The 55,998-nt window shown below is 71.2% G+C and carries 56 protein-coding genes (1 of these 56 only partly in view); 26 read left to right on the top strand and 30 right to left on the bottom strand.

Annotated features, from left to right (window positions below; all coding sequences use genetic code 11):
- Positions 1-402, top strand: the 3' portion of a protein-coding gene (locus tag LX83_RS38825) for a GbsR/MarR family transcriptional regulator (RefSeq protein ID WP_407649729.1). It extends 372 nt beyond the left edge of the window; only the last 402 of its 774 coding nucleotides appear in the window; the start codon falls outside the window, past its left edge; it ends in the stop codon at positions 400-402.
- Positions 403-532: 130 nt separating this feature from the next.
- Positions 533-1,108 carry a dihydrofolate reductase family protein gene (locus LX83_RS34155; RefSeq protein ID WP_253779284.1) on the top strand — a complete coding sequence of 192 codons (576 nt, stop codon included), beginning with the start codon at positions 533-535 and terminating at the stop codon, positions 1,106-1,108.
- On the opposite strand, the gene LX83_RS34150 is transcribed toward LX83_RS34155, so the two are convergent.
- From LX83_RS34150 to LX83_RS34140, 3 genes are read right to left on the bottom strand one after another with little or no spacing between them, the layout of a single operon-like run.
- A complete protein-coding gene (locus LX83_RS34150) occupies positions 1,098-1,553 on the bottom strand; it encodes a hypothetical protein (RefSeq protein ID WP_253779281.1) in 456 nt (151 codons plus the stop codon). The two genes, LX83_RS34155 and LX83_RS34150, sit on opposite strands and share 11 nt — an antisense overlap.
- Positions 1,553-2,185, bottom strand: coding sequence for a bifunctional DNA primase/polymerase (locus LX83_RS34145; RefSeq protein ID WP_253779279.1), 633 nt, complete (start codon positions 2,183-2,185; stop codon positions 1,553-1,555). The genes LX83_RS34150 and LX83_RS34145 overlap by 1 nt, the downstream gene beginning before the upstream one ends.
- A 17-nt stretch (positions 2,186-2,202) precedes the next feature.
- On the bottom strand, positions 2,203-2,595 hold the full coding sequence (locus LX83_RS34140; RefSeq protein ID WP_253779276.1) for a hypothetical protein: 393 nt from the start codon (positions 2,593-2,595) through the stop codon (positions 2,203-2,205).
- Between the two features lie 214 nt (positions 2,596-2,809).
- Between LX83_RS34140 and LX83_RS34135 the strand changes: the two genes are divergently transcribed.
- The 4 genes from LX83_RS34135 to LX83_RS34120 are packed head-to-tail and all read left to right on the top strand — an operon-like array spanning position 2,810 to position 4,322.
- Entirely contained in the window at positions 2,810-3,661 is an 852-nt protein-coding gene (locus LX83_RS34135; RefSeq protein WP_253779273.1) for a helix-turn-helix domain-containing protein, read from the top strand.
- On the top strand, positions 3,661-3,858 hold the full coding sequence (locus tag LX83_RS34130; RefSeq protein WP_308204108.1) for a DUF397 domain-containing protein: 198 nt from the start codon (positions 3,661-3,663) through the stop codon (positions 3,856-3,858). Before LX83_RS34135 ends, LX83_RS34130 begins: the two co-directional genes overlap by 1 nt.
- 18 nt (positions 3,859-3,876) lie before the next feature.
- Positions 3,877-4,074, top strand: coding sequence for a DUF397 domain-containing protein (locus tag LX83_RS34125; protein ID WP_253779267.1), 198 nt, complete (start codon positions 3,877-3,879; stop codon positions 4,072-4,074).
- Positions 4,020-4,322: a DUF397 domain-containing protein gene (locus LX83_RS34120; RefSeq protein WP_308204107.1), complete on the top strand. Its 303-nt coding sequence runs from the start codon at positions 4,020-4,022 to the stop codon at positions 4,320-4,322. The genes LX83_RS34125 and LX83_RS34120 overlap by 55 nt, the downstream gene beginning before the upstream one ends.
- 57 nt (positions 4,323-4,379) lie before the next feature.
- On the opposite strand, the gene LX83_RS34115 is transcribed toward LX83_RS34120, so the two are convergent.
- The 3 genes from LX83_RS34115 to LX83_RS34105 all read right to left on the bottom strand — a co-directional run bounded on the left by LX83_RS34115 (position 4,380) and on the right by LX83_RS34105 (position 6,480).
- Positions 4,380-4,985: a DUF6461 domain-containing protein gene (locus tag LX83_RS34115; RefSeq protein WP_253779262.1), complete on the bottom strand. Its 606-nt coding sequence runs from the start codon at positions 4,983-4,985 to the stop codon at positions 4,380-4,382.
- Positions 4,973-5,575, bottom strand: coding sequence for a NucA/NucB deoxyribonuclease domain-containing protein (locus LX83_RS38600; protein ID WP_253779258.1), 603 nt, complete (start codon positions 5,573-5,575; stop codon positions 4,973-4,975). The genes LX83_RS34115 and LX83_RS38600 overlap by 13 nt, the downstream gene beginning before the upstream one ends.
- A 179-nt stretch (positions 5,576-5,754) precedes the next feature.
- Positions 5,755-6,480 (bottom strand): TetR/AcrR family transcriptional regulator, encoded by a 726-nt coding sequence (locus tag LX83_RS34105; RefSeq protein WP_253779255.1) that lies wholly within the window; start codon positions 6,478-6,480, stop codon positions 5,755-5,757.
- 94 nt (positions 6,481-6,574) lie between these two features.
- Here LX83_RS34105 and LX83_RS34100 point away from each other — a divergent pair, with 94 nt between their 5' ends.
- A complete protein-coding gene (locus LX83_RS34100; RefSeq protein WP_253779252.1) occupies positions 6,575-7,633 on the top strand; it encodes an amidohydrolase family protein in 1,059 nt (352 codons plus the stop codon).
- Between the two features lie 151 nt (positions 7,634-7,784).
- Here the strand turns inward: LX83_RS34100 and LX83_RS34095 are convergent, their stop codons facing one another.
- The 4 genes from LX83_RS34095 to LX83_RS34080 all read right to left on the bottom strand — a co-directional run bounded on the left by LX83_RS34095 (position 7,785) and on the right by LX83_RS34080 (position 12,772).
- Positions 7,785-8,084, bottom strand: coding sequence for a hypothetical protein (locus LX83_RS34095; protein ID WP_253779249.1), 300 nt, complete (start codon positions 8,082-8,084; stop codon positions 7,785-7,787).
- Between the two features lie 115 nt (positions 8,085-8,199).
- Positions 8,200-10,089 carry an ABC transporter ATP-binding protein gene (locus LX83_RS34090; protein WP_253779246.1) on the bottom strand — a complete coding sequence of 630 codons (1,890 nt, stop codon included), beginning with the start codon at positions 10,087-10,089 and terminating at the stop codon, positions 8,200-8,202.
- Positions 10,090-10,241: 152 nt separating this feature from the next.
- Positions 10,242-11,975 carry an ABC transporter ATP-binding protein gene (locus tag LX83_RS34085; protein WP_253779243.1) on the bottom strand — a complete coding sequence of 578 codons (1,734 nt, stop codon included), beginning with the start codon at positions 11,973-11,975 and terminating at the stop codon, positions 10,242-10,244.
- Between the two features lie 209 nt (positions 11,976-12,184).
- The gene (locus LX83_RS34080; protein ID WP_253779240.1) at positions 12,185-12,772 is read right to left on the bottom strand and encodes an NADPH-dependent FMN reductase; all 588 of its coding nucleotides are present in this window, start codon (positions 12,770-12,772) and stop codon (positions 12,185-12,187) included.
- Positions 12,773-12,833: 61 nt separating this feature from the next.
- Between LX83_RS34080 and soxR the strand changes: the two genes are divergently transcribed.
- From soxR to LX83_RS34065, 3 genes are read left to right on the top strand one after another with little or no spacing between them, the layout of a single operon-like run.
- On the top strand, positions 12,834-13,280 hold the full coding sequence (soxR, locus tag LX83_RS34075) for a redox-sensitive transcriptional activator SoxR (RefSeq protein ID WP_407649731.1): 447 nt from the start codon (positions 12,834-12,836) through the stop codon (positions 13,278-13,280).
- Between the two features lie 46 nt (positions 13,281-13,326).
- Positions 13,327-16,287 carry a DUF4132 domain-containing protein gene (locus tag LX83_RS34070; RefSeq protein ID WP_253779235.1) on the top strand — a complete coding sequence of 987 codons (2,961 nt, stop codon included), beginning with the start codon at positions 13,327-13,329 and terminating at the stop codon, positions 16,285-16,287.
- Between the two features lie 60 nt (positions 16,288-16,347).
- Positions 16,348-17,517: a helix-turn-helix transcriptional regulator gene (locus LX83_RS34065; protein ID WP_253779232.1), complete on the top strand. Its 1,170-nt coding sequence runs from the start codon at positions 16,348-16,350 to the stop codon at positions 17,515-17,517.
- On the opposite strand, the gene LX83_RS34060 is transcribed toward LX83_RS34065, so the two are convergent.
- The 4 genes from LX83_RS34060 to LX83_RS34045 all read right to left on the bottom strand — a co-directional run bounded on the left by LX83_RS34060 (position 17,508) and on the right by LX83_RS34045 (position 21,742).
- Complete coding sequence (locus LX83_RS34060) at positions 17,508-18,425, bottom strand: SDR family oxidoreductase (RefSeq protein WP_253779229.1); 918 nt, start codon at positions 18,423-18,425, stop codon at positions 17,508-17,510. The genes LX83_RS34065 and LX83_RS34060 overlap by 10 nt on opposite strands.
- A 123-nt stretch (positions 18,426-18,548) precedes the next feature.
- Complete coding sequence (gene murG, locus LX83_RS34055; protein WP_253779226.1) at positions 18,549-19,712, bottom strand: undecaprenyldiphospho-muramoylpentapeptide beta-N-acetylglucosaminyltransferase; 1,164 nt, start codon at positions 19,710-19,712, stop codon at positions 18,549-18,551.
- A gap of 210 nt (positions 19,713-19,922) precedes the next feature.
- Positions 19,923-20,810: a DUF2268 domain-containing protein gene (locus tag LX83_RS34050; RefSeq protein ID WP_253779210.1), complete on the bottom strand. Its 888-nt coding sequence runs from the start codon at positions 20,808-20,810 to the stop codon at positions 19,923-19,925.
- A 53-nt stretch (positions 20,811-20,863) separates the two neighbouring features.
- Positions 20,864-21,742 (bottom strand): YwqG family protein, encoded by an 879-nt coding sequence (locus tag LX83_RS34045; protein ID WP_253779207.1) that lies wholly within the window; start codon positions 21,740-21,742, stop codon positions 20,864-20,866.
- A 156-nt stretch (positions 21,743-21,898) separates the two neighbouring features.
- Here LX83_RS34045 and LX83_RS34040 point away from each other — a divergent pair, with 156 nt between their 5' ends.
- Positions 21,899-22,426: a helix-turn-helix domain-containing protein gene (locus tag LX83_RS34040; protein WP_253779205.1), complete on the top strand. Its 528-nt coding sequence runs from the start codon at positions 21,899-21,901 to the stop codon at positions 22,424-22,426.
- Between the two features lie 639 nt (positions 22,427-23,065).
- Here LX83_RS34040 and LX83_RS34035 read toward each other — a convergent pair.
- A complete protein-coding gene (locus tag LX83_RS34035; protein ID WP_253779202.1) occupies positions 23,066-24,490 on the bottom strand; it encodes an aminotransferase-like domain-containing protein in 1,425 nt (474 codons plus the stop codon).
- A 64-nt stretch (positions 24,491-24,554) separates the two neighbouring features.
- Between LX83_RS34035 and LX83_RS34030 the strand changes: the two genes are divergently transcribed.
- The 9 genes from LX83_RS34030 to LX83_RS33990 all read left to right on the top strand — a co-directional run bounded on the left by LX83_RS34030 (position 24,555) and on the right by LX83_RS33990 (position 33,357).
- Entirely contained in the window at positions 24,555-24,920 is a 366-nt protein-coding gene (locus LX83_RS34030; protein WP_253779199.1) for a cupin domain-containing protein, read from the top strand.
- A 181-nt stretch (positions 24,921-25,101) separates the two neighbouring features.
- Positions 25,102-25,653: a ribbon-helix-helix protein, CopG family gene (locus LX83_RS34025; protein WP_253779197.1), complete on the top strand. Its 552-nt coding sequence runs from the start codon at positions 25,102-25,104 to the stop codon at positions 25,651-25,653.
- 208 nt (positions 25,654-25,861) lie between these two features.
- Complete coding sequence (locus tag LX83_RS34020; RefSeq protein ID WP_253779195.1) at positions 25,862-26,710, top strand: DUF4097 family beta strand repeat-containing protein; 849 nt, start codon at positions 25,862-25,864, stop codon at positions 26,708-26,710.
- A 32-nt stretch (positions 26,711-26,742) separates the two neighbouring features.
- Positions 26,743-27,729 (top strand): ATP-binding cassette domain-containing protein, encoded by a 987-nt coding sequence (locus LX83_RS34015; RefSeq protein WP_253779193.1) that lies wholly within the window; start codon positions 26,743-26,745, stop codon positions 27,727-27,729.
- Positions 27,726-28,526, top strand: a complete 801-nt coding sequence (locus LX83_RS34010; RefSeq protein ID WP_253779190.1) for an ABC transporter permease — start codon at positions 27,726-27,728, stop codon at positions 28,524-28,526. The genes LX83_RS34015 and LX83_RS34010 overlap by 4 nt, the downstream gene beginning before the upstream one ends.
- A 40-nt stretch (positions 28,527-28,566) precedes the next feature.
- Positions 28,567-29,790: a cytochrome P450 gene (locus LX83_RS34005; RefSeq protein WP_407649728.1), complete on the top strand. Its 1,224-nt coding sequence runs from the start codon at positions 28,567-28,569 to the stop codon at positions 29,788-29,790.
- A gap of 91 nt (positions 29,791-29,881) precedes the next feature.
- Positions 29,882-31,108, top strand: a complete 1,227-nt coding sequence (locus LX83_RS34000) for a cytochrome P450 (protein ID WP_253779187.1) — start codon at positions 29,882-29,884, stop codon at positions 31,106-31,108.
- A gap of 289 nt (positions 31,109-31,397) precedes the next feature.
- Complete coding sequence (locus LX83_RS33995) at positions 31,398-32,066, top strand: DUF4097 family beta strand repeat-containing protein (RefSeq protein ID WP_253779172.1); 669 nt, start codon at positions 31,398-31,400, stop codon at positions 32,064-32,066.
- A gap of 109 nt (positions 32,067-32,175) precedes the next feature.
- Positions 32,176-33,357, top strand: a complete 1,182-nt coding sequence (locus tag LX83_RS33990) for a serine hydrolase domain-containing protein (RefSeq protein ID WP_253779169.1) — start codon at positions 32,176-32,178, stop codon at positions 33,355-33,357.
- 132 nt (positions 33,358-33,489) lie between these two features.
- Here the strand turns inward: LX83_RS33990 and LX83_RS33985 are convergent, their stop codons facing one another.
- Positions 33,490-34,047, bottom strand: coding sequence for a hypothetical protein (locus LX83_RS33985; RefSeq protein WP_253779166.1), 558 nt, complete (start codon positions 34,045-34,047; stop codon positions 33,490-33,492).
- A gap of 137 nt (positions 34,048-34,184) precedes the next feature.
- Between LX83_RS33985 and LX83_RS38595 the strand changes: the two genes are divergently transcribed.
- Together LX83_RS38595 and LX83_RS33975 are read left to right on the top strand one after the other, a co-directional pair.
- Complete coding sequence (locus LX83_RS38595; protein WP_253779162.1) at positions 34,185-35,279, top strand: WD40 repeat domain-containing protein; 1,095 nt, start codon at positions 34,185-34,187, stop codon at positions 35,277-35,279.
- 849 nt (positions 35,280-36,128) lie between these two features.
- Positions 36,129-36,332 carry a DUF397 domain-containing protein gene (locus LX83_RS33975; RefSeq protein ID WP_253779159.1) on the top strand — a complete coding sequence of 68 codons (204 nt, stop codon included), beginning with the start codon at positions 36,129-36,131 and terminating at the stop codon, positions 36,330-36,332.
- Positions 36,333-36,715: 383 nt separating this feature from the next.
- Here the strand turns inward: LX83_RS33975 and LX83_RS33970 are convergent, their stop codons facing one another.
- The 7 genes from LX83_RS33970 to LX83_RS33940 all read right to left on the bottom strand — a co-directional run bounded on the left by LX83_RS33970 (position 36,716) and on the right by LX83_RS33940 (position 46,152).
- Positions 36,716-38,818: a PhoX family protein gene (locus LX83_RS33970; RefSeq protein WP_253779155.1), complete on the bottom strand. Its 2,103-nt coding sequence runs from the start codon at positions 38,816-38,818 to the stop codon at positions 36,716-36,718.
- Between the two features lie 283 nt (positions 38,819-39,101).
- Positions 39,102-39,521 (bottom strand): hypothetical protein, encoded by a 420-nt coding sequence (locus LX83_RS33965; RefSeq protein ID WP_253779152.1) that lies wholly within the window; start codon positions 39,519-39,521, stop codon positions 39,102-39,104.
- Positions 39,522-39,539: 18 nt separating this feature from the next.
- The gene (locus LX83_RS33960) at positions 39,540-41,015 is read right to left on the bottom strand and encodes a DUF4407 domain-containing protein (RefSeq protein ID WP_253779149.1); all 1,476 of its coding nucleotides are present in this window, start codon (positions 41,013-41,015) and stop codon (positions 39,540-39,542) included.
- Positions 41,012-43,978, bottom strand: coding sequence for a hypothetical protein (locus LX83_RS33955; RefSeq protein WP_253779146.1), 2,967 nt, complete (start codon positions 43,976-43,978; stop codon positions 41,012-41,014). Before LX83_RS33955 ends, LX83_RS33960 begins: the two co-directional genes overlap by 4 nt.
- Positions 43,962-44,798 carry a hypothetical protein gene (locus LX83_RS33950; protein WP_253779144.1) on the bottom strand — a complete coding sequence of 279 codons (837 nt, stop codon included), beginning with the start codon at positions 44,796-44,798 and terminating at the stop codon, positions 43,962-43,964. Before LX83_RS33950 ends, LX83_RS33955 begins: the two co-directional genes overlap by 17 nt.
- 99 nt (positions 44,799-44,897) lie before the next feature.
- Entirely contained in the window at positions 44,898-45,593 is a 696-nt protein-coding gene (locus LX83_RS33945) for a Crp/Fnr family transcriptional regulator (RefSeq protein ID WP_253779141.1), read from the bottom strand.
- Between the two features lie 148 nt (positions 45,594-45,741).
- Positions 45,742-46,152 carry a MerR family transcriptional regulator gene (locus LX83_RS33940; protein ID WP_253779139.1) on the bottom strand — a complete coding sequence of 137 codons (411 nt, stop codon included), beginning with the start codon at positions 46,150-46,152 and terminating at the stop codon, positions 45,742-45,744.
- 73 nt (positions 46,153-46,225) lie between these two features.
- Here LX83_RS33940 and LX83_RS33935 point away from each other — a divergent pair, with 73 nt between their 5' ends.
- Positions 46,226-47,167 (top strand): NAD(P)-dependent oxidoreductase, encoded by a 942-nt coding sequence (locus LX83_RS33935; RefSeq protein ID WP_253779136.1) that lies wholly within the window; start codon positions 46,226-46,228, stop codon positions 47,165-47,167.
- Positions 47,168-47,391: 224 nt separating this feature from the next.
- On the top strand, positions 47,392-47,604 hold the full coding sequence (locus LX83_RS33930) for a hypothetical protein (protein WP_253779133.1): 213 nt from the start codon (positions 47,392-47,394) through the stop codon (positions 47,602-47,604).
- Positions 47,605-47,633: 29 nt separating this feature from the next.
- Here LX83_RS33930 and LX83_RS33925 read toward each other — a convergent pair whose 3' ends face one another.
- Positions 47,634-47,924 (bottom strand): hypothetical protein, encoded by a 291-nt coding sequence (locus tag LX83_RS33925; RefSeq protein WP_253779131.1) that lies wholly within the window; start codon positions 47,922-47,924, stop codon positions 47,634-47,636.
- Positions 47,925-47,968: 44 nt separating this feature from the next.
- Complete coding sequence (locus LX83_RS33920) at positions 47,969-49,102, bottom strand: methyltransferase domain-containing protein (RefSeq protein WP_253779128.1); 1,134 nt, start codon at positions 49,100-49,102, stop codon at positions 47,969-47,971.
- A 192-nt stretch (positions 49,103-49,294) separates the two neighbouring features.
- Here LX83_RS33920 and LX83_RS33915 point away from each other — a divergent pair, with 192 nt between their 5' ends.
- Positions 49,295-50,230 (top strand): DUF4291 family protein, encoded by a 936-nt coding sequence (locus LX83_RS33915; RefSeq protein ID WP_253779125.1) that lies wholly within the window; start codon positions 49,295-49,297, stop codon positions 50,228-50,230.
- Between the two features lie 478 nt (positions 50,231-50,708).
- Here the strand turns inward: LX83_RS33915 and LX83_RS33910 are convergent, their stop codons facing one another.
- Positions 50,709-51,623, bottom strand: coding sequence for a LysR family transcriptional regulator (locus LX83_RS33910; protein WP_253779122.1), 915 nt, complete (start codon positions 51,621-51,623; stop codon positions 50,709-50,711).
- 75 nt (positions 51,624-51,698) lie between these two features.
- On the opposite strand from LX83_RS33910, the gene LX83_RS33905 reads away from it, so the two are divergent.
- Positions 51,699-52,457 carry a CTP synthase C-terminal region-related (seleno)protein gene (locus LX83_RS33905; RefSeq protein WP_253779119.1) on the top strand — a complete coding sequence of 253 codons (759 nt, stop codon included), beginning with the start codon at positions 51,699-51,701 and terminating at the stop codon, positions 52,455-52,457.
- Positions 52,458-52,598: 141 nt separating this feature from the next.
- On the opposite strand, the gene LX83_RS33900 is transcribed toward LX83_RS33905, so the two are convergent.
- The 4 genes from LX83_RS33900 to LX83_RS33885 all read right to left on the bottom strand — a co-directional run.
- Positions 52,599-53,072, bottom strand: coding sequence for a heat shock protein transcriptional repressor HspR (locus LX83_RS33900; RefSeq protein ID WP_308204105.1), 474 nt, complete (start codon positions 53,070-53,072; stop codon positions 52,599-52,601).
- A gap of 35 nt (positions 53,073-53,107) precedes the next feature.
- Positions 53,108-54,283 (bottom strand): molecular chaperone DnaJ, encoded by a 1,176-nt coding sequence (gene dnaJ, locus LX83_RS33895; RefSeq protein ID WP_253779116.1) that lies wholly within the window; start codon positions 54,281-54,283, stop codon positions 53,108-53,110.
- Positions 54,284-54,309: 26 nt separating this feature from the next.
- Entirely contained in the window at positions 54,310-55,104 is a 795-nt protein-coding gene (gene grpE, locus LX83_RS33890) for a nucleotide exchange factor GrpE (RefSeq protein ID WP_253779114.1), read from the bottom strand.
- Between the two features lie 74 nt (positions 55,105-55,178).
- Positions 55,179-55,998 (bottom strand): Hsp70 family protein (locus tag LX83_RS33885; RefSeq protein ID WP_253779111.1); only part of this gene is annotated, 820 nt, incomplete at its 5' end.

The raw sequence follows: 55,998 nt of genomic DNA, 5'->3' as shown, positions 1-55,998 counted from the left end.
ACCGCGGCCGAACTCGCCAGGCACCTCCAGGTCAGCCCGGCGTCCATCTCCAAGGCGGTCACGTTGCTCGAAAGCCAGGGTCTCCTCGTCCGGAAACGCGACGAAGGCCGGCGTGAGCGCTACGTCGCCGACAGCGGCGTCTTCTACCAGTCGATGGTCGCCGCCGCCGAATCCCACGCCCAGCTCGCCGCGACCGCGCGGCAGGGCGTCGCCATCCTCGGCCGCGACTCCCCGGCCGCCATCCGACTGGAGAACATCGCCCGCTTCGTCGACTTCGTCGGCGAGAGCATCCTCCGCGCGGCCGGACAGGCCCGTGAGATCCTCTACGCGGACTCCGGCACCACCTCGGGCGAGGTTGCCACGCCAGGTTCGGACGCGGCTGAGCCGACGCCCTCGGCGTGAGCGCGCCCGCGTCGGTCGGTCGACAGCTGTGCCCGGCGTCACAAATCTTCGCGTCGCGCGGTGTCGAACTCGGCGGCCCCCGATCGACGCACTGACGACAACACGGCAGGACCAACCCGAGGAGCACCCGATGCGCACCCTGATCACCACCGCGTTCGTCTCGCTGGACGGCGTTGTCGAGGCACCCGGTGGGGAACCGGGCTACCGCAACTCGGGTTGGACCGTCAACGGCGTGCGGTTCGACGAGGCCGCCTACGAGATCAAGGGCCGCGAGCAGGCCGAGGCCACCGCGATGCTGCTGGGCCGGGTCAGCTACCAGGCGTTCGCCCCGGTGTGGCCGAGCATGACCGCGGAGTTCCCCGGCTACAACGCGATGCCGAAGTACGTCGTGTCGAGCACGCTGCGGGACGAGGACCTGGTGTCCAACTGGGGCGAGACCACGATCCTGCGCACGCTGGACGACGTGGCCGCGCTCAAGGAGACCGAGGGCGGGCCGATCATCGTGCACGGCAGCGCCACCCTGAACCGCAACCTGTCCGACGCCGGCCTGATCGACCGCTACCACCTGCTGGTCTTCCCGGTCCTGCTCGGCGCGGGCAAGCGGCTGTTCAGCGCCACCGACAAGGACAGGCAGAACCTCGCGCTGGTGGAGAGCCAGGCCTACGCCAACGGGGTGCAGAAGCTGGTCTACGACGTCACCCGGTGACCACCAGCGCGTGCCGGCCGGTGGGACCGCCGCCGTGGTCGAGCGGGTGTTCGGCCGCGGCGGACACCAGGGCGTGCCGGGGCCGCCGCTGATGGACCGGCCGCTCCCACGTCGGCCGCCCCGGCGCGGTGCGTTGCCGTGCTGGTCGCCCCAGCGGAGCGCAGGGCTGGAACACGGCGGGGTCGAGCTGACCGCGACCGGCGGTCAGTCGAACGCTCACCCGGTACAGCGGCTCGGTCACCGGTTCCCCTTCGGCGGCCCCGGTGTCACTCTGTCCGAAGTGGACAACGTCGGCGCGGACCCGGGCGAGCACGGCGGCGACGGAGCATTCCGGCGCGTAGGCCGAGTGCTCGCCGTGCACGTCGCGGCACGTCCACAGCAGACCGATCGCGATGCCCACCACCAGTGCGCCGGCCGCGACGCAGAACGTCCACAGTGGAGACATCAGCGCGGCACCCCCGGTCGCCGCCGGGTGGCCAGCCTGCGCACCGCGGCGACGACCGCCGCGCAGGTGATGGCCGCGTCGCACAGCCGCCAGCCAACGCTGTCCGGGTGCCGCCACCAGACCACCTCGAAGTTCTTGGCCCGGGTCGGCGGCGCCGCGATCCACGCCCCGTCCGCGTCCAACAGCAGCACGTCACCCGGCCGGCAGCCGAGGCCCGCCGGCGCGCTCACCCCCGGCTCGACCAGGAAGTACGCCTGGCCCTCGTCGGCGCGGTAGAGCACCGGCCCCGGGCGGCGCCGGAACCGCCGGTTGTGGAACACCAACTCGGCGATGTTCCAGGCCAGGGACAGCACGGCGAACGCGGTCCCCGGCCGGATCAGCACCGAGGGCACCAGCGGGTTGTCGTCCCCGCCCCACCACCGGGCGATCGTGGCCGCGTCGGTGGTGGCGTCCTCCAGCGGCACGGCCGGCAGCAGGCGCTGGGTGTCCAGCAGCGCGCCAGGGGCGACGTAGCCGCGCGCTGTCCACACCGATCCCGGGAGCACCATCCACCCGTGCTCGGCGTAGTCCAGGGCCGCCCGGTGCGCTCGGCGCCGGGCCAACCCGTGAACCGTGTCGTCCTGGCTCTGCATGAGTCCCCCCTGTGATGTCATCGCCACCTGCGAGACTGCCGGACCGCGGGGCGGCCACACCAGCGTTCGCGGAAACCGGACGCTGCCGGCACGCACAGGTGACTTGGTGCGGTGAACGGCCGGCTCGGCGCCCCCGGTAGCCCGGGCGCGGGCACCTGCCGCAACTCCCCGACCACACCGACCAGCGGACCCTCCGCCCGCCAGACCACGTTGCGGTCGTCGAAGAGCCGGTCGTCCCGACCGGCCAGGGACCGGATGGCGGTCACGTCGTCCTCGGCGCGCAGGTGCAGCAGGTCGAGGTAGCCGGGCCAGATCCGGAAGAACAGGAAGGTGCGCGCCACCTCGTCGTCCCCGGGCGCGTCCACCCGCTTGAACCTGTTCTCCAGCAGGTAGTTCAGCGCCGCGTTCACCTGCCGCATCCCCCCGAGCCCCATCACAACCCGCCACTCCTCACCACGTCCGCGGCAGCGGTCAACAGGTGCCTCATGGCCCACCTCCGGGGTGTCGTCTCGTCCCTGGGACACTGGTGCCGTCCTGACTAAGACGCGGCGTCCCTGGGACAGAGCCACAAGTCCCCGATCGGGCGATCTTCAGCCACTCGGCGTGAATACCTAGGATTCAGACATGCCTGCCGCCGGCAACACTCCACGTGCTCGCGCTCTTGGTGCGGAACTCCGCGAACTCCGCAATGCCGCCGGCTTCGGCGTCCGAGAACTGGCGCGACACCTTGGGATTTCTCGATCTTCGCTGTCCCGTTACGAATCCGGGCAGAGCGTGCCAGAGGTCAGGATTGTCGCCATGATTCTCGGTGCGCTCGGCGTGACCACCGCCGACCGGGATCGCATTCTTGATCTTGCCGAGGACGCGAAGGACGCCACCTGGTTGGAGACCAGTATCCCCGGCGTCCACCGGCAGCTACTCGCGCTGATCGAATTCGAGCGGACCGCCAGGCTCATCACCGAAGTATCACCACTGCTGATCCCTGGTCTACTTCAGACCGGCGACTACGCCCGGGCGATCATGACCGGCGCCGGGCATCGCGGGCACGAGGCAGAAAGCCGCGTGATGGTTCGACTTGGCCGCAAAGAGATTTTGGTGCGTCGCAAGCCTGTGGAACTCGTCGCCCTGATCGGCGAACAAGCCATCCGGCAGCCTCTCGGTGGTCCTGATGTCATGGCCGAACAGCTGCATCACCTCAGCGAGATGGCCCAACGTCCCAATATCACCATACAGGTCATTCCAGCAACCGGATCGATCTGGCATCCCGGGCTAACCGGACCGTTCACTCTGCTCGAATTCCCACTGGCGCCGCCAATGGTCAACCTGGAACATCACCGGTCATCGTTGTTCCTCTTCGAGTCCGACGACGTATCCGTGTACAAAGATGTGGTAGGTACTGTCCGTTCGATAGCCATGAGCCCCGAAGAATCTGCCAAGCTCATCATCGACAGCAAAGACAAAATGGAGAAGGCATAATGATGACGGCATGTCTGGGAAACTGGCGAAGGTCCAGCTACAGCGGATCGGAGAACAACTGCGTGGAGCTGGCACACAGGCAGGGCGTAACCGCCGTCCGGGACAGCAAGAACGCCGGTGGACCAGCACTGATCTTCGGGCAAGCCACCCTTGACGCCTTCCTGCTCGCTATCAAGAATGAGCGGTTTGACCGCTGAAGTCTGAGGAGTGCCGCCATGAGCCAGAGCACTTGGCGCAGGTCCAGCTACAGCAATGGCCCGAACAACAACTGTCTCGAAGTGTTCTCAGCAGCGATCAGCCTCACCGGGGTACGCGACTCCAAGAACCCAGCCACCGAGATCTGGATTTCCCGCACGGCATGGGCAGACTTCCTCGCGCGTGCGAAAGATGGCGCACACGATCGGGCCATCTGAGCGGAGGGGAGATGCTGAGCGCGCAGGAAACGACGGAAGTAGCTACATCCACCGGAGATCTGGCCTGGCCCGCCTGGCGCAAGGCGAGCAGGAGCGGCAGCGAGTCCAACTGCGTCGAACTCGCGCACACCGGGGGCATGTCCGCAGTCCGGGACAGCAAGAACCCCGCCGGGCCGGTGCTGATGTTCGGGCCGGCCGAACTCGCCGCGTTCCTCACCGCCGCCAAGGTCGGCCGGTTCGACGGCTGAGACTGCTCCCGTGATCCCCGGCCGCGCCCGTGCCAGCCGGGGATCACGTTCCGGTGGTCACGGTCGCCGCGCGTTCGCCACGTTCGCAAGCATCACGTCGGGATCCGGAACCCGGTAGGTGGGCAACTTCTGGTCGAGCCAGGTCCGATCGAACGCCACACCGGTCTGCTGTTCCAAGTAGGCGAGACAGGTGGCCCGCAACGCCTCAACCGTGACGCCGACACCGTGCATCCACGGCGGAACCAGCTCGTGCACGTCGTATGACGGGCAGCCGGTCATCAACTCCAGGTAGGCGGTCATCTTTCCGTCAATCGCCTGGCTCAGCAGGTGGATCGCGTTGAAACTCCAGTACACGCCAAAGAACCGGCCACCACCGGCCGATGCGCGGCGGGCTATCTCCGGAACCGACCCACTCCAGCCGTTGTTCTCCAGCACGACCACATGTCGGTCGCGCTCCAGAACCTGGATCTGGAAGTACTTTCCGAAGTCCGGTTCGGGAACCAGAGCCTCATCGAACGTCAACGAGCCGACGGGCCGCGCCGGGTCACCCCCGTACACCCCGATCACCCGGTCACTCGTGGCGCCCGCGACCACGGCGACGGTCATGGCCAGGTCGAGACCGGGGTCCTCGGCCCACTCGTACTTCTTGATCAGCTCCCGCATGCGCGATCCTTCGCGATATCCACACCCGAGAACTCCTGATCGGCAATGTCATCGGGATTGGCAATGACCACTAAGAACTCTTCACCCTCGGCGATGGAAGCATAGGCCCACCGAAGGGTTCCTCCTTGACAAGAGTTCTCCCGCAAGGGAACGTTGGCTGTGCGCGCACCACTTCCACCTTCGCTGGTTGACGCGAACGGGTACTCCTCACAGCTGTTCTTGTCAGGAGCGGTTTGTGGATATTTTCCTGGCGGGCACGCGGCACTCCTGTTCGCCCGCTCAGCGGCTTTGTTCCTGGTCAGGATACCTGGCTTCCCCTCGGACCAGGCCAAGGACATGTTTCGAGTGATGAACGGCATCTTCGCCGCGTCCATCACAACCACCTTGGTATCCCCGCACATTTTGTTCTGAATGAGGTGCTGACTGGCGCACTGCGTCGCTGTTGACTTCGCACTACTGGCCACCAACACACTAGTATTCCCATCGCTGATGCGCTCAGTACCGCCGCCGAGCAGTCCATCAATGAGACCGGTCGCGGTGTCGATGACCTTGTTGGCGCCAAACACCACGACGAGCGCCACGGTGATCACCAGCGGAACCAGCAGGCCACCTTTACTACGTGTCCTCACAGACCCCCCTCACCTGCCCCGGGTTGCACCGGTCGACGAGGTGCCCCACGGCAAGCACGAGCATAACTCAGCGTAACTACTCGATTACGGTTAATGTAGAGTCGGTCCTGCCGCGTGCATAAGTGAGGTAGACGCCGTCGTCAGCGCTCGGCGGTCAGGCGGTCGAGCCATTCGCCCAGCAGGTGTTGTTCCGCGCTGCTGAGGGCTGTCTGCTCGGGCAGCAGTGCGCGTAGCGCTCGGGCCGCGCCGGCGGGTCCCGGGTCGCGCACGGCGGGTTCGTCCAGGGTGACGGCGGCGACCATGGCTTCGCGCATGGTGCTGAGCAGGGCCGGGTCACGCCGGTCGTCGGGCAGGGACAGCCAGGTGAGCACGGCGCCGCGCGCGGTCGCGTGGATGAGCGAGGCGGCGAGGTCTGCGTCCACCCGGAGCAGGCCGCTCGCGGCCAGGCGGTGGATGCGCTCGAACAGGATCCGCATGCCGGCCTGGAAGGCGGCCGAGTTCGTGCCGCGTCTGGGCTCGCCGTACATCAACGCGTACAGCTCGGGATTGGCCAGCCCGAACTCGACCGCGAGGTCCCAGCCGGCGCGCAGGTCGTCAACGGGGTCCTCGGGTCGGGCGTCGGCGTGCTTGGCCGCGAGGAACCTGGCGTAGCCGTCCTCGGCCACCGCCTCCAGCAGCCCGTCCTTGTCGCCGAACAGGCGGTAGATCGCCGGGGCCTGCATCCCGGCCGCGGCGGCGACCGCACGGGTGGTGACCGCGTCACGGCCCTCGCGCACGAGCAGGTCCGCCGCCGCCGCCACGACCCGCTGCCTGGCGGCCTCGCGAGCGGCGACCTCGGTGTCCACGCCATCCGACCCGGCATCCACATATCAATGGTAACAGCCACTTGTTTCCAACGATGATATCGGTGATACCGTAACCTCAGTATCACCGGAAACCCCAGGAAGGGGTGCTGCTGGCATGTCCGAGAAGCTGCGCATCGTCGGTCTTGAAGAACACGTGGTCCTGCCGGTCCAACTCGACGCGTGGGCGCGGGCGGGCGTGCAACCGCACGTCTACGGCGAGGACCACCCGGTCACCCGAAGGGTGCGCGACGTCGGTGAGCAGCGCCTGGCCGACATGGACGACCAGGGCATCGACGTCGCGGTGCTGTCCCTGGCCACGCCGGGCGTGCAGAACCTCCCGGCCGCCGAGGCCGTGCGAGTCGCGCGCGAGGCCAACGACGCGCTCGCCGAGATCGTCGACACCAACCCGCTGCGATTCCAGGCGTTCGCGGCCATCCCCACGCCCGCGCCCGAGGCCGCCGCCGCGGAGTTGGAGCGCGCCGTCACCCAACTCGGCTTTCGCGGCGCGATGCTGTACGGCCGCACCGGCGACACACTGGCCGACGCACCGGAGTTCGACGACCTCTACGCGACCGCCGAGCGGCTCCGCGTCCCGCTGCACTTCCACCCGCAGGCCCCGGTGCCGGCGGTCCAGCGGGCGTACTACTCGGGGCTGCCCAACGGGGTGGGGCCGGCGCTGGCCACCGCCGGGCTGGGCTGGTACTACGACCTCGGCGTGCAGTACCTGCGGATGATCTTCTCCGGGGTGTTCGACCGCCATCCCCAGCTCCAGGTGATCGCCGGACACTGGGGCGAGGTCGTCCTGTTCTACCTCGACCACGTCGGCTTCCTGCAGGACATGGCCGGGCTGCGGCAACCGCTGATCGACTACTTCCGGCGGAACTTCTGGGTGGCCGGCAGCGGCACGGTCAGCGAGCGCTACCTGCGCTGGACGGCCGAGGTCGTCGGAACCGACCGGATGCTCTACTCGACCGACTACCCCTACACCTTCGGCACCCGGCCCGGTGGCTTCCCCTACCTGGACACCAGCGGCGGCACCGCCCGGTCCTTCCTCGAAGGCGCGCCGTTCACCGAGGCGGAGAAGGCCGCCATCGGGTCTGGCAACTGGGAGCGCCTGACCGGCCACGTCACCAGCGGGAGCGGTTGGGGAACGATGCCGAAACGCATCAACTAGCAGGCACTGAGGTTCGCGTCAGATGTCGCGATAGACACTGCCACGAGATGCGATTCGGACGCCCAGAACGATCAACTCGTCGTCTTCGATGGAATACACCACACGGTAGTCGCCTTGGCGGGACGCCGTAGTTTCACGGTGTAGCGCCCAGTCACCTTGGACCGTCCTCCGGGAAAGCAGACAGATCGTCGGCGTACTCGGCCAGAACGTCTTCCAACGGGACATCAGGCCCCGTGTCTGCCAGCGCGACACGAGCAGCGCGGATGTCCTCGGCGTCTTCCAACGCCTCCACCGCAGCCGCTCCGGCGGCAGCGACGTCCGCCGGCACGATCGCCGCAATGGGCTCACCGTCGCGGACGAGGTACACGACCTGCCCGTCAACCGCCGCCTCGACCGCCTCGGCCGGTGCGCCGCTGTGCGGAGGAAGCTCAAATGCGTGCGCCGCTGTCATGGTTTTCAGGGTACGGCGTTCACTCAGGCCATGGGCGTATCAGACGGGTGAGGAATCTGTGACCGAGCGTCGGCCTGCTGACGAGCGAACAGGCCGACGCTCGATCCGGCTCGGGTCAGTCCAGTTCGGCCACGGCCTGGGCGAACTGGGCGGCGTAGAGCCGGGCGTAGGCGCCGTCGGCGGCGAGCAGTTGTTCGTGGTTGCCCTGCTCGACGATGCGGCCGGACTCCATCACCAGGATGACGTCCGCGTCGCGGATGGTGGACAGCCGGTGGGCGATGACGAAGCTGGTGCGGCCGGTGCGCAGTTCGGTCATGGCGTGCTGGATCAGCACCTCCGTGCGGGTGTCCACCGAGCTGGTGGCCTCGTCCAGCACCAGGATGGCCGGCTCGGTCAGGAACGCCCTGGCGATGGTCAGCAGCTGCTTCTCGCCCGCGCTGACCCCGGCGCCCTCGTCGTCCATCACCGTGTCGTAGCCGTCCGGCAGGGTGCGCACGAACCGGTCCACGTGGGTGGCCTGGGCCGCCGCCACGACCTGCTCGCGGGTGGCGTTGTCCACGCCGTAGGCGATGTTCTCCGCGATGGTGCCGCCGAACAGCCAGGTGTCCTGCAACACCATGCCGATCCGGCCGCGCAGCTCCTCCCGGGACATGCTGGCGATGTCCACCCCGTCCAGGGTGATCCGGCCGCCGGTCACCTCGTAGAACCGCATCAGCAGGTTGACCAGGGTGGTCTTGCCGGCGCCGGTGGGGCCGACGATGGCCACGGTCTGGCCCGGTTCCACGGTCAGCGACAGGTTCTCGATCAGCGGCTTGTCCGGCTCGTAGCGGAACGACACGTTCTCGAACGCCACCCGGCCGGTGACCCGCTCCGGGCGCTGCGGCTGGGCCGGGTCCGGCTCCTGCTCGTCCGCGTCGAGCAGGTCGAACACGCGCTCGGCCGAGGCCACGCCGGACTGGAGCAGGTTGGCCATGGACGCCACCTGGGTGATCGGCTGGGTGAACTGCCGGGAGTACTGGATGAACGCCTGCACCTCGCCCAGCGACAGCGAGCCCGAGGCCACCCGCAGGCCGCCGATCACGGCCACCAGCACGTAGTTCAGGTTGCCGATGAACATCATGGCCGGCTGGATGAAGCCGGAGATGAACTGCGCCCGGAAGCTCGACGCGAACAGGGCGTTGTTGTGCTCGGCGAACACGTCCGCGGCCTGCTGCTGCCGGCCGAAGACCTTCACCAGGGTGTGCCCGGTGTACATCTCCTCGATGTGCGCGTTGAGCTTGCCTGTGGTGGCCCACTGCTTGATGAACTGCGGCTGGGCCCGCTTGCCGATGGTGGTGGCCACGACCACCGACACCGGCACGGTCACCACGGCGACCAGCGCGAGCAGCGGCGAGATCCACAGCATCATGGCCAGCACGCCGACCACGGTGAGCAGCGCGGTCACCATCTGGCTGAGCGCCTGCTGCATGGTCTGGGTGATGTTGTCGATGTCGTTGGTCGTCCTGGACAGCACCTCGCCGCGCGGCTGCTTGTCGAAGTAGCTCAACGGCAGCCGGGCCAGCTTGGTCTCGGCCTGCTCGCGCAGCCGGTAGGCCATCCGCCCCACGACCAACGCGGTCAGCCGGCCCTGGAACAGCTGCAACAGCGACGCTGTCAGGAAGATCGCCAGCACGCCGAGCAGCACCTGGCCGACCGCGCCGAAGTCGATGCCCTGGCCGGGCACCACGTCCATGGTGGCGAGCATGTCGGCGAAGGTGTCCTGGCCCTGCGCGCGTAAGCCGGCGACCAGCACGTCCTTGCTCACGCCCGCCGGCAGCTGCGCGCCGATCACCCCGGTGAAGATCAGGTCGGTGGCCTCGCCGAGCACCCGGGGGCCGACCGAGTTCAACGCGACCGCGATCACGCCGAGCGCCAGCACGGCCACCACGAGCAGGCGTTCCGGGCGCATCATCCGCAGCAGGCGGCGGCTGGAGCCCTTGAAGTTCAAGGACTTCTCGGTGGGCATGCCACCACGCATGAACCCGGGGCCGCCACCGCCGCCGGGCCCCGGTCCCCTGGCCGGCACACCCGCCGGGCGGGCGGGCCCTCCGGCGGGTGGTCCTCCTGCGGGTGGTCCTCCGGCGGGTGGCTGTCCGCTCGGCCGCTGGTCGGTGGTGCTCACGCCGCCTCCTGTTCGGTGAGCTGGGAGAGCACGATCTCCCGGTAGGTCTGGTTGCCCGCCATCAGCTCGGCGTGGGTGCCGGTGCCGACCACGCGGCCCTCGTCGAGCACGACGATGCGGTCGGCGTTGCGGATGGTCGACACCCGCTGGGCCACGATCACCACGGTGGCGTCCCTGGTCTCGGTGGCCAGCGCGGCGCGCAGGGCGGCGTCGGTGGCGTAGTCCAGTGCCGAGAACGAGTCGTCGAACAGGTAGATCTCGGGTTTGGCGACCAGCAGCCGGGCGATGGCCAGGCGCTGGCGCTGACCACCGGACACGTTGCTGCCGCCCTGCCCGATGGGGGCGTTGAGCTGCTCGGGCAACTGCTCCACGAAGTCGCGGGCCTGGGCGACCTCCAGGGCGTGCCAGAGGTCCTCGTCGGTGGCGTCCGGGTTGCCGTAGCGCAGGTTGGAGGCGATCGTCCCGGAGAACAGGTACGGCTTCTGCGGCACCAGCCCGACCAGCCCGGCCAGCTGGGCCGGGGCCAGCTCGCGCACGTCCACGCCGTTGATCAGCACGCTGCCGCCGGTGGCGTCGAACAGCCGGGGGACCAGGTTGAGCAGGGTGGTCTTGCCACTGCCGGTGGAGCCGATGACCGCGGTGGTCTCGCCGGGCCGGGCGATCAGGTTCACCGCGCGCAGCACGGGTTCCTCGGCGCCCGGGTAGTGGAACTCGACGTCGCGGATCTCCAGGTGGCCGTGCTCGCGCAGGGTGGTGACCGGGGTGGTCGGCGGCGTCACACTGGTCTCGGTGTCCAGCACCTCCTGGATGCGCTCGGCGCACACCTCGGCGCGCGGGATCATCATGAACATGAACGTCGCCATCATCACGGCCATGAGGATCTGCATCAGGTAGCTCAGGAACGCGGTCATCGAGCCGATCTGCATGGAGCCGCTGGCGATGCGGTCCCCGCCGAACCAGACCACGGCCACGCTGGACAGGTTCATCACCAGGCCGACGATCGGGAACATCCAGGCCATCAGCCGGCCGGTGCCGATCTGCACGTCCATCAGGTCGCGGTTGGCCCTGGCGAACCGGGCCTGCTCGTGGCTGTCCCGGACGAAGGCCCTGATCACCCGGATACCGGTGATCTGCTCCCGCATCACCCGGTTGACCTGGTCGATCCGCTTCTGCATCGACCGGAACAGCGGCCGCATCCGCCGCACGACCAGGCTCACCGCGATGATCAGCACCGGCACGATGAGCAGCAGCAGCGCGGACAGCGGCACGTCCTCACCCAGCGCCAGCACGATGCCGCCGACGCACATGATCGGCGCGGACACCATCATGGTCAGGGTCATCACCACCAGCATCTGCACCTGCTGGACGTCGTTGGTGGTGCGGGTGATCAGCGACGGCGCGCCGAACTGGCCGACCTCGCGGACGGAGAACTCCTGGACCCGGGCGAAGATCGCGGCGCGGACGTCCCGACCGACCGCCATGGCCGTGCGGGCGCCGAAGAAGACGGCCGCACCGGAGCACACGATCTGCACCAGCGTCACGGCGAGCATCAGCCCACCCGTGCGGAGGATGTAGCCGGTGTCGCCCTTGACCACGCCGTCGTCGATGATGTCGGCGTTGAGCGTCGGCAGATACATGGTGGCCAGCGTCTGCACGAGCTGGAACACCACCACCAGGACGATGTCCCGGCGGTAGGGGCGCAGGTGTGCGCGCAGCAGTCGGATCAGCACATGGACCTTCCTGGGGGTTGTCTTGTCCGCGTGGGCGAGCGCCACCGCTGGCGCGGCGGTCAGGTCGATGATCTGACGTTCACAACATCTTTGTCTCGGAAATTCTCACCCCAGGTGATATCGACCTGCCGGGCCACCCATTACCAGCGGTGTTCCACCCTGGGCTGACACCGTCGGCTGATCCCTGCCCCGCTGACCCGCGGGTGGTGTCACTGGCCGTACGGCCGCTTGGCCCTGGCCTCGGCGAGCGCCCGGCCCCACCAGACCAGCTGGTCCAGCATGACCTTGGCCGCCGCGTTGCACCCGTCGGCGTCCTTGGGCTGACCGTTCTCGTCGAACTTGTCCCACGCCATGTGGAAGCTGACGGTGTCCCGAACGGTGACCGCGTGCAGTTCGGCGAACACCGGCCGCAGGTGCTCCACCGAGCGCAGGCCGCCGGCCAGGCCGCCGTAGGAGACGAAGCCGACCGGCTTGGCCTGCCACTCCTTGTGGTGCCAGTCGATCGCGTTCTTCAGCGAGGCCGGGTAGCTGTGGTTGTACTCGGGCGTGATGACCACGAACGCGTCGGCCTTGACCAGGCTGGCGCTGACCCGGGCCAGGGTGGCGGCCGCCTCGGGGGCCAGTTCGGCGCCCAGCACCACGGGCAGCTCGGTCTCGGCCAGGTCGACGACGTCGACGGAGAAGTCCTGGTGCTGGCGGGCCTGGTCGGCGAACCAGTTCGCCACCATGGGCGCGAACCGGCCCTCGCGGGTGCTGCCGACGATGATCGCGAGCTGGAGCTGTTCGGTTGAGGTCATGCGCAGAGCATCGAACTTAAACAATGGTTCAAGTCAAGCTAGCCTGGGCGCCGTGACACCGATTTCCTGTCGGCAGCGGGAACTGACCATCGGCGAGCTGTCCGAGCGCAGCGGCGTGCCCACCTCGGCGCTGCGCTTCTACGAGCGGGAAGGCCTCATCCACAGCCGGCGGACCAGCGGAAACCAGCGCCGGTTCGGCCGGGACATGCTGCGCCGGATCGCGTTCGTCCGCGTGTCGCAGCGCGTCGGCATCCCGCTGGCCATGATCCGCGACGCCCTGGGCCTGCTGCCCGAGGGCCGCACCCCGACCCGGGAGGACTGGGCCCGGCTGTCCCAGTGCTGGCACGACGACCTCACCAGCCGGATCACGCAGCTGGAGCGGTTGCGGGACAACCTCACCGACTGCATCGGCTGCGGGTGCCTGTCCATCGACCGCTGCCTGCTGGCCAACCCGGACGACGTGCTGAGCCAGCGGGGATCGGGCCCGCAGCGCGTGTTCACCGAGTAGGGCGGGGCAGCGCGGCTGTCGGTGCTGGTTCGTAGGGTGCGGCGGCATGCACACCGACGACCACACCATCGAGGTCACCCTGCCGGAGGAGGACAGCGTGCGCCTCCCGGAGGACTGGCTGCCCAAGCTCTTCCCGCGCCGCGACGGCCCTGCCGGGTCACCGATCGCGCTGGACGGCACGGCCGTGGCGGTCCTCCAGCGGCACGAGCGGAACATCAGCGACGTGGTGGCGCAGATGGGCGGCGATCCCGTGCTCGCCGACGCCGCCCGCGCCCACCTGCGCGGCGAGGTCACCCCGCTGAGCGCGGCGGTGATCGCCACCATCGCCGCTCAGGAGGCGCACTGGGACCAGCGGAACGAGATGAAGCTGTTCGCCGACGCGTGGATCACCACCCGAGGGCTGCGGTTCGCCGCCGAGGCCACCGCGGAACTCGCCCGGGTGCACGACCACAAGAGCATGTCCCGGACCCGCTACAACTACCTGCGCTTCCGCGCCGCCGATGACCACGACTGGGGAAGCGGCACCAACGAGCGGATCGCCAGGCGGATGCGCGCGTTCCTGGCGGTGGCCCCGGCGGACGAGCACCGGGACGCGGTCGAGGCGCTGGCGCGCCACCGCACCACCGACTTCCAGCGGACGGTCGTCTCGTTCCTGGTGCCCGACCAGACGCACTGGGTGGACGAGATCTGCCGTGCCGCGTCCACAGTGGACATGCACCAGGTGCAGTGGCGGCTGCTGCTCAGCTCGGTGGGCTCGGCCGGGCAGTTGGACCTGCTGCGCACCCGCGACCGGGAGTGGAAGTGGCTGGCCGGGGAGGAGCTGGTGGGCACCCTGCTGCAGGCGGTGGGCACCGCGCTGCTGCCCGAGTTGACCGACCTGGTCAACGCGACCTACCGGTACCCGCGGTTCGGACTGGCCTCGCTGCGTTCCCACGAGCCGCTCGCACTGGCGTCGCTGCCTTCCGACGAGGGACTCGCCCTGCTGGTGTCCGGACTGGACCAGGCGCAGACGCACCCGGCGGTCCGCCACGCCATGCGGAACTTCCCGGTGCGCGCGCTGCGCGTGCTGGCCAAGGCGTCCACCGGCACGTCCGCCGCCGCGACCTGCGCCGCCCGGCTGCTGGGGGTCCACGTGCGGACCAACCCCGAGCTGGTCGCGGCCGTGCTGCCGACACTGCCGGCGGAGATCCGGGCCGCGGTGGAGGGGGTGGACGCGCGACTGGGGTGGGTGCCGGAGGCGGCCGAGGACGACCTGCCGGAGCCGCTGGTCGCGCCGCCGTGGGCGCGCGGTCGCAAGCCGGCGCGGCGGACCGTGGTCAAGGACCTGGTGGCCACCGTGCCGGCGGACGCGGCGCGGGGCGACGACCCCCTGCTGGCGGCCCGCGCGCTCGTTCCGGACGCGCTGGGCAAGGCCGGCCCCCGGCAGCGCGGTGCCGAGGCCGCGCTGCGGCGCATCGCCGAGCACACCCCCGTGGCCGACATCGTGGCGGCGACCAAGGGCGATCACGGCGACAAGGCGGCGGAGGCGGTGGCCGCGCTGCTCAACACCGATCCGCTGGACTTCTTCCCCAGCGGGGCCAACCAGCTCCACCTCACCAGTGAACTCGACCTCGACGTGTTGCCGCAGGTGCTGCTGCGGGACCGGACCCGGGCGCTGCCCAGGACCGCCACCGGCCACCTCGTCACCATGCTCGCGCTGTCCAAGAAGGACCAGATCTACCCCGGCGTGTTCCTGGCCAGGGAGCATCTGGACCCGGCCTCGCTCGCCGAACTGGGCTGGCTGCTGTTCGAGTGGACCGGGCAGGCGGACTGGGCGTTGCACGCGCTGGCCGCGATCGGCGACGACACCACCGCGCGGCGGCTGGTCCCGGTCGTCCGGGCCTGGTCGGGTGCGGGTGAACCGGCCAAGGCCAAGGCGGGTGCGGCCGTGCTCGGTGCGATCGGCACCGACACCGCCCTGCTGTACCTGAGCGACATCGCGGACAAACCGCCGACCAAGGCGCTGGGCACGGCCGCGCGGGACGTGCTCGCCCAACTCGCCGCGCAGCGCGGCATCAGCGCCGACGAGCTGGTTGACCAGTTGGTGCCCGACTTCGGGTTGGACGCGCGCGGCAGCCTCACCCTCGACTACGGGCCGCGCCAGTTCACCGTGGGCTTCGACGAGCAGCTCAAGCCGTACGTGGCCGACGCGGACGGCACCCGCCGCAAGGACCTGCCCAAACCCGGCGCGCGCGACGACCAGGACCTGGCCCCGGCCGCCCACCAGCGGTTCACCGCGCTCAAGAAGGACGTGCGCACGGTCGCGGACGCCCAGATCAGGCGGTTCGAGCAGGCCATGATCGGCCAGCGCCGCTGGCCGGTCACGGAGTTCCGGCGCCTGTTCGTCGACCACCCGCTGCTCTGGCACCTCGTGCGCCGACTGGTCTGGTGCACAGGTGAGGCCGGCCAGTTCTTCCGGGTAGCCGAGGACCGCACGTTCGCCGACGTCGACGACACCACCCTCACCCTGCCGGACACGACCCTGGTCGGCATCGCCCACCCGCTGCACCTCGGCGACTCCCGGGCCGACTGGGTGGAGCTGTTCGACGACTACCAGATCAGCCAGCCGTTCCCGCAGTTGCACCGCGCTGTGTACCGGCTCACCGAGGAGGAGCGGGCCAGCACCGTGCTCACGCGGTTCCACGACACCACCGTCTCCACCTACCGCCTGGCCACCCTGGCGAAACGCGGCTGGCGGCGGGCGACGCTCAAGGAGAGCGGCGTGGAGCCGTGGATCTCCCGGCCGGTGTCGGCCGACTCGGCCGTCGTGGTCAGCCTCGACCCCGGGATGTACGCGGGTGACATCAGGCACTACCCGGAGCAGCGCATCACCGCTGTCTGGCTCGACTCCCGCCCGGAGGAGCACTGGGACGCCGATTCCGCCACGACCGCGTTCGGGACGGTGGACGCGGTGACCGCGTCCGAGCTGCTGCGCGAGCTGACCGAACTCGTCGAACTGGCCGACTGACCGACGTGGCCGCACTGGCCTGACCGGTCGGGCGCGGGCGGTTGGGGGAAGCTGTCGGGCATGCGTGCGGAACGACTGGTGGCCCTGCTGTTCACCCTGCAGCGCAAGCGCTCGGCCACCGTCCCGGAACTGGCCGCCGCGCTCGGGGTGTCCGAACGGACCCTGCACCGCGACCTGGCCGCGCTGCGCGAGGCCGGGGTTCCACTGTGGACGGAGCAGGGCCGGCACGGCGGGGTGCGGCTGGTCGAGGGCTGGCGGGCCAGGCTGGACGGGCTCACCGCCCGCGAGGTGGTGGCGATCTTCGCGTTGGGCGTGCCCGAGGCGCTGGCCGCGCTGGGCCTGGGCACGGCCGTGTCGGCTGCGCACGCCAAGGTGTCCGCCGCCCTGCCCGACCAGTTGCGGGCACAGGCCGAGCACGTGGCCGGGCGTTTCCACCTGGACGCGCGGGGCTGGTTCCGCACCCCGGACGAGGTGGGTGACGTGCTCGCGGTGCTGGCCCGTGCCGTGTGGGAGCAGCGGCGGCTGGCCATGCGCTACCAGCGGCGGTCCACTGTGGTCGATCGCGTGGTGGAGCCGCTGGGCCTGGTGCTCAAGGCGGGCGTCTGGTACCTGGTCGCCCGAGTGCCGGAGCCGCCCCGCGGATCGGCTGGTGCAGCCAGCCGAGAGCTGAATCAACGCGGATCGGGTGGCGCAGCCAGCCGAGAGCTGGATTGGCACGGATCGGGTGGCGCAGCCAGCCGAGAGCTGAATCAACACGGATCGGGTGGCGAAGGCAGCCGAGAGCTGGATTGGCACGGCCAGGTGCGCACCTACCGGGTGGCCCGGATCGCTGCCGCGGACGTGCTCGACGCGCGGTTCGACCGGCCGGACGGGTTCGACCTGGCCGGCTGGTGGCGGCAGTCCTCGGCCGCGTTCGAGCGGGTGTCGTTCCCGCTGCGGGCGCGGGTCCGGTTGAGTCCGCTGGCCCGGCGGGCACTGCCCAGTGTGATCGGCCCGGAGTACCTGGCCGAGGTGCTGCTGTCGCAGGGCGAGCCGGACGCGGACGGCTGGGCCGAGGCCGAACTCGCCGTGGAGAGCCACGAGATCGGCCTCAGCCAGCTCATCGCCCTTGGCGCCGGCGTCGAGGTGCTGGAGCCGGTGTCACTGCGGGCCGCGCTCGCCGAGGTCGGCGCCGCCATGGCCGCGCACAACGCCGTGCGCGGCCCCGACCAGCCGGCGGATCAGCGGTAGCCGGTGGCGTCGGCGGGCTTGCCGGCGTGCTCCACCTCCTCGATGTAGCGCCACGCGTCGGGCTGGCTGCCGTCCACGTCGGTGATGCCGTAGACCTTGGCCAGCTGTCCGCTGTTCACGGTCTGGCCGGACCAGCGGGCCCGGTCGGGGTCGGCGGCCAGGGCCGCCACCGCGCGGCCGGAGAACGTGGGCGTCTCCGAGATGCAGAAGTGCGGCTCCTTGGCGCACGCGTCCCGCCAGTTCTCCTCGGTCACGCCGTAGATCTCCAGCATGGCCTCGGAGCGCAGCCAGCCCGGGGTGAACGCCACCGCGGTGCCGCCGTGCGGTTCCAGTTCGGCGGCCAGCCCGACGGCCATCGGGTGCGCGGAGGCCTTGACCAGGTAGAACGGCAGTGCGGTTCCGGTGCGGTAGCGCGCGTTGTACTCGGCGGTGCCGTCGGTCAGCTCGACCACCAGCCCGCCGGGCCGGCGGATCAGCAGGGGCAGCAGGTGGTGGTGGGTGATCAGGTGCGCGTCAATGCCCAGGCGCACCTGGCGCAGCCCCTTGTCCAGCGAGTGCTCCCAGACCGGCTTGCCCCACTCCAGGTAGTTGTCCCCGCCCCACAGGCCGTTGACCAGGATGTCCAACCGCCCCTGCTCGGCGTCGATCCGCTCGGCCAGCGCCGCCACCTGGTCGCGCTCCAGGTGGTCCACCCGGACCGCGATGCCCTCGCCCCCGGCCGCGCGGACCAGGTCCGCGGTGTCCTCAATGGACTCGGCGCGGTCCACTTCGGACCGCTGGGTCCTGGTGGTCCGGCCGGTGACGTACACGGTGGCGCCGGCGCGGCCGAGTTCGGTCGCGATCGCCCGGCTCGCGCCGCGCGTGCCCCCGGCGACCAGCGCCACCTTGCCGGCGAGTGTGCTGCCCATGGTTCTCCCGTCGTTTCCAGTGCTTCCTGGTACGACGGCCACCGTGCCGGCAAACCCTGACAGGGCGTGACAAGGTTTCCGGCACCGATCCGAGGAGTGCTCCCGGTGTGCCCGGAGCCGGGCTCAGACGTGCGTGGGCGAGCTGATGGTGACCGGCAGCCCGGCCAGTTCGAGCACCCAGGAGGCGAGCTGCTCGGCCGCGTCGGAGCGGCCACCCCGCTGCGCCGCCTCGGCCATCTCGGCACGCCGCAGCGGGGTTGCGACCAGACCGCCGACCAGGGTCTCCAGCCGCTCGGCGGTCACCTCGGCGTCGGGCAGCAGCACGGCGGCGCCGATGTCGACCAGGGCACGCGCGTTGCGGGTCTGGTGGTCGTCGGCGGCGTGCGGGTAGGGCACCAGCACGGCGGGCAGCCCGACCTGGCGCAGCTCGGCGACGGTGGCCGCGCCGGCCCGGCACACCGCGAGGTCGCTCGCGGCGTACACGTGGTCCATCCGGTCGAAGTAGTCGACCGCCTGGGCCACCCGTTCGGCACCGGCCGCGGTGATCCGCCGGTTCAGCTCGTCCACGCCCTCCTGACCCGCCTTGATCAGCAACCGGACGTCGGTCCGGTCCCGCCAGCGCGCGGCCAGGTCGACGGCCGCGTGGTTGAGCCGGGTCGCGCCCAGGCTGCCGCCGTTGACCAGGACGAGGACCGTGTCCTCGGCCAGCCCGAGCGCGGCGCGGGCGGCCGGCCGCAGCGCGTCCCGGTCGTAGCGGGCCAGGTCGGCGCTCAGCGGCATGCCCACGATGCGGCGGTTGACCGAGTCCGGCAGGTACCGCTCGGCCTCGTCGAAGGCGAGCGCCACGTTGTCGGTGAACTTGGTGGAGAACCGGTTGGCCCGGCCGGGGATCGCGTTGGAGTCGTGCACCAGGGACTTGATGCCGGCCAGCCGGGCCGCCGCGATCAGCGGCGCGCTGGAGTACCCGCCCATGCCGACCGCGACCTGCGCCTGGGTCCGCTTGATCACCTGCTGGCACTGGGCGACCGAGCGGAGCAGGGCCGCGGGAAACCGCAGCCCGTTGCCCCGGGTCAGCGGCACCATGTCCACCGTCCGCAGCGGGTACCCGGCCTGCGGCACCAGCCGGCCCTCCAGCCCGCGGCGGGTGCCGACAAAGGTGATCCGCGCCGCGGGCACGGCCCGCCGAATGGTCTCGGCCAACGCCAGTCCGGGGTAGATGTGTCCGCCGAGGCCACCGGCGGCGATCACCACCGACAGGGTTCGGCGGCCCCCCTGAACAGCCTTCATCCCTCAATCATGGGACGGATTCCAGGCGAAGACGATGGCCTTGTCGACATTCACACCATTTTTCTTCCGCGAGCAACCAGAGCCGGGCTTGCCGCGCCCTATCGGGAGACGATCAACACTGCCGCCCCGACCAGCCCGGCGGCCGCACCGGGGGCGGCAGCACCACCCTCGGCTCAGCCGGACGGGGCGGTGCTGCCGCGATCCCGGTGATCAGCTCCGCTGGCGGAGCGCGGTGGCGATGATCTCCGCGCTGTCGGCGTGCAGGGCCTGTGCCGCGGTCTGCCCGGTCGCCGCCAGGTAGGCGTCCACCAGCCGGTTGCCGACGGCGTATCCGGCACCGGTCGGCAGCCCCACCGGGGTGGCGCCGTAGCGCTCGGCGTGGGTGTCACCGTGCACCCAGGCGGTGAAGTTCTGCATGCCGGTCACGTCGAGCCCGGTCACCACCTTCGCGAAAACCGCGTCGTCGTGCAGGTGCGGCACGCCGATGCGGGTGTAGCCCAGCTCGTCCCCGTGGAGCTGGCGGGCGAACGCGTCGGCCAGGCCCTCCGAGACCACGTGCTCGCCGACCGTGACGGTCATCGGATCCCACACCACCCCGCCCGGGCTGTAGCGCAGGTTGTGGTTCAGCTCGTGCACGACGGTGGCCTCCAGCCGGGCCACGTTCTCCGGGAAGGGCCACAGGGTGATCAGGATGTAGCCGGAGATCCCGCCGTTCCCGGTGACGCCGAGGCTGGGGCCCATGAAGAGGGCGTCACCGGGGTCGCCGAGCATGAGCAGCACGGTGATGTCCGGGGCCACCAGCCCCGGCGTCGCGGCCAACTGCACGTCGAGCGCGGTGTTGAGCGCGTCCCGCACCCGCTCCCACGCGCCGGCCTCCGCCAGCGTGTCGAGGGCGTCCAGGCAGCGTTCCTCGTCGCGGTCGAGGGGGAAACCGGACGCCATCTGGTGCATGGCCACCAGATCGACCTCCCCCGGGAAGTAGCGGTACATGCCGCTGATCGGTTCGAGCATCGAGCGCAGCGCGTCGCCACGCTCCTCGACCGGGGCCCGCAGCACCCGCCTCATCCCCGACAACGTGTCCACAACGGTGATCGCCATGTCCGTGGACGCTAAACACTGACGTTGCGTGAGGGTCAACTCGGCGGGAGCGGTCAGTAGCACTGGCCGGTCATCCAGACCCGACCGAAGTCACCGGCGCGCAGGTCGTCCGCCCTGATCACGAAGTAGAGCCGGCCGAAGTCACCCCACTGCCAGTCGAGCGTGCTGTCGGTGTCCACCTGCAGCAGCAGCCGCCACTCCGGAATGCCGCGCACCACCTCGTCGAAGCCGGGATCGCGGTAGTAGTCGCGCTTGTTCGTGTTGACGCCGCTCGCCGCGAACTGCGCGTCCCGCCAGGGCATCTCCTGCACGGGCTCGGGCCAGCCGCCGATCTGGTGGGCCGGTCCGCTCGGCCGCCACACCGAGGTCAGCCCGACCTCCGCCCACGCGGTGACCAGCGCGTCCAGGCGCTCCCTGGCCTCGGCCGGCAGTTCGCTCTCCTCCTCGTCGGGGTAGGAGTCGTAGCCGGCCAGGAACGCGTCACCGATCTCCGGGCCGGACGGGGTGAGCCGCATCGGGTGTGCCGGGGTGACCCAGGCACCGTCCGGGGCCGGGGTGTCCACCGCGTCGGCGGCACTGGTGTGGATCACCCGCCAGCCGTCGGCCTCGTCGGGGTCCAAGCCCCACGGGTGGTCATTGCCCGCGCCGCAGAAGAAGTTCAGGAAACCGGTGCGCGGTAAGCCGATCGACTCGTCCAGCGCGGTGATCTCGGCGCAGTCGACCAGCGCCAGGAAGTTCAACGGCTCGTCGCCCCAGGTCGGCCAGTCCGAGCCGGGTGGCAGCAGCGGGTTGCCGCCCAGCCGTGACCGTCCACTCGGGACTCCGTGGGACAGCCACACCGCCGAGCGCACCAGTTGGTCGGCGTAGTCCGGGCCGAGGTGCCGCTCGCTCAGTTCCCGCATCCTGTGGTGCGCGTCGCGCTGCTCGTTCATGGCCGGCGAGTGTGCCAGGGGCAACCGACACTCCCCACCGCTCACACCGCCAGCTGCCGTGGCGCGGTCAGGCCCGGGTGCGGCCGCGAACCACCCATCAGGGGGATAATCGAACAAGACGAAACAGGTTACGTTTCGTTTGAATGAGGAGGAGTCATGGATGGATCTCCCCAGCCGGAGACGTACCTCCCCGGTGCCGATGAGGAGCGACTGGCAGAGGTGCACGCGTTCCTCAAGGCGCACGAGGGCGCTGAACGCGGCAGGCCAGCGGCAGCCTGCTTTCTGAGCGGGCCCACTCCGGACGACCGCGTCGAACTTCCGCCGGAGCTGTTCCGCGCGCTGCGCCAGGTAGCCCAGGCGCTGCAGGAGGGTCTGGCGGTTTCGGTGACCCCGGTCGCGCAAACGGTCACCACGCAACAGGCGGCGGACCTGCTGGGGGTCAGCCGCCCGACGCTGATCCGACTGCTCGACGACAACGAGATTCCGTTCGAACGCGTGGGCAGCCATCGCCGGATCGTGCTGCGAGACGTGCTCGCCTACCGCGCCCGGCGCCGCGCCGAGCAGTACGCCGCGCTGGCGGCTACCGCGGTCGACGAGGACGAGGACCTCGACACGGTGCTGCGGCGGCTGCGGACCGCACGTCGGGAGGTCGCGAAGCGCCGCCGAGGCGAGAACCCCCACTGATCCGACAACAACCAGAAGAAGCCCTCGCGGGTTCGTCGCCCTGCTCGACACCTGTGTTCTCTGGCCCAGCCTGCAACGTGATTTCCTGCTCTCGCTCGCCGCTGAGGTCATGTACCGACCGTTGTGGAGCGTCGCGATTCTGGACGAACTGGCCTACGAAGAAGAGCAGAAGCTGATCGCCCGCCACGTCGAACCGGCCGAAGCGGCCAGCCGCGCACACCGCCTTGTCGCGACCATGAGGCGCGCTTTCCGCGACGCCGAGGTCGAGGGCTGGGAAGACTCGACGGCGGCTACGGGCTGCCTGACTCCGCTGACGAGCACGTCGTCGCCGCGGCCGTCGTTGGTGGGGCCGATGCCATCGTCACCCACAACGTCAGGGACTTTCCGCGCTCGGCGCTTCCCCGGGGACTTGAGGTGCTGTCTCCTCGGCTGTTCGCCGCAGGAGTTGTGGCTTCGAATCCCGCCCAGGCACTGGTCGCGGTGACCACGATCGCGGAGCGTTCCGGACGCTCAGGTCGCGTTCGAAGCACCGCCGAAATCCTTGACACCCTTGACCAGCGGTACGGGATGGAACACGTTGCACAAGTGCTCCGCCCCTTGATCTGATCCCACTGCCAGACCAACGACCACCGTCGCCGCTCACACCGCCAGCTGCGGTGGCGCGGTCAGGCTCCGGGCGGCCTGGTCGTAGGCGCGCCAGGCCAGGGCCAGCCGGCGGACCGCCTCGGTCAGCTCCTCGGGCGACGGCACGAAGTGCACGCGCACGTGCTCCCGGCTGCCGCCGCCGGCGTCCAGGCCGCTGCCCGGCAGCACGGCCACCCCGTGCCGCAGCGCGGTCTGCACGAACGACACGCCGTCGCCGTGCGGCAGCCGCACCCACAGCACCTGGCCGCCGCGCGCGGGTGGCGCCTGCCAGTCGGGCAGTTGGGCGGCCAGTTCGGCGCGCAGGTGGTCGTGGTTGGCCTTCAGCTGGGCGGCCCGGCGCTGGCGCAGCGCGGCCAGTGCGGGCAGCAGGTGGGCGGCGGCCAGCTGCGCCGGGATGTTGCCGCCGATGTCGTGCACGGCGCGCAGCCGGGACAGCCGGGCGGCCAGGGGCTCGGGCGCCCGCACCCAGCCGACCCGCAGGCCACCCCAGACCAGCTTGCTGAGCGAGCCGACCGAGATCACCCCGGGCGCGTGCGCGGCCAGCGGCGGCGGCACGTCCTCGCCGGGGAACGCCAGGTGGGCCAGGACCTCGTCCTCGACCAGCGGCACGCCCGCACTGGCCGCGGCGCTGGCCAGCCGGCTGCCGGCCAGTCCGGACAGCATCCCGCCGGTGGGGTTCTGGCACGTGGCGATCACGTAGGCGAAGGCGGGCCGGTGGTCGCGCACGGCCGCCTCAAACCCGGCCAGCCCGACCGGCAGCGCCCTGGGCACGGCCAGGACCTCGCGGAACGCCTCCAGCGCGCCGGGGTAGGTGGGCGCCTCCACCAGCACCTGCTCGCCCGGCCGGGTCAGGGCGCGCGCCAGCAGGGACAGCGCCTGCTGGCCGCCGTTGGTCACCACGATCTGCTCGGGCGCGGTGGGCACACCCCGACCGGTGTAGTGCTCGGCCAGGGCCTGGCGCAGGACGGTGTCCCCGGACGGGTGGTAGCCGATGTCGCCGCGCCGCGCGGCCAGGTCCACCACGGCCCGCTGGTAGGCCTCGACCAGCTCCGGCGGTGGCGCGTCCGGTGCGGCGCAGGCCAGCAGGATCACCCCGTCGCGCGGTTCGAGCAGGTGCAGGAAGGCCGGGGCGTCCGTGGTCTCCGGCCCGGCGTCCGGCACCGGCCCGGCCACCCGGGTGCCGCTGCCCTGCCGCCGGACGATCCTCCCCTCCAGGCGCAGCAGGTCGTAGGCGGCCACCACGGTGCCCCGCCCCACGGCGAGCGCGGCGGCCAGTGCCCGATCGGGCGGCAGCAGCGTGCCCAGCGGTAGTTCGCCCTCGTCGATCAGCCGGCGCAGCCGGTCCGCGAGCAGCAGGTACAGCGGTCCCCGCCCGGAGGACCAGCGGCCGAGCCGTTCGGTCAACTGGATTGGTTCCATAACCGGACCAATTGTCCGCGATTGGCTCTGGGGTGGTGGCGGCGGTCCCCGCAGGATGGCTGTCATGAGCACGCCAACCGACTCCTCGACCACCTCGACGACCACCTCGACCGGCGCCGTGTCCATCCCCGCCGCGATCGCCGGGCTGCCCGGCCCGTTCCAGCCGCGCGAGTTGGCCCTGGTCAACGACGCCGTGGTGCGCCTGGCCCAGTTCCACGGTGAGTTCCCGTGGCACCACCACGACGAGGACGAGCTGTTCCTGTGCTGGGACGGCACCTTCCGCCTGGAGCTGGAGGGCCGCGACCCGGTCGTGCTCTCCGCCGGCGACATCTTCGTGGTGCCCCGGGGCCTGCGCCACCGCCCGGTCGCCGACGAGCCCGCGCACGCCCTGATGGTCGAACGCCCGGAAACCAAGCAGTACGGCAACTGAATCCCCAGCTCACCCCGCGAGTTGACTTTGCAAACCCCCCGAGTTGCACGTTCACGCAGGGCCATGTGAGTGACACCAGTGGCGCCATCCCCAGCCGGGGTGGCGCCACTTTTGTGCCGCCTGGCGCCATATGGCGCCATCAGGTGTTGCGATGGCGCCATCGGTGTGCCATATTGGTGCCATGGACCTCACCTCGTACGTGGCGAGCCTCGGTCGCGAACTCGCCGTGGCCGCCGAGGTTGGCGGTGACGAGGCCCGCGCACTCGTCGAACGGTTGAGCGGGCCGCTGGAGTCGGCGATCCGGCTCACGCTGCTGCAGGCGATCTCGGCCGCCGCGGACGAGATCACCCGCGACCTGGCGCCCGGCTCCGTCGAGGTGCGGCTCCGCGGGCTCGACCCGAACTTCGTGGTGACGCCACCCCCGGTCGAGCAGCGGTTCGAGGACCCGGGAGAGCGCCCCGCCGAGCCCGAACCCAGCGCCCCCACCCCGGTCGACAGCGGGCCGTCGCTCGACGAGGGCGCCACCGCGCGGATCAACTTCCGCCTGCCCGAACAGCTCAAGGCCGCGATCGAGGAGGCCGCCGCCAGGGAGGGGCGGTCGGTCAACGCGTGGCTGGTCCGGGTCACCTCGGCCGCACTGCAACCACAGCAACCAGCACAGCGACCACCCGCCCCGCAACCGCAGCAGAGCGGCAGGCGCGGCGCCCGGCACTACACCGGCTGGGTCCGCTGACCCGGTCCCGGCCCGCGCCGCCAGCCCGGCGCTGACGCCGCCACCGCACGGAGCCCACGGGCCACCGCCGGGCTCCGCCACCTCTCCCGGCAGCCGCCCACCCGCTGCCGCGCACCTCACCATCCACTGAGGACTCCCGTACGCGCGCCGATGCCGCACGTCCACGCCCGGCCCGCGATTCGCGCTCGACCCGTCTGGAGGCACACCCATGTCCACTTTCGACACTCCGGCCCCGATCGACGTCCGTCTCGACGCCGGCGTGGTCAACATCCGGATCACCGCGAGCGACCGCACCAACACCGTGGTCGAGCTGCGCCCGACCGACGAGGACGACGAGTCCGACGTGAAGGCCGCCCAACAGTCCCGCGCCGAGTACGCCAACGGCACCCTGCTGATCAGGACGCCCCGGCCGCGCGCCTTCGACTTCTCCAAGAAGACCAGGTCGGTCGAGGTGTTCATCGAGCTGCCCACCGGTTCGCAGCTGCACGGTGACGCGTCCGTCGGCAACCTGCACTGCACCGGCCGGCTCGGCGAGGTGCGGTTCAAGACCTCGATGGGCAACTTCGCGTTCGACCGCACCGGCCCGCTGCACGCGACCACCGGGATCGGCCACGTCAGCGTGGACCGGGCCGACGGCAACGCCGAGATCAGCACCGGCACCGGCCAGGTGCACCTCGGCCAGGTCGACGGCACCGCGAACGTCAAGAACTCCAGCGGCAACGTCGAGATCGACGCGGTCACCGGTGACGCCAGGCTGCGCCTGGCCGCCGGTGAGATCACCATCGGCCAGGCCGGCGCCGGCATCGACGCCAAGACCGCCATGGGTGCCGTGCGGGTCGGCGCGGTGGCCCGGGGCTCGGTGGAACTCAAGACCGCCATGGGCGACATCGAGGTCGGCGTCGTCGAGGGCACCGCGGCCTGGCTCGACGTGCACACCAGCTTCGGCAAGGTCCGCAACGGCCTGACCGAGACCGGCCAGCAGCCCGGCCCGGCCGAGCAGACCGTGGAGATCCGCGCCAACACCTCGTGCGGTGACGTCGTCATCCGCCGCGCCTGACCACCACCCCAACCACCACAGAGGACACAGCCGTGCCAACCACCACGCCCCAACCGGCGATCACCGCCACCGGACTGCGCAAGTCGTTCGGCGACAAGGTGGTGCTCGACCGGGTCGACCTGCACGTCCCACCGGGCTCGATCTTCGCGCTGCTCGGCCCCAACGGCGCCGGCAAGACCACCACCGTCAAGATCCTGACCACGCTGATCCGCGCCGACGCCGGCACCGCCCGCATCGCCGGCCACGACCTGGCCACCGACCCGAACGGGGTGCGCGCCGCGATCGGCGTCACCGGCCAGTTCTCCGCCGTGGACAACCTGCTCACCGGCGCGGAGAACCTGCTGCTCATGGCCGACCTGCACCACCTCGGCCGGACCGAGGCCCGGCAGCGCGTCGCCCACCTGCTCGAACGGTTCGACCTGGTCGAGGCCGGCCGCAAGCCCGCGAGCACCTACTCCGGTGGCATGCGGCGCCGGCTCGACCTGGCCATGACCCTGGTCGGCAGCCCCCGGGTGATCTTCCTCGACGAGCCCACCACCGGACTGGACCCGCGCAGCCGCCGCGACATGTGGCAGATCGTCCGCGAACTCGTGGCTGAGGGCGTGACCATCTTCCTGACCACGCAGTACCTGGAGGAGGCCGACCAGCTCGCCGACCGGATCGCCGTGCTCGACCACGGTCGCCTGGTCGCCGAGGGCACGGCCGACGAGCTGAAGCGCCGCATGCCCGGCGGGCACGTGCGGCTGAAGTTCACCGACCAGCGCGCGCTCGACTCGGCCGTGCACGTGCTGGGCCGCCAGGCGTCCCGGGACAGCGACGCGCTCACCCTGCGCGTGCCCGGCGACGGCAGCCTCCGCTCGCTCAAGCCGCTGATCGACCGGCTGGACCAGGGCCGGGTCGAGGTGGCCGAGCTGACCGTGCACACCCCCGACCTCGACGACGTCTTCCTCGCCCTCACCGGCACCCCCGACACCCCCGCGACCCGCACCCCCAAGCACGAGAAGGCAGCCATCCGATGAGCACCGCGTCCTTCGCCCTGCGCGACTCCGCCACGATGTTGCGCCGCAACCTCCGGCGCATGCTGCGCTACCCGTCGATGACGCTGATGCTCGTCGGCATGCCCGTGGTGTTCCTGCTGCTGTTCGTCTACGTGTTCGGCGGCACGCTCGGCGCCGGGCTCGGCGGCGGCGTCGGCGGGCGCGCCGAGTACGCCAACTACCTCACCCCGGCGATCCTGCTGATGACCGTGACGGCCGTGGTGCAGGGCACCGCGATCTCGGTGGCCATGGACCTGACCGAGGGCATCATCGCCCGGTTCCGCACCATGGCCATCGCCCGGGTGTCCGTGCTCACCGGGCACGTGCTCGGCAGCCTGATCCAGGCGGTGATCGGCCTGGTCATCGTCACCGGCGTGGCACTGCTGGTCGGCTTCCGCCCCACCGCCGGCCTCACCGAGTGGCTCGCCGCGGCCGGCGTGCTCCTGGCCCTGGCGTTCGCGCTGATCTGGCTGTCGGTCGCGCTCGGCCAGATCAGCAAGAGCGTGGAGACCGCCAGCAACCTGCCCATGCCGCTGATCCTGCTGCCGTTCCTCGGCAGCGGGTTCGTGCCCACCGACTCCATGCCGGGGGCGATCCGCTGGTTCGCCGAGTACCAGCCGTTCACCCCGGTCATCGAGGCCCTGCGCGGCCTGCTGCTGGGCGGGCCGAGCGCGGCCGAGGTCGGCACCAACACGGCCATCGCGCTCGCCTGGTGCGCGGTCATCGCGCTGGCCGGCTACCTGTGGTCCAAGCGCCTGTTCAACCGCGAGTCCAACTGACCAACCAAATGCCACCACCACATCTATCTGGGGAGAAACCGTGGAACACCCGTTGTCGGCCCAGCCGACCGACACCGTCCAGCCGTCCCTGCCCGTGGGCCCGCCGCCCGGGTGCCCGTTCGATCCACCTGCGGAGCTGGCGCGGCTGCGCGAGCAGCGCCCGGTCAGCCGGCTGGCCTTCCCGGACGGGCACGTGGGCTGGCTGGTGACCGGCCACGCCCAGGCCCGCGCCGTGCTCTCGGACAGCCGGTTCAGCTCCCGCTACGAGCTGCTGCACCTGCCGTGGCCGGGCACGGAGGACGTCGAGCTGCCCCCGGCACCCGCCGGTGACCTCACCGGCATCGACCAGCCCGAACACACCCGCTACCGCAAGCTGCTCGCCGGCAAGTTCACCGTGCGGCGGATGCGCCAGCTCACCGAGCGGGTGGAGCAGATCACCGCCGAGCACCTGGACGCCATGCAACGCCAGGGCCCGCCAGTGGACCTGGTGCCGGCGTTCGCGCACCCGGTGCCCGCGGTGATGATGTGCGAACTGCTCGGCGTGCCCTACGCCGACCGGAAGGCGTTCCAGCGGCACCTGACCGCGTTGAGCCGCGTGGACGAGACCACCCTGGACGAGCAGGCCGCCGCGTACACCGCGGTGCAGGAGTACGTGCGCGAACTGGTGCTGGCCAAGCGCGCCAACCCGACCGACGACCTGCTCAGCGACCTGACCAGCAGCGACCTCACCGACGAGGAACTGTCCGGCATTGGCGCGTTCCTGCTCGGCGCGGGACTGGACACCACCGCCCACATGATCGGGCTCGGCACGTTCGCCCTGCTCAGCCACCCCGACCAGCTCGCCGCGCTGCGCGCCGACCCGGGTCTGGCCGAGTCGGCCGTCGAGGAGCTGCTGCGCTACCTGTCCATCGCCCACACCGGCGGCCGCGCCGCGCTGGAGGACGTGGAACTGGACGGGCAGCTGATCAGGAAGGGTGACATGGTCGTCATCTCGATGGAGGCCGCCAACCGCGACCCGCTGAAGTTCCCCGACCCGGACACCCTGGACATCCACCGCAACGCCACCGGGCACCTGACCTTCGGCCACGGCATCCACCAGTGCCTCGGCCAGCAGCTGGCCCGCGTCGAGCTGCGGGTGGCCCTGCCCGCGCTGTTCGCCCGGTTCCCCACGCTGCGGCTGGCCGTGCCGGCCGAGGAGGTGCCGATGCGCGACGACGTCAAGTTCCACGGCGTGCACGCGCTCCCCGTCACCTGGGACGTCTAGCTGGCGGTGGCACTGCCCCGGCGGCCCGCGCCGGTCGCGGGTCAGGCCCCCGTCGGCTGAGGCCGCACCAACCACCACAGAGGGAAATCCGATGACCGAACCTGTTGCCATCCCGCGCGGCCTGCCCATGGAGCGCGACGCGGGTCCGTTCAACCCGCCCAGCCAGATCACCCAGCTCCGCGAGACCCGCCCGGTCTGCCCGATGATCTTCCCCGACGGGCACGAGGGCTGGTTCGTCACCGGCTACGAGGCGGTCCGCCAACTCATGGCCGACACCCGGTTCAGCTCCCGCCAGGACATCGGCATCATCCACGTCCCGTTCGAGACCCCGGGCATGCCCGTCCAGACCGAACCGTCCCCGCCGGAGCCGGGCCTGTTCATCAGCATGGACCCGCCGGACCACACCCGGCTGCGGCGCAAGCTCATCGGCGCCTTCACGGTCAGGCGGATGAAGCAGCTCGAAGAGCACATCACCGAGATCACCGAACGGCAACTGGACCACCTGGCGAGCCTGACCCCGCCGGTCGACCTGGTCGCGGAGTTCGCGTTACCGGTGCCCTCGCTGGTGATCTGCGAACTGCTCGGTGTCCCCTACACCGACCGCGAGACCTTCCAGGCCAACTCCACCAGGTTCATGGAGCGGGACATCTCGCTCGACGACAAGATCGCCGCCTACGGCGCGATGATGGGGTACCTGACCGAACTGGTCACCCGCAAGCGCGCCGAGCCCGGCGACGACATCCTGTCCGACCTGGCCCGTCACGACGACCTCAGCATCGAGGAGCTGACCGGCGCCGCCTTCCTGCTGCTGCTCGCGGGCCACGAGACCACCGCGAACATGCTGGCGCTGGGCACCTTCGCGCTCCTGGAACACCCCCACCAGCTGGCCGAACTGCGCGACAACCCGGACCTGATGCCCGACGCCGTCGAGGAACTCCTGCGCTACCTGTCCGTCGGCGACCTCTTCTACCGCTACGCGACCGAGGACATCGAACTCGGCGGCGAGACCATCCCCGAGGGATCGACCGTCTTCGTCTCGCTGCTGGCCGCCAACCACGACCCGAAGCGCTACGACAACCCCGACACCCTGGACATCCACCGCAACGCCCGCGGCCACCTGTCCTTCGGCCACGGCGTGCACCAGTGCCTCGGCCAGCAGTTGGCCCGCATCGAGATGCGCGCCGGTTTCACCGGGCTGCTGCGCCGCTTCCCGTCCCTCAAGCTCGCCGTGCCCGCCGGTGAGGTGCGGCTGCGGACCGACATGAACATCTACGGCGTGCACGCCCTCCCGGTGACCTGGACGGACACCGCCCGGTAGCACCAGCACCATCACCCGAGGACGGTAGGTGGCCCGCGTCGAAGGCGTTGGGCCACCTACCCGTGTCCAGCGACTCCCCGCGCGTCCCCACGGGCCCCGGATAGCGTTCACACTCACCCCATTGCAACGCGCTTGATCGCCCGGCATTGCGTTAGATTTAGACCCATTGCAACATTTTCAACCACACTACCTGCGGATATCGTGTTTTACCGCAACGGTGATGTTGCGGAATCTAGAAACGCAACGTAGCGTTTCCGGTGTCAGAAACAACGAGCCACCGGAGACCACGATGCAGAAGTTCGACACCCCCGCCCCGATCGCCACCGTCCTCGACATCCCCGCCGGGCGCGTCCAGCTCATCGCCGCCGACCGAACCGACACGGTGGTGGAGATCCGGCCCTCGGACACCGCCAGGAGCCGCGACGTGAAGGCGGCGGAACAGACCACTGTGGACTACGGCGACGGCGTGCTGCGCATCCAGACCCCGACCAAGAACCAGATCCTCGGCCCCTCCGGGTCCATCGAGGTGACCGTCCAACTGCCCGCCGGCTCCCAGGTCAACGCGAAGGCGGCCAGCGGCGAGTTCCGGGTGGTCGGACGGCTCGGCGACGTCACCTTCGAGGGCGCACAGGGCCCGGTCAAGATCGACGAGGCCGCCACCGCCAACCTCACCACCGCCGCCGGCGACATCTCGGTCGGCCGCCTCACCGGCCCCGCGCAGATCAGCGTCAGCAAGGGCGACATCCACATCACCGAGGCCGTGCAGGGCTCGGTCGTGCTGCGCACCGAGGCCGGCAACGTGGTGGTCGGCGCCGCCGCCGGCGTCTCGGCCGCACTGGACGCCGGCACCAACTACGGCCGGGTCCGCAACGCGCTCAAGAACGCCGAAGGCGCCAACGCGCAGCTCAAGATCCACGCGACCACCTCCTACGGCGACATCACCGCCCGCAGCATCTGACCCCAGCTGACCCCACCCGCCGCCGACAGCCGCCGACCAACAACCGCAAACCCGCATCGCAGACCCGCATTCGCGAACCCGCATTCGCAGACCCGAAGGAGCCACGACAATGTCCAGCACCGTCACCGACCAGACCACGCCAATTGCCGCAGCCGGGCCGGACCGCCCCGAGTTGCAGCAGGCCATCCAGGAGATCGTCGACTCCGGTTTGCTCGGGATGCAGCTGCGCGTGCACGACGAGCGGGGCGAGTGGGTCGGCAGCGCCGGCAGGGCCGAGCTGGGCGGGACCGCCAAGCCGCCGACCAACGGCCGGCACCGGATCGGCAGCAACACCAAGACCTTCATCGCGGCCCTGGTGCTGGGCCTGGTGGCCGAGGGCCGGATCGAGCTGGACACCCCGGCCGCCAACTACCTGTCCGAGTTCGACCTGGACCCGCGGATCACCGTGCGGATGCTGCTCCAGCACACCAGCGGGATCTTCAACTTCACCGGTGAGTACTACCCCGACGGCACGGTCGTGCCGGGCATCGTGTGGTCCGGCAAGGAGTGGGTGGACAACCGCTTCCGCACCTACCGTCCCGAGGAACTGGTGGAACTGGCCCTGGCCAAGCCGGCGCGGTTCGAGCCGGGCGCGGACTGGAGCTACTCCAACACCAACTACGTGCTGGCCAGGCTGCTGGTCGAGCGGGTCACCGGCCGCCCCTACGCCGAGGAGATGCAGCGGCTGATCCTCGGGCCGCTCGGCCTGACCGACACCGTGGCCCCCACCACCGAGTCCGACATCGCCGAGCCGCACGCCCACGCCTACTACCGCTACGAGGACGCCGGCGAGCAGCACACCGTTGACGTCACCCGCCAGAACCCCTCCTGGATCTCCAGCGGCGGCGACATGATCTCCACCACGCGCGACCTGCAGACGTTCATCTCCGCGCTGCTGGGCGGAAAGCTCCTGCCGGCGGAGCTGCTGGCCGAGATGTGCACCCCGCGCCCGACGGGCATCCCGAACATGGGCTACGGCCTGGGCGTGTTCGTGCAGGACATCGACGGTGGCGGCCGGGTCATCACCCACAACGGCGGCATCTCCGGCCACGCCGCGCTGATGTTCAGCACACCCGACGGCACCAAGACCATGACCGGCGCGCTGAACTACGTGGACGACGCCGCGCAGTCCCTGGCCGTGGCGTTCCAGCAGGCCACCCAGCGGCTGCTCAACCAGGTGTTCGGCCCCGGCCAGGCAGCCGACCCGACCCAGTCGGCCCAGCCGACCCAGCCGGCTCAGTCGACGAACTGACCACATGGGATTCGCGCCTCTCGCGAACAGATTCCCCGTCACCGCACACCAGCTCGACCGAGCACCCCCGAAAGCAAGAGGGCCACGCTGCCGCGCGTGGCCCTCTTCGCGTTCACGCCGCCGCCCACGCCGTCATGTCACCGGTCCGGCGTCACCGCTGTCGTCGGCGTTCTCGGGAACGTCCTGCCCCCGCGCATCAGCCGCGGCGCATTCCTCGTGCCGTCGGTTCCAGGCCGCAGCCTTCTTCTCGTAACGACGCTCGAACTGCCGATTGCGCCGTTCCTCCCAGAGGGACCCGGCCGCGCGACCGGTCACCAGGAGTTCGTCGCTGTCGGTCTGCTTGCTCACCTCGAACCCGGCGGCGCACAGGATCGTGTACATCGCCTCCTGCATCGCCCCACCGATGGTCGTGAACAACTGACGGAACCCCCGATTTTCCGGCCCCTCGTTCAACGGGTCGTCGGCCCACGCCTCCTGCGCGGCATCCATCAGAATCGCGTGCACGTGCCAGTGAACGACCACACCGGACATGCCCGGCATGTCAACCGACACCATCGCGCCAGCGGTGCCCTTCGGGTGGGAATCACTGGGGACCACCGGCAATCCGGCGACAGCCAGTTCGGACATCACGGAGTGGGCGAGAAACTCCAGCCGGATACGGTCATCGTGCTCACCGGGCGCCTTTTCCACCACGGCATCTTCCCGCGCCGCACTGACCCTTGGCCACGGCACCAACCAGTGCCTGGGGCAGCAGCTGGCTCGCGTCGAACGCGGGTCGCGAAAGGGCTTCTGCCCTCCCGCCCGAGCGCAACCGGTAGTTTCCAGCCGTGGAAGCCGCTGCCCTGCTCCGATCCAGTCGGATCATCTCCGACTCACCGATCCAGGATCTCGACATCGTGATCGTGGCCGGACGTCCCCTGGTGGTCTGCACCGACTTCAGCGGTCAACAGGTCTTCACCTGGGATCCGGCCGAGGACCGCTGGACCGCGCACCAGTTGGAGAACCCGTACGGGCCGGTCGAGAAGACGATGACCGGGGGGTGCCTGCTGGAGATCGGTGCCGCGGTCATCGACGGGCGAGTCGTGGTCGGCGGCGGCGGGTACGAACAGCCCTTCGCCCAGTGGGACCTGGAAACCGGCGCGGTGCGGACCTACATCCGCGCCGATCACGGCGGGCTGGCAAAGGTGTCCACTGTGGAACTCGCTGGGCGGCCCTGGTTCGTCTGCGGCGACAGCAGCATGCCTGCCACCGTGCGCCTGTGGGACGCGGCGCAGCGCGACGCGCTCATCGAGGACGAGGAGGCCAGGAACGAGGGCTACGACCCCGAGGATTACCTCCAGATCGAGCACGTCGCCGCTCCCCTCGAACGGTTCGGGCACGTCGACAGCATCAGCGGGCTCGCGTCAGGAACGTTCCGGGGACGTTCGGTGGTGGTTTCCGGCGGTGTCGACGGCCAGGTGATGATGTGGGATCTCGACGAGAAGGCACCCGTCGTCCAGTTCGAGCCCCTCGACACGATCAGGGGAGTCGGCCTGGTGACCGTCGACGGGCAGGTTCGGGTGGTGGCGGCCGAACAACGGTGCGTGACGTTGGGTGACCCGGACACCGGCACGTGGGACGAGCCCATCGAGATGTCCGAAGACCCCGAAGCTGAAGACGACTACGAGGACGATGACGAGGACGAAGGCATCGAGTGCATGACTGTCGGTGTCGTGGCCGGCAGGCCGATCGCGGTGACCGGTTCCGGGGACGGCACGGTGTGCTGCTGGGACCTGGCGGGGCGGCGGCTGCTCGGCGAGCCGTTCGCCGGGCACGACGGGGAGGTGTTCGCCGTCCGGATCACCGAACTGGACGGCCGCGCCGTCGCACTCACCGCTGGCCGAGATAGCCACATCCGCGTTTGGCACCTCGACCAGCGCTGACTTCCTCGCGGCGAACACCCAACGCCCCCGCGCGCCTGGCCACAGTGAAGGCCGGCCACCTGGGCGGCTGACCCCGCCAGCAAGCAGATGCCCCGCCCAGAACTCACCTGGGCGGGGCATCGTCGTTCTCGGGGCCTGCCCACCTGCTGGTGCACCAAGCCGAGGGCAGTGCTGTTCCTGCCCAGTCCCTTGCGGGTCAATGAGGCGATGGCCGACCGGTCAGCGGACTGGTCGGTCTGTTGGTGGGTCCTGTTGTGATCCCTTCCGGGCCGATGAGGTGGTGGCCGCCCGTAGCACTTGACATAGGACGAGATTGAAAGGAGAGGTTGTGATCCCTTCCGGGCCGATGAGGTGGTGGCCGCCCTGGACGATCAGGCGAAACTGCCTGATCACCCTGGCGCCGAATGGCATGTTCCCAGAAGCTGGGACAACACGCCACGCCTCACTTCGGAACCTCCCGGCGCGTCGCCCGACGCTTGGGGTTCCGAACCGAGGCACGCACCCTCGCAATGAAGGCCATCCGCCTACTTCCCGCTCCGACGAGGCAGTGAAGAACCTCGCCACCCTGCCCCGGGAGCCCCAACCCGCCTAGGCTGGTCAAGGGCATGCCCCCGGTGGTGGCGGGTGGGAATGAGGCAAGGACCGGAACAACCAGCCCACAACTCGCCATCACCTCAGAGCACCGGCTCAGCATCGTCCACGAGGCCCTGACGGGATCCGACTACCTCAGCCGAGAGCACACGAGGGTCTGCTCACCGGCGCTCGACTCCGTCTTCTCGGTTGCGGCGACGCCAGAGACCACAGTGGATTTGGTAGCACGACGAACAGCCAACCTAGGAGCGCAACCCAGTGATCACCGGTGGCCCCACGGCGGCACGATGGCGGAAGTCATCACACAGCTCGGGCGCGCAAAACCGCGTCGAGATCGTCGTCCTGGGCGATCACGCCGCAGTGCGTGACAGCAAGAAGCCGAACCACGGGCCGCTGGTGCTGGCGGCCGAGTGCTGGGCAGGCTTCCTAGCCGCGGTCAAGGCCGGCCACCTCAATGGCTGATCACCAGCAAACAGATGCCCTGCCCAGGACTCTTCCGGGCGGGGCATCGAGACCTAGGCTCGGTTGGCTGGATTGACTGGAGCGAAATCCTGAGGTGCAGCACTGAGCTGCCTGCGGAGCGCCGCCTTGATGACGCTGTCGTTCGGAACCGCGTTGTTGTACACATCCTCCAGCTCCGGGAGCGGCCGGCACTGCTTCGCGGCCTGCTCAACCTCCTCAAGGGGTATCGCAGGGTTCTCCAGGACGGCACGTGGCCCCGGCCAGCGCGAGTCTGGTCGGGGCCACGGTGGGGAACCAGCGGGTTCGGGCGGTCTGCACCCCGAGTTGGCATCGCGCCGAACCCGCTGGGTCTGGTGTGGACGGTCCGTCGGGTGGTCAGGTGGTCAGCCGGAGATGCGGCCCCGGTCGGAGCGCCACACGGCGACCACGGCCGGGCGGGGCTGGCTGGTGCCGCCGTCGGGCCAGTGGGACTTGGGGTTGTCCGCGCTCGCGCCGTCGATCTCGCCCGGGTGCTGCACGGACACCAGCACGAACCGGTCCTCGATCACCGGGCCGCAGGTCTCCGCGCCCCTGGGCACGGTGAGGAACTGCTTGACCCGACCGCGGTAGCGGCCCTCCACCGGCACGGCGAACAGGCCGTCGTTGGAGCCGAGCGCGTTGCCGTCGGTGGAGATCCACAGGTTGCCGGCTGCGTCGAAGGCCACGTTGTCCGGGCAGGAGATCGGGCTGACCTGCGACTTGTCGTAGCCGCCGAAGTAGGTGTCGGCGCTGTTCGGGTCGCCGCAGACCAGCAGCAGGGTCCACTTGAACGTGGTGGCCGCGGCGTCGCCGCCGGCCTCCTCCCACTCCAGCACGTGGCCGTTCTTGTTGCCGTTGCGCGGGTTGATCTCGGTCGCGCCCTCCTTGCCGGCCTTGCCCCGGTCGCTGTTGTTGGTCAGCGCCGCGTACACCCGGCCGGTGCGCGGGTTGGGCTCGATGTCCTCGGGGCGGTCCATCTTGGTGGCGCCGGCCTTGTCCGCGGCCAGCCTGGTGAACAGGTAGACCTCCTCGGCGGTGAACCCGTCCACATAGGACTTCTTACCGCTGGCCAGCCGGATCCACTCGCCGGTGCCGTCGAACGCCCTGTCGCTGGGCAGCTTTCCGGTGCCGTCGATCTCGCTCTGCGGGCTGTTGCCGGTGAACCGCGCCACGTACAGGGTGCCGTCGGAGAGCAGGCTCTTGTTGTGCTCCCTGGCCCGCCGGCTGTTGCCGCGCGCGATCCTGCCCGAGGACACGAACTTGTAGATGTAGTCGAACCGCTCGTCATCGCCCATGTAGGCGACCACGCGGCCGTCCTTGGCGACCCGGATGGTGCACGCCTCGTGCTTGAACCGGCCCAGCGCGGTGTGCTTGACCGGCGTGGACTTCGGGTCCTGCGGGTCGATCTCCACGACCCAGCCGAACCGGTTGAACTCGTTGGGCTCCTTGCCCAGGTCGAACCGCTTGTCAAAGCGCTCCCACTTGCGCTCGCTGGCGCCCTTGGGCAGGCCGTAGCGGCTGACCCGCTCCTTGACCTTCGCGTCGGTGATGGCCTCGCCGTTGGCGAAGTAGCCGTTGAAGTTCTCCTCGCCGGACAGGATCGTGCCCCACGGCGTGACCCCGCCCGAGCAGTTGCCGAACGTGCCGAACACCTTGCGGCCGGTGCGGTCGGCCGAGGTCTTCAGGTGGTCGCTGCCGGCGGCCGGGCCGTCGAAGGCGAACTCGGTGTTGACCGTGATCCGGCGGTTGTAGTGCCGGTCGATCACCGGGACCAGCTTGCCGCTGCGCCGGTCGCGCTCCACCACCACGACGGAGAAGCCGTGCGCGGCCCAGCTGATCCGGACCTGCTCCTCGGTCGGGTTGTTCGAGTCGTAGCCGCGGAACATGGACGACTCGGTGGTGTACTCGTGGTTGGAGCCCATCAGCCAGCGGTCGTTGCCGGGCAGCGGGACCAGACCGCAGAAGTCGTTGTTGAACCCGAACTGGGTGGCCTGCGCCCTGGCCGTCTGCTTGTCGAAGTCGAACGCGGGCGCGCCGGGCAGCACCGGGTCGCCCCAGCGGATCACCACGGCCTGCTCGTAACCGGCCGGCGTGGTGATCCGGTCCTCGGTGTTGGGCGCCACCGCGTCGAAGTTCAGGCCGTCGCCCCGGTCCGGGCGGCCGTGGCCGTGGCCGTTGGCCTGCACGTCGCCGGCTTCGCCGGTGGCGTCGGTCTCGGCCGCGGCTGCGGTTCCGGCCATGGCCGCGGTTCCCGCGCCGGCCACGGCGAGCACGGCCCCGGCCTTGAGCAGGCCGCGGCGGTTGACCACCTCCCGGACCACGTCACCGAAGTACGGGTTGTCCGAGGTGTTGGGCGCCTCGTGGGCGCAGGCGTTGGCGCAGCGGTAGCGGCAGGTGAGCGCCGACCGGCCGAGCGGGTGGTTCGGTAACAGCGGCAGGATTCGCCCGGGCTTCGGGTTCGGGGACACGGGGGCTTCCTCCGATCTGTCCGGTCCGGGGCAACGATCGAGCCAGCCGATCACGCCGGCACCAGGCAGTGGTGTGTGGTGGTCTCGGGAACGGGCTGACCGTAAGAGCGGGAGTGAAGCCGCAGCGGAAACCGAGGTGAACGGGGGAAGAACAGCTGCCCACCCGCTCGTTGCCGGTTGTGACGCCCATCCCGTGCCGCACGGACAATCCCGGACACCTGACGGTAACCAGCCGTCAACACCCGGGCGCGCTGCGTTGTCCGCAGTGGACAGTGCGGGTCGGTCAGCCGGTGACGTCCCGGCCGGCCTGGCGGATCTGGGCCCGGCCGGTCGCCAGCGCGCGCTGGCTGACCGCGTCGGGCCGGTCCGGCTGCCGCTCGGCCCGCAGTGGCGGCTCGGTCGCGGCCAGCAGGGCCGCCAGCTCGTCGGCCGCGCCCGGGTGCTGGGCGAGCAGGGTGCGCAGCGCGCCCCGCCACTCCGCGTTGACCTCCCTGGCCACCTCGTCCCGCTCCGGCTCGGCCGCCGCCAACAGCGCCTCGGCCTGGTCGAGCTGGTGTTCCGCCTGCCGCTGCCGGTCCTCGTCGCCCTGGCCGAAGATCCGGGCCAGGCCAGCGCGGATCTGGTGCCACAGCCCGCTCGCCACGCCCCGCACGACCAACCCGGCCACCGCCGTCACCAGCACCTGGATCGCGTCATCGTCCACCGCACACCTCCTGGTCGTTCACCGCGGCGGCTGCCCGTTCCCGTGGGGGCCGTCCGCGTCGTCTGGTCGGGGACCGCTGGCATCGGGCCCGCTGGCGTCGCCGTCGGCCGGGCCGTCATCGGAAGCGGTGCGGTGGCGCGGGTGGAGGAACCGCTCGTACAGCTCGTTCACCCGCCCCTGCTTGGCCACTTCGACGGCGGCGGCGCGCTCGCGCTCATCCAGCTCGATCTCGGCGTCCTCCTGCCGCGCCCTGGTCGCGGCGCGCTTCTCCCTGGCCACGCGCGCGCTGCTCTGCGCGGCCGACCTGGCCTGCTCACCCTTGGCGAAGGACGCCAGCGAGGCGGACAGCCGCAGGTCCACCGCGCGGTCGTAGCTGGTGGTGCCGCCGAACAGCTTGACGAGCACGGGCAGGCAGTCGATGAGGATGAAGAACCCCCGCACCACCAGCACGGCGGTGCGCAGGAACTCGTCGTGCCCGGTCAGGGCGTCGAGTGCGCGGAACCGCTCCAGCAGACCGATCGCGCCCTGGTTGGCGCGCCGCTCGTCGACCCGCTGGGTGATCTTGGTGTCGCGTTCCCGCTCGTAGTCACCCCTGGCCGTGCTCACCCTGCCCTCCAGGTCGCTGACGCGCGCGGTGAGCGCGGCCAGCTTGGCCGCGTTCTCCTGGATGGGGTGGGTGGCGGCGTACTCGTCGGCCAGTCGGCGCTGGCGGCGGCAGTCCGTGCCCGCGCCGGCCACCCCGCTCAGGCCCGGTCCGCTGACCCCGGTGCACTCGTCGCGGGCCACCTCGTTGAGTTCGTTGAGCCGCCGGGTGTCCTCGTCCACACTGGACCGCAGCGTGTCCGCGTCCAGGCGCAGCGCGGCCAGTTCGGCGGCCAGCGCGCCGGGGTTGGTCTGGAAGGAGAACACGTGCTCGGCCGCGCAGTCCGGCGGGCGCGCCCCCGCCGCGGCCGAGGAGTCCTTGTCCGGCACGGGATTGCAGGTCACCAGCCGGCCGCGCAGCGCGGCCAGTTCCTGCTCGCGGTCGTCCCTGACCTGTTCCTCCACCGCGGTCGCGAAGATCCGCAGCACCAGGGGCTCGGCGATGACCAGGCCGAAGAAGCACGCGATCAGCAACCGGGGCAGCAGCGCGGCCAGCCGCCGGTGCCAGTGCACCCCGCACGCGCTGGCCACCAGCCAGCGGTCCAGGGTCAGCACGAACAGCGCCCAGCCCGCCGCCAGGACCACGGCGGACCAGTGGACCTCGCCGAGCACCTCGGCCAGGGCCAGCCACATGGAGAACCCGGCGATGGTGGCGGTGCCGAGCAGCACCCCGCCCATCGCGGTGTAGCGGGCGCGTTCCGTGCGCAGGTCAGCCAGGATGTCCTCGTCCACCCCGGTCAGCACGCGCAGGCGGCGGCCGGTGTCCCCGCGCGGCCAGGGCAGCCGCACCAGCTCGGCCAGCTGCCCCGGCCAGGCTGCCGGTGCGGCGGTTCGCGTCGTGGTGTCAGTCAATTCAGCTCATCCTCGTCGAACACGCGGGGACCGTGGGCACGCTGCTGGTGCTGGTGGGGCTCGGCACCGGCCGGGCCAGCCGGGGCCACCGGCCTGGTTGTGGAGGTGGTGCTGACCGCGTCCGAGGTGCGGCCGAACAGGTCGACCAGTTCGTCACCGTCGTGGCCGAACGCGGCAGGGCCCGGCTGCCACGCCCTGCCCTGGGCGGCCCCGCGCGACTCGCGCGCCACGAGCACGTCCACCCGTTGCAGCGCCACGGTCATGCCCGGCACGCTCGGCGGGTCCACCACGCAGTAGGCCCTGATCCTGGCGTCGGCGCGCGGCCACAGCTGGTTGACCGCGCTGACCGGCAGGCCGGTGCCCAGGTTCGGCAGCAGGGTGTCCTGGGCCAGGTGGTCGGTCAACAGCGGCGCGAGGTCGGTCAGGCCGGTGCCGGCCACCTCCTCCGGCGCGGTCACCTGGCAGCGGAACACCGCCTCGATCTGGAACGCGGCCGCGGCGTTGGCCGACGGCACGGTCAGCCGGGCCACCACGGTCCGCTCCCGGACGTCGACCACGCTCACCGACACGGCCCTGACCACGACCCGGTGGTGGCCGCGCGGGTGGCCGCGGTCGCCGCAGGTGGCGTACTCACCGTCCACTTCGAACACGTGCACCGTGCCGGGGCGGCGCTCCGGCAGCTCGGCGGTGTCGCGGCGGCGGCGGAAGAACCGCCACCAGCGCCGCCGCACCGGGGCCAGCCGCCGCTCCTCGACCACCGGGTAGGTCTGGTCCTGACCACTGCCCGCGGTCGCGGTGTCCTCGGTGGTCGCCGGGCCTGGCGCGGTCGCGGCGGTCGGCTGGTCGGCGAGCAGCGCCGACAGCAGCGCGTGCGGCAGCCCGGCCTGCCTCGGGCCGGCGCGCAGCACCTCGGCCAGGTCCTGGGTGAGCAGCACTCGGTCCGAATCGGACAGTCCACTGCGGACCGCCGCGCCCAGTCGGTGCGCGGCCTGGCGCGCGGTGTCGTCCTGGCCCAGCCCCTCAAGGGCCTGCCGCAGCGCGGTGACGGCCGGCTCGCTGTGCGCGGCACTGCGCAGCACCTCGGCCCACAGCGCACCGAGCGCGTCGGTGTTGTCCGGTTGTTCCCGCAGCAGCACCGACACCACGGGCTCACCGGTGTCCGCCCGCACCGAGGACAGCAGCGTGGTCACCACGTCGAGCGCGGCCTCGGCCTCCGCGCCCCGCGCGTTGCCGCGCAGCCGGTCGCGCAGCTCGGCGGTGGTCAGGCCGAGCGCGAACCGGCTGGCCTCGGCGTCCCCGGCGGTCTCGCCGATCAGCGCGGCGATCGACGCGCACGCGGTGTCCCGCACGGGGCTGTCCCGCATGGCGAGCAACCACAGCCAGCTCAGCGCCTCGGCCGGGTAGCGGATGCCCAGCGCGCCACCCAGCGCGCCCGCCGCGGTGACGGCGCGCTGCCGGTCCGCCTGGTCGGCCTGGTCCGCGCCGGTCGCCCAGTCCAGCGCGATGCGCAGCGCGTCCGGTGCCAGCGAGTCGTCCACGCACATCATGGACAGCACGCAGCTCGCGGTCAGCCGCTCGGCGGGGCCGCCGTCGGACCACTCGGCCAGCAGGGACTCCTCGACCTCGCTGACCGAGTCGCGGGACAGCAGGGCCACCGCGAACGCCAGCTGCACCCGCGCCTCCGGCGGACCGGACCGGGCCACTCGGCGCATCCACGCGCGCAGCGGCGTCCACAGCTCGTGGTCGTAGCGCTCGACCAGTTCCGCGATGACCCACTCGCGGTAGTCCTCGGCCCGGAACACCACCCGGCGCCCGCCCCGGGGTCGGCCGGTGCCGCGCGGGTCGGCCCTGGTGGTGGTGATCAGCGGGTGGCGGCTGCTCCACTCGGCCCGGCGCTGGGGGAACGCCTGGTCGGGCGCTGGCCGCTGGTCCGGTTGCTCGGCCTCACCACCCGTCCCGCCCAGCCCGCTCACTCCGGACAGCCCGCCCTGTCCGGACGGCTCGGACAGTCCCGCCTGGTCCAGCAGGTCGGCCAGCAGCTGCTCGAAGAGCTGTTCCGACAGGCCGTAGACCACGGCCAGGGCCGCGACGGTCAGCACGTCGCGCCGGGTGGGGCCGGCGTCGAACCACTCGACGACCTTGCCGCGCGCCGAGTCCCGCAGCACGTCCAGTGCGGTGTCCGGCTGCTCGGCCAGCTGTTCCGCGAGCGCGACCACCCGGCCCGGCGGCAGCTGCGCCACCCGGGCGGCCAGCAGGTCACCGTCCAGGCCGGCGGGCAGCGGCGCGTTGCCGAAGACCGCGCGGAACAGCCGCATCCGGTCGGGTGGCCGCCAGTCCACCACCAGGTGCTCGAAGTATCGGCGTTCCACCGGCGCCGCCGCGGTGGTGATCACCAGGTGCGCGTTGGCCTCGGCGAGCTTGGCGATCAGCCGCTCGGCGTCGAAGCGTTGCAGCGCCAGGGGATCCTCGCTCACCACCCGGTCGTGCACCAGGTACCGCTGGTTGTCCCGGAACCCGCGGCTGACCAGCCGGGCGTAGGAGTCGGTCGGCACCAGGCTGCGGATCGGCTCCGCGTCCGGCGCGATCCGGTGCAGCAGGGCCAGCGCCGCGGTCCGCTTACCGCTGCTGTCCGGGCTGACCAGCACCACAACGCGGTGCTCGCGCAGCACGGCCTCGGCCCTGGCGAACTCCGCCGGCGCCACCCAGTGGCGCAGCGCCTCGGTGACCTCGGCGCCGCTGATCCGCCCGGTCACCCGGCGGATCGGCGCCACCCCGGACACCCCGAAGTTGGCGCCGAACGCGTGCACGTCACCGTTGAAGTGGTAGGTGAACTGGCTGTGCGGCGGCGATTCGGCGCCCGCGTCCACTGTGGACTCGGCGGCGGGTGGGTCCGGCTCGGGGTCGCGCTCCGGCTCCGGCGGGGTCAGGACGGCCTGGTCCGCGTCCTCACTGGGCCTGGCCATCCCGGTTCTCCCCAGGCTGGAGCAGCAGGCCGAAGTTGGCGCCGCGCGCGTTGATGGTCCTGGCCGTGAGGTGGTTGTTCACCTGGTGGGTCGGGGCCGGGCGGCGGTCCTGCCCCGGGTTGATCACCACGTCCCGGCCGGCCTGGGTGACCGAGGAGTGGCCCTCGGCGCGCGTGCCCTGGTTGACCGAGCCGGCCCGGGTGGTGGCGACCGGGTCGAGGTTGAGCGCGTGCACGTCGGTGCCGGGCACCCGCAACCAGGCGTCGTCGTGGAACTCCTTGACGCGCACGGCGATCCGACGGAAGTCCCGTGGGTCCAGCGAGGTGTAGCCCTGGGCGACGGTGTCCTCGAACACCGGGCGGGACACCAGCACCGCGAGGTTCGCGTGTTCGGCCGCGGCCAGGGCCGCGCGCAGCGGCTCGGCGTTGAGCAGCCGGTGCACCACGACCACGCCCCGACCGGCCAACCCGTTGGGGCCCGGACTGGTGACGCCGTGGTGGATGGCCACGCGCAGACGCAGTCTCGCCTCGGGCAGCCGGTCCCGGTTGTAGCAGCGCAGCAGGGCGTCCAGCTCGCGCACGAAGTCGTCCAGCACGCGGGGCTCGCACTCCGGATCGGCGAGCAGGGCGAACTCCTCGTCGCCCCGGCCGGTCCTGGTCCACACGGCGCGGTCCAGCCCGGCGGCTGCCCCGGCCTGGTCGAGCGCGTTGACCAGGGTGCGCTGGAACTCGACCTGCCGCTGGTCATCGACCCGGCCGTAACCCTGCACGTCGACCGCGAGGAACCCACTCCGGCGGTGGGCGCACTTCTCCGGTGTCAACGATTCCTCCTGGGGGTGGACATGAAGTCGCGCAACAAGAAGTGGGGCAACTGTGGCAGCAGCCCGGCGGCGGGATTCCGTATCAGTACGGGAATCCGCTCAATTCGTGTGGACGGGTGCGCGCAGCCGGTCCAGATCGACCAACAACGTGTTCCCGTGCGCGCAGCGCAGCACGCCGTCCCGGCGAAACCTGTTCATTGTTTTTTCCACGGTGGCCAGGGAAACCCCCGCGGCCGAGGCGATCTCGGCCTGGGTGAGCGGCACACCCAGCTGCCAGGCCTCGCCATCGAGCCACCCGTAGCGCTCGGTGATCTCCAGCAGCACCTGGCCGACCCGCGCCGGCGCCCGCAGCGTGGCGAGGTCAACCCGGCGCTCGTTGGCCCGGCGGAACCGCTCGCAGGTGACGGCGAGCAAACAGGACATGGCGTCCGGCCAGGCGGTCAGGAAGGCGGTGAGTTCGGCGGCCGGGATCTGCCTGACCGTGATGGCCGTGCACGCCACCACCGAGGCCGACCTGGGCTTGTGGTTGATCACGCCCAGCTCGCCGACCAGGTCGCCGCCGCCCCGGAAGTCCAGCAGCGAGGTGTTCGTCCACACCTTCACCACGCCGGACAGCAGCAGCACGGCGGACTCGGCCGGATCGGCCTGGTGCATGAGCAGGTGCTTGGCCCGGTGGGTCGTCTGCGTGCCGATGCCGAGCAGGGCCGTTCTGGTGGCCGGTCGGAGCTGGGCGAGCAGGCTGTCCGCCGGCCAACTGCCGCGGTGCGGGAGGGAATTGCGGTCCGGGGCATTCATGTCGTCCTCCACCACGCCGGGTCGGTTGACCCGTGGTCGTTGTGCGGGGTGACGACAAGAATGGCGGGGTGCCGGCGGACCGGTCCCGGTGTCGATCGACGCGGTTGGCGGTGCGGGTGTTCGTTCCGGTGGCGGCCGGGGAATTCGCTCAGCGCGTGGCCAGTTCCACCGCCGGCTCGCGGTCGCAGACCGGGGGGTTGGGGTTCTCGGGCGGGGTGGCGGCGATGATCGCGTTCAGCAGCGAGCGGGTCCGCGCCAGGTCGTCGATGGCGGCGCTGATCCGGTCGCGCTCCTTCTCCAGGTAAGGCACCAGTTCCGGGCAGCCCGGCGCCAGCCCCGCGGTGCCGTTGACCATGCACGGCAGCAGCTCGGCGATGAGCGCGGTGGGCAGGCCGGCGGCGAGCAGGGTGCGGATGTCGCGCACGGTGTCCACGGCGCCCTCGTCGTAGTCGCGGTACCCGCTGGGGCGGCGCGCCGGGCGCAACAACCCCTGCTCCTCGTAGTAGCGCAGCGCCCGCTCACTGATCCCGGTCCGCCGCGCCAGCTCACCGATCCGCATCCTGATCCCCTGACCTCGGTGGACGTGTTCCGACTTGACCTTAACGCCAACGTGAGGGTTTAGCTTCGCGGTCGTGACGAACGAACCGACCAACCTGCCTGATCAGACCAGCGCTGCTCCCGCTTCCGCTCCCGCTTCCGCTCCTGCTCCCGTGACCGTGCTCGGCCTCGGCCCGATGGGCCAGGCGCTGGCCGGCGCGTTCCTGGCCAGCGGCCACCCCACCACGGTGTGGAACCGCTCGGCCGACAAGGCGGACGCCCTGGTCGCCAAGGGCGCCACCCGCGCGGCCACGGTGGCCGACGCCGTGGCGGCCAGCCCCCTGGTGATCGTGTGCGTGATCGACTACACCGCGGTGCGCGCGATCGTCGACGCCGCCGGCGACACCCTGACCGGCCGCACCCTGGTGAACCTCACCGCGGACTCCCCGGACCGCGCCCGCGAACTGGCCGCGTGGGCCGCCGAGCGCGGTGTCGACTACCTCGACGGCACCATCCTGACGCCGGCCTTCACCATCGGCGGCCCCAACGCGGTGCTGCTCTACAGCGGACCCGAAGCCACCTACCAGGCCCACCGCGCCACCCTGGCCAGCCTCGGTGGGACGGCCACCCACCTCGGCGCCGACCCCGGCCGGGCCGCGGCGCACGACGTGGCCCTGATCGACATGTACTGGACGGCGGTGAGCGGCATCGTGCACGGCTTCGCCCTGGCCGGTGCCGAAGGCATCGCAGCGGCCGACCTCGTCCCGTTCGCCCAGGGCATCGCCGGCCTGCTGACCACCACGGTCGCCACCTTCGCCGAACAGCTCAGCGCCGGTGAGTACCCGGGCCACACCTCCAACATCCAGTCGGCGGCGGCCGGCATGGCCCACGTGATCCACGCGGCCGAGGCGCGCGGCATCGACACCACCGTGCTCAGCGCGGCCAGGGCCATCGCCCAGCAGGCCATCGACGCCGGCCAGGGCAAGGACAGCTTCTCCCGCCTGGCCCAGCGCCTCCAACCCCCCACCACCGCCTGACCCCGGCTGACAGTCAGCACCTCGACGGGCGGATAACCAGCCCGTTCGTCATCCACTCCGATCGCCGCCGTCCCCCGACCCGCTACGTCAACAACGATCACCGAGGTCCAATCCGGGCGGACTGTCCACAGTGGATACCACTGCCGGGCGGCAGTGCGTTGCTACCGCCGGCCGGCTTCTCCGGGCACGATCAGCGGTCGAACCGGCCTTCCGCTATCGCCGACGTGTTCTGGCCGTTGCTCGTGGTCTGGTCGTACTGCAACGCCGAGCCGGGCCAGGTGCTGCGCCGGGTGTTCGCGCTGTCCGAGCCCGACCGGCCCGACGCGCCCAGTTTCGCGCACCGGCCGCCACCGGAGTGCCGGATCGAGCCGGGCGAACGGCGGCACAGCCACATGGTGCCGCCGCCGGTGACCGCGAGGCGACCGTGGTCAGCCTGACCGCACCGGCAGCGGCGAAACCGGGGTGGTCAGCCGATGTCGCGGCGGCTGAGGGCGAGCAGGCCGCCGGCGCTGAGCAGGGCGGACAGTGTGGTCAGGACCAGGGGCGGCACCGGGTCGAACGGGTGCCCGGTCACGGTGTTCGGGATGTGGTGGAACGGTTCGAACGGGGTGCCGCCCCACACCCCGTACAGCGGGCCGGCGATCTGGCCCAGGGCGACCGTGGCGAACCAGACGGTCCAGGAGATCGCCATGCAGGCCCGGGGCAGCAGGCCGTGGGCGAGCACGCAGAGCGCGCCCACCAGCCACGCCGCCGGCACCGTGCCCAGGGCGCCGGCCAGGAGCCGATCAGGACGGCGGCGGCTCAGGAAAGCGGTGGCACCGGGTGGTCGGGGTCGTCCAGCCACACCACCTGGCCGGTGCTGGTCACGGTCAGGCCGAACCGGGTCGGGTCGGGGCGTCCGGCCGCCACCCACCACCGGTGCGCGGCCTCCACCTCGGTCCACAGTCGGCGTGGCCCGTGTTGGTGGACCAGCCGGTGGTGCGGCTCGCCCGGTGCCACCAGCAGCCGGGCCCAGGAGCGGGACCGCGCGTCGTGCAGCCAGACCGTGTGCCGGTACTCGTTGTCCGGGTCGTCCTCGACCCAGTACCGGCACCGCGGCACGCGCAGCCCGATGGCGAACGACCCCCGGAACGTCACCACCTGGTAGATCTCCTGACAGGTCAGGGCGGTGGTGCCGGCCGCGGCACCGGACACGTCGACCGAGGGCAGCCGGCACGCCGGTCGGCGCTGCGCGCGCAACCGCATGAACGCCAGGTCACCGCCGAACCGGCCGACGGCCCGGTGGTGCGCGTCAACCACCAGCCTGGCCAGCGCGCCGTTGCAGAAGTCGGTGCCCCACGGGGTGACCACCACGCCGCCCGGCCGGGTCTGCTCGACCCAGGCGTGCGGCACCACACCCACCGAGCAGGTGGCCAGCACCCGGTCGTAGGGCGCGGCCGGTGGATGGCCGAGTGCGCCATCGCCCACCACCACGGTCGGGGCGTAACCGAGGCGGCGCAGCGAGCGCCGGGCCACCGCGGCGAGCGCGGCGTCGATCTCGACGGACACCACCCGCTCCGACCCCACCCGCGCGCACAGCAACGCGCAGTTCCAGCCGGTCCCGGTGCCGATCTCCAGCACGCGCACACCCGGGCGGATGTCGGCGGCCACGAGCATGTCCGCCACGAGCGACGGCTGGCTGCACGAACTCGACGCGAACCGGCCGAGCTGTCCCGGCGGTGTCCTGCCGTCATCGACCTGGGTGACCACCGGCTCGTCCGCGGCCACCCGCGCCAGCCACGCCTCGGGCTCGGTCGCCCGGCACAGGGACACGTAGCCGTGGTCGCCGCCGACCCAGATCACCTCGGGCACGAACGCGGCCCGCGCGGCCGAGGCGAACTCGCCGGACCAGTCGGTGGCCGCCACGTCTTGGCTGGGCACGTCTTGGCTGGGCACGTCCTAGTCGGGTACGTCCTAGTCGGACACGTCCTAGTTGGACTCCTCCTTCTTCGGCTGCTCAACGCCCTCCGCGTAGGTGTCCACCCACTTGGACGGGTCGGGGTCGGGCCGGTGGCCGTCCTTGTCGTCGTCGTGCTTGCCCATCACGCCTCACCTCGGGAGTCGGGTCCGGATGCGCTGGGGACAAGCATGCCAACATTCGGAGTAACGGCCTATACGCCCAATCGGGCGGTTGCGGAAGCCGTCCACCGGGTGTTTCCCGCGGCCACGCGGGCGAAAAACGGTTCGCTGTCCGGGATGGGGCACTGGCCGGGGCGAACCACGTCGTCCCAGCACCAGATCCGGGTCGACCACGACACCGAATCCGTTGTCGTCTACCAGGCGTATCCGCCGGTGGGGCCGAGCCGGCACCGCGCGCCAACCGCTTTGTGCCGCCGTTCTCGCCTCAACCGGACGACCTGGATCAAGCCGTCGTTCCGCTGGCTGACGCACCGCGGCAATTGGGCGGGGAAATCCGGGCAGGAACGGGTCCCGGCGGTGCGGATTACCCGGCGCGGCTGGGCAACGGCGCTTTCCCGGGCGGTGCTCACCACAGCCGATCACGACGCGCCGGCCAGGGCGGCCGTGCACGTTCAGCGGGACCCGGAGCGCCCGGTGCGCGACACCCCGCTCAACCACCACCGCAACCATGCGGGGATCGGCCGGGCGCTGATTCGCGCTTTCACACAGGAATGGGTGATCGGCCTGACCGACATCATCCCGCGCGTGCACCGGATCGCGGATCTGGTGCACACCGGTCAGGCGAAGAAAGCGAAGCGGCTGTTGTCTCCCGAGCGGATTTACCCTGTGCCTTCGGAAATCGCCCGGCGCATCATTCCCGCTGGGCACGCCCGATCCCGCCTGGTCCACCTCGGCCGTGCTCCGGTGCACCTGGCCGACCCGGCGCGGCCAGCACCCGCCTGCTCAGGCGGCCAGGTTCCGGTTCGCCCGCACGGCCGGCCCCGGGTATTCGACCGCGGCGTCGTCAAATGTGCGGGCGCGCGCCCTGGCGGCATCCCGGCGGATGACCTCACTGAGGTAGGCGCCGGTGCCCAGGACGGTGCGGGCCCATTTCTGCTCATCTGAGTCCGGAGGGTTGTCGTGCAGGTGGGCGAGGTACTCGTCAACCACCCGAACACTGGCGGTGGAGTAATCGAGCCGGGCCCGATCGAGCCGTTCCGGATGCACGATCTCACCGGCACCGGCGGACTCGCCGGTAAACGCGGCGGCGAAACCGGCTAAAACATCACCGACCTGGTCCATGTGCGCTCCTCGCTCGGTCCGAATTGCCAACACCACCGACGATAACCCCGGGGTCTGACAAAAACACCAACAGCACGTGACCGAGGAACATCCGCGGGTGTCCGCACCTGCGCGTCCACCGGTCCGGACAACACGAACGGGTGACTGGCTTGTGGACCAATGACCGCTATTGGCGGTCGCCCGTGACCGGGTGGACGGACAGGCGGTCAGTGCGTTTCGGCGTCGGTCGGTGCGTTTCGACCCGGCCAGTGCCTTTCCACAGCCGGCGACCGGTTGCCGGGAATGCGATGCGCGGCGTGGTTCACGCCGTGGTGGTGCCGGGGCCAGTTCGCCGGCCGGCGGTGGAGAGCAGCGCGGTGAGGGCGGCGGCGGGCTCGGTCAGGCTGCCGTGCACCAGCTCGGTGCGGTGGGTCAGCGCCGGGGCGGCGAGCGGCACCGCGGCCAGGTCCGGCCGGTCCCGCACCACCGACCCGGGCAGCAGGGCCAGCCCGGCACCGGCGGCCACCAGGGCCAGCAGCACGGACCGCTCCGCGCCGTCGTAGCGGAAGCCGGCGCGGAAGCCGTCGCCGCGGGCCACCGCCCGGAGCTGGCCGAGCGGGATGGCGGCGTCCGGCGCGTCGATCCACCCGGCGTCCGCGAGGTCGCCAAGGCGCAGCGCGGTGCGGCTGGCCAGCGGGTGGCTGGCCGGCAGCGCGACCACGAGCGGGCCCGTGCTGACCACGGCGGTGCTCAGCGTGCCCACCTCGACCAGCCGCAGCGGGTCGCTCGGCGCGGTCACCCCGTCGACCAGCCCGACGTCCAGTTCACCCCGGGCCACGCCGGTGACCACCGCGTCGCGGCCGAGCACCGACAGCCCGGCGGACACGCGGGGCATCGCCCGCCGCACCGCCACCAGCGCCTCGGTGAGGCCACCGGTGTCCGCCAGCGGCGAGGCGCCCGCGCGCAGGTGGGCCGGGGGCGCGCCGGAGACCCGGCGGATGTCGGCGCGGGCCGCGTCCAGCCGCAGCAGGATCGGCGTGGCGTGCTCCAGCAGGCGCTGCCCGGCGTCGGTGGGCGTGACCGGCCGGCGGCGCAGCAGTGGCACACCGAGGTCGGCCTCCAGCGCGGCGATCTGCTGGGACACCGCGGACTGGGTGTACCCCAGCTCGCGGGCGGCCGTGGAGAAGGACGCGGACCTGGCCACGGCCACGAACGTCCGGAGCAGGTGCGGGTCCACCCGATCAGTATCGCTAATGGAACCAGTACGAACAGTCGTTGGCCTTATCGAGCGCCCGTCACCACCATGAGAGTCATGTTGCAGACCCGCACCGCGCGGGTGGCCCTGGTGGGGGACCGCTCGCCGCACGTTCGCTCGCACACCCGGATTCCCGGCCTGGTGGAGGCGCTGCGCACGCGCGACGGGTTGGCGCTGGACACCTACTGGGTGGGCACCGACGACGTGGCCGACACCCGCGTCGAGGACTTCGACGGGGTGTGGGTGCTGCCTGGCAGCCCGTACCGCAGCGAGGCCGGCGCGCTGTCCGCCATCCGCACCGCGCGCGAGCGCGGCATCCCGCTGCTCGGCACCTGCGGCGGCTTCCAGCACGCGCTGCTGGAGTACGCGCGCCACGTCTGCGGCATCGCCACCGCCAGTCACGCGGAGGTCGCCCCGGACGCGGCCCAGCAGCTCGTGGTCCCGCTGAGCTGTTCGCTGCTCGGCCACGAGGGCGTGGTGCTGGTCGAGCCGGGGTCGATGGTGGAGCGGATCCTCGGCGCCCAGCGCTCGGTCGAGCGCTACCACTGCGCGTACGGCCCGAACGCCGCCTACGCGGACGTGCTGCGGGCGCACGGACTGCGCTTCACCGGGCACGACGACGACGGCGCGATCCGGGTCGCCGAGCTGCCGGGGCACCCGTTCTACCTGATCACGCTGTTCCAGCCGGAGCTGGCCGGCGACAGCGGCCAGTGCCACCCGATCGTGCGGGCGTTCGCGGCGGCGGCCGTCACGCACGCTGCCACACACGCTGCCGCGCACGCCGCCACCGGCCACCCCCGGACGCTGTCCGCGTGAGGCATCCCGCCGCACATCCCGGACGGACACCGCACGCCGGCCCGACACCGGTGCCGGATGTGGCTGTGCCGGTCACTCCGGCGGGTTGAGGGGGCCCGACGGGGTGACCGGCACGGCTGGACGGTGTGCGGCCGCTGGTGCTCAGCGGCGGTGCTGCTGCTGGGGCTTCCAGACCACCAGGGCGGTTTCCTGGCGGACCGGGACGAGGTCACGCCGGTAGGAGGCGTGCACGGCGGCGGCGGCCTGCTCGGCGGCGGCGTGGGCCGCGGCCAGCTCCTCGGTCAGCTCGGCGAGCCGGGAGCGCAACGCGTCGACCTGGTTCTCCAGTTCGATGATCCGCTTGATGCCGGCCAGGTTCACGCCCTCTTCCTGGGACAGCCGCTGCACCTCGCGCAGCAGCCCGATGTCCCGCATGGAGTACCGCCGGCCACCACCCGAACTGCGGCCCGGTGAGACCAGGCCCAGCCGGTCGTAGCTGCGCAGCGTCTGGGCGTGCAGCCCGGACAACTGCGCGGCCACCGAGATGACGAAGACCGGTGTGTCCTCGTTGGCTCCCGGCGGGAACGCCACATCTCGTCTGCCGCCACCCGGACCGGGGAAGTGAGGTGATGTCACGGCGTCCTCCTGCGCTCTCACCTAGCGGTCGTGGCCTATGCCTGGTCCAGCAAGCCGTTCAGCTCCGCGCGCGGGTCGTGCTCCGCGCTGGCCTCGGCGTACGCGCGCAGCGCCGCCTCGGCCTCCGGGTCCATCCTGGCAGGAACCGCGACCTGGAGGGTGACCAGAAGCGCGCCGGTCTGGCCGTCGCGCCGCTTCACGCCCTTGCCCGGCACGCGCAGCACCCGGCCACTGGGGGTGCCGGCCGGCACCTTCACCGTGACCTTGCCGTCCAGGGTCGGCACGCTCAGCGTGGTGCCCAGCGCCAGCTCCGGGAAGGTGACCGGCATGGTCAGGGTGAGGTCGTTGCCGGACCGGCCGAACACCGGGTGCGGGGCCACGTGGACCCGCACGAACAGGTCACCGGTGGGGCCGCCGTTGCGGCCGGGCTCGCCCTGGCCGGCCAGGCGGATGCGCTGGCCGTCGTCCACCCCGGGCGGGATGCGCACGGTCAGCGTCCTGGTCTTGGTGCTGACCCCCTCGCCGGCGCACTGCGGGCACGGCTGGTCGATGAGCCGGCCGGTGCCCCGGCAGTCCTGGCACGGCTCGCTGAACGCGAACGCGCCCTGGCTGCGGGTGACCAGGCCGGACCCGGAGCAGGTGGGACAGGTCCGCGGGGTGGTGCCCGGCTTGGCGCCCGAGCCGTGGCACAGGTCGCAGGTGGCCGGGCTGGACAGCTGCAACGACACGGTGGCGCCCTGGATCGCCTCGGTGAAGTCGACCCGGATGTCGGTCTCCACGTCCTCGCCGCGCCGGGGCCGGTTGGCCGAGGCCGCGCCACCCCGCCCGCGGTTGAACAACCCGCCGAGCAGGTCGCCGAGGCCACCGGCGCCGGCTGTGCCGCCGCCCCGGGTGAACAGGTCACCCAGGTCGAAGCCGCCGGCACCGCCCCCGCCGGGGAAGCCGAACTGGCCGCCGCCGAACCCGCCGCCACCGGCGAACAGCCGCCGCGCCTCGTCGTACTGCTTGCGCTTGTCCGGGTCGGACAGCACGCCGTAGGCCTCGGAGATGGACTTGAAGCGCGCCTCGGCCGTGGTGTTGCCCGGGTTGGCGTCCGGGTGCAACTCCCTGGCCAGCTTGCGGTACGCCTTCTTGATCTCGTCCGCCGAGGCATCGGAGGAGACGCCCAGCTCGCGGTAGAAGTCCTTCTCGATCCAGTCCCTAGCACTCACCGGACGTCCCCCTCCCTTCTGCTTGGTCAGCCCTGCTCATCGGCTGGCTTGCCGCCCGCCGGCGCGTCAGTGGCCGAACCGGTTGTCTGCTGCTGTGCCTCGGCCGCGTCGGCCGGGGCGTCGCTCGCGGCCTGCGCCGCGGCCTCGGCCGCCGGCGCACCCGGCTCGTGGTCGGTCACCGCGACCAGCGCCGGCCGCAGCGTCCGGTCGCCGAACCGGTAGCCGCGGCGCAGCACCGCGGTCACGGTCGGGCCGGACACGTCCGGCGAGGTGCTGTGCTGCACGGCCTCGTGCACCGAGGGGTCGAACTCCTCGCCCTCGTGCCCGAACGGTTCCAGACCGGCCCGCTGCAGCGCGCTCACCAGCTTGTCGGCCACCGCCTTGAACGCGCCGGTCAGGTCGCCGTGCGCGTTGGCCCGCTCCACGTCGTCGAGCACGCCGAGCAGCTCGCCGGCGATCTGGCCCTTGGCCGTCTCGATCACCAGCTGCCGGTCGCGCTCGACCCGCTTGCGGTAGTTGGCGTACTCGGCGGTGAGCCGCTGCAGGTCGGCGGTGCGCTCGTTGAGCTGCTTGCGCAGCTCGTCAGCACCGTCAGCACCGCCGCCGGCACCCTCGGCCGCGGTGTGCGCGCCCGAGGGGGCCTCGTCCGCCGGAGCACCGGCGTCGGCGACGTCGGCCGGCTGGCCGTTGGGCGCGTCGGCCGGCTCGGCGGCGGCGTGCCGGCCACCGCCCTGGGTGCCCGTGTCCGCGGCCACCTCCTCCTGGACCTTGCGTACTTCACCGGTCTCCGGGTCGATACGGCGTCGGTCTCGGACAACCACGCGCGGCTGCTCCTCTCCGTTCCCGTGCTCGCCCGGCTGGGCCGCTTGCGTCGCTGACTCCCGTGCTTCCTGAGTCACTTCTTCTCGTCCTCGTCAACGATCTCGGCGTCCACCACGTCGTCGGCCTTGGCGTTGGCCGAGCCCGCGCCGGCGGCACCGGACGCGCCAGCACCGGCGGCCTGCCCGTCACCCGAGGCGGCGTTCGCGCCCGCGTTGGCGTAGAGGGCCTGGCCCACCGCCTGCGACTCGGTGGCCAGCTTCTCCACGGCCGCGCGGATGGCCGCGATGTCGCTGCCCTTGAGCGCCTCGTTCGCCTCGTCGATGGCGGTCTTGACCTTGGTCTTGACGTCCTCGGGCAGCTTGTCGTCGTTGTCCTTGATGACCTTCTCGGTCTGGTAGACCAGCGACTCGGCCTGGTTGCGGACCTCGGCCTCCTCGCGGCGGCGCTTGTCCTCCTCGGCGTGCGCCTCGGCGTCCCGGACCATCCGCTCGATGTCCTCCTTGGGCAGGGCGGACCCACCCGTGATGGTCATCGACTGCTCCTTGCCGGTGCCCAGGTCCTTGGCGGACACGTGCACGATGCCGTTGGCGTCGATGTCGAAGGTGACCTCGATCTGCGGCACGCCGCGCGGCGCCGGCGCGATGCCGGTCAGCTCGAACATGCCGAGCCGCTTGTTGTGCGCGGCGATCTCGCGCTCACCCTGGAACACCTGGATCTGCACGGACGGCTGGTTGTCGTCGGCCGTGGTGAAGATCTCCGAGCGCTTGGTCGGAATCGTGGTGTTGCGCTCGATGAGCTTGGTCATGATGCCGCCCTTGGTCTCGATGCCCAGGGACAGCGGGGTGACGTCGAGCAGCAGGACGTCCTTGACCTCGCCCTTGAGCACGCCCGCC

This window comes from Goodfellowiella coeruleoviolacea, from assembly GCF_024171785.1.
Taxonomy (GTDB): Bacteria; Actinomycetota; Actinomycetes; order Mycobacteriales; family Pseudonocardiaceae; genus Goodfellowiella; species Goodfellowiella coeruleoviolacea.
The sequence above is the reverse complement of the archived record's forward strand: the minus strand, read 5'-3'. Positions and strand labels throughout refer to the sequence as shown.

What these genes read in the sequence shown, in the direction of transcription:
- LX83_RS34155 (WP_253779284.1), top strand. Translation starts at nt 533, where the DNA reads ATGCGCACCCTGATCACCACCGCGTTCGTCTCGCTGGACGGCGTTGTC.
- LX83_RS34150 (WP_253779281.1), bottom strand. Translation starts at nt 1,553, where the DNA reads ATGTCTCCACTGTGGACGTTCTGCGTCGCGGCCGGCGCACTGGTGGTG.
- LX83_RS34145 (WP_253779279.1), bottom strand. Translation starts at nt 2,185, where the DNA reads ATGCAGAGCCAGGACGACACGGTTCACGGGTTGGCCCGGCGCCGAGCG.
- LX83_RS34135 (WP_253779273.1), top strand. Translation starts at nt 2,810, where the DNA reads ATGCCTGCCGCCGGCAACACTCCACGTGCTCGCGCTCTTGGTGCGGAA.
- LX83_RS34130 (WP_308204108.1), top strand. Translation starts at nt 3,661, where the DNA reads ATGATGACGGCATGTCTGGGAAACTGGCGAAGGTCCAGCTACAGCGGA.
- LX83_RS34125 (WP_253779267.1), top strand. Translation starts at nt 3,877, where the DNA reads ATGAGCCAGAGCACTTGGCGCAGGTCCAGCTACAGCAATGGCCCGAAC.
- LX83_RS34120 (WP_308204107.1), top strand. Translation starts at nt 4,020, where the DNA reads ATGGGCAGACTTCCTCGCGCGTGCGAAAGATGGCGCACACGATCGGGC.
- LX83_RS34115 (WP_253779262.1), bottom strand. Translation starts at nt 4,985, where the DNA reads ATGCGGGAGCTGATCAAGAAGTACGAGTGGGCCGAGGACCCCGGTCTC.
- LX83_RS34100 (WP_253779252.1), top strand. Translation starts at nt 6,575, where the DNA reads ATGTCCGAGAAGCTGCGCATCGTCGGTCTTGAAGAACACGTGGTCCTG.
- LX83_RS34095 (WP_253779249.1), bottom strand. Translation starts at nt 8,084, where the DNA reads ATGACAGCGGCGCACGCATTTGAGCTTCCTCCGCACAGCGGCGCACCG.
- LX83_RS34090 (WP_253779246.1), bottom strand. Translation starts at nt 10,089, where the DNA reads ATGCCCACCGAGAAGTCCTTGAACTTCAAGGGCTCCAGCCGCCGCCTG.
- LX83_RS34080 (WP_253779240.1), bottom strand. Translation starts at nt 12,772, where the DNA reads ATGACCTCAACCGAACAGCTCCAGCTCGCGATCATCGTCGGCAGCACC.
- LX83_RS34070 (WP_253779235.1), top strand. Translation starts at nt 13,327, where the DNA reads ATGCACACCGACGACCACACCATCGAGGTCACCCTGCCGGAGGAGGAC.
- LX83_RS34065 (WP_253779232.1), top strand. Translation starts at nt 16,348, where the DNA reads ATGCGTGCGGAACGACTGGTGGCCCTGCTGTTCACCCTGCAGCGCAAG.
- LX83_RS34060 (WP_253779229.1), bottom strand. Translation starts at nt 18,425, where the DNA reads ATGGGCAGCACACTCGCCGGCAAGGTGGCGCTGGTCGCCGGGGGCACG.
- murG (WP_253779226.1), bottom strand. Translation starts at nt 19,712, where the DNA reads ATGAAGGCTGTTCAGGGGGGCCGCCGAACCCTGTCGGTGGTGATCGCC.
- LX83_RS34050 (WP_253779210.1), bottom strand. Translation starts at nt 20,810, where the DNA reads ATGGCGATCACCGTTGTGGACACGTTGTCGGGGATGAGGCGGGTGCTG.
- LX83_RS34045 (WP_253779207.1), bottom strand. Translation starts at nt 21,742, where the DNA reads ATGAACGAGCAGCGCGACGCGCACCACAGGATGCGGGAACTGAGCGAG.
- LX83_RS34040 (WP_253779205.1), top strand. Translation starts at nt 21,899, where the DNA reads ATGGATGGATCTCCCCAGCCGGAGACGTACCTCCCCGGTGCCGATGAG.
- LX83_RS34035 (WP_253779202.1), bottom strand. Translation starts at nt 24,490, where the DNA reads ATGGAACCAATCCAGTTGACCGAACGGCTCGGCCGCTGGTCCTCCGGG.
- LX83_RS34030 (WP_253779199.1), top strand. Translation starts at nt 24,555, where the DNA reads ATGAGCACGCCAACCGACTCCTCGACCACCTCGACGACCACCTCGACC.
- LX83_RS34025 (WP_253779197.1), top strand. Translation starts at nt 25,102, where the DNA reads ATGGACCTCACCTCGTACGTGGCGAGCCTCGGTCGCGAACTCGCCGTG.
- LX83_RS34020 (WP_253779195.1), top strand. Translation starts at nt 25,862, where the DNA reads ATGTCCACTTTCGACACTCCGGCCCCGATCGACGTCCGTCTCGACGCC.
- LX83_RS34010 (WP_253779190.1), top strand. Translation starts at nt 27,726, where the DNA reads ATGAGCACCGCGTCCTTCGCCCTGCGCGACTCCGCCACGATGTTGCGC.
- LX83_RS34000 (WP_253779187.1), top strand. Translation starts at nt 29,882, where the DNA reads ATGACCGAACCTGTTGCCATCCCGCGCGGCCTGCCCATGGAGCGCGAC.
- LX83_RS33995 (WP_253779172.1), top strand. Translation starts at nt 31,398, where the DNA reads ATGCAGAAGTTCGACACCCCCGCCCCGATCGCCACCGTCCTCGACATC.
- LX83_RS33990 (WP_253779169.1), top strand. Translation starts at nt 32,176, where the DNA reads ATGTCCAGCACCGTCACCGACCAGACCACGCCAATTGCCGCAGCCGGG.
- LX83_RS33955 (WP_253779146.1), bottom strand. Translation starts at nt 43,978, where the DNA reads ATGGCCAGGCCCAGTGAGGACGCGGACCAGGCCGTCCTGACCCCGCCG.
- LX83_RS33945 (WP_253779141.1), bottom strand. Translation starts at nt 45,593, where the DNA reads ATGAATGCCCCGGACCGCAATTCCCTCCCGCACCGCGGCAGTTGGCCG.
- LX83_RS33940 (WP_253779139.1), bottom strand. Translation starts at nt 46,152, where the DNA reads ATGCGGATCGGTGAGCTGGCGCGGCGGACCGGGATCAGTGAGCGGGCG.
- LX83_RS33915 (WP_253779125.1), top strand. Translation starts at nt 49,295, where the DNA reads ATGCCAACATTCGGAGTAACGGCCTATACGCCCAATCGGGCGGTTGCG.
- LX83_RS33905 (WP_253779119.1), top strand. Translation starts at nt 51,699, where the DNA reads ATGTTGCAGACCCGCACCGCGCGGGTGGCCCTGGTGGGGGACCGCTCG.